The 57,671-nt window shown below is 40.7% G+C and carries 49 protein-coding genes (2 of these 49 running past the window's edge); 33 read left to right on the plus strand and 16 right to left on the minus strand.

Annotated elements, in window-relative coordinates; genetic code table 11:
* The 10 genes from BFS30_RS11255 to BFS30_RS11300 all read right to left on the minus strand — a co-directional run.
* Positions 1–996: the beginning of a TonB-dependent receptor gene (locus tag BFS30_RS11255; RefSeq protein ID WP_069379384.1), read on the minus strand. The gene continues 1,773 nt to the left of window position 1, outside the view; the window shows 996 of its 2,769 coding nt (coding positions 1–996); it begins with the start codon at positions 994–996; its stop codon lies beyond the left edge, outside the window.
* 260 nt (positions 997–1,256) lie between these two features.
* On the minus strand, positions 1,257–2,885 hold the full coding sequence (locus BFS30_RS11260; protein ID WP_069379385.1) for a tetratricopeptide repeat protein: 1,629 nt from the start codon (positions 2,883–2,885) through the stop codon (positions 1,257–1,259).
* A 200-nt stretch (positions 2,886–3,085) separates the two neighbouring features.
* Positions 3,086–3,793 carry a hypothetical protein gene (locus BFS30_RS11265; RefSeq protein ID WP_157262906.1) on the minus strand — a complete coding sequence of 236 codons (708 nt, stop codon included), beginning with the start codon at positions 3,791–3,793 and terminating at the stop codon, positions 3,086–3,088.
* A gap of 74 nt (positions 3,794–3,867) precedes the next feature.
* Complete coding sequence (locus BFS30_RS11270) at positions 3,868–4,374, minus strand: hypothetical protein (protein ID WP_069379387.1); 507 nt, start codon at positions 4,372–4,374, stop codon at positions 3,868–3,870.
* A gap of 213 nt (positions 4,375–4,587) precedes the next feature.
* On the minus strand, positions 4,588–6,708 hold the full coding sequence (locus tag BFS30_RS11275) for a S9 family peptidase (RefSeq protein WP_069379388.1): 2,121 nt from the start codon (positions 6,706–6,708) through the stop codon (positions 4,588–4,590).
* Between the two features lie 93 nt (positions 6,709–6,801).
* A complete protein-coding gene (locus BFS30_RS11280) occupies positions 6,802–7,866 on the minus strand; it encodes a branched-chain amino acid aminotransferase (RefSeq protein WP_069379389.1) in 1,065 nt (354 codons plus the stop codon).
* 126 nt (positions 7,867–7,992) lie between these two features.
* A complete protein-coding gene (locus BFS30_RS11285; protein WP_069379390.1) occupies positions 7,993–8,571 on the minus strand; it encodes a suppressor of fused domain protein in 579 nt (192 codons plus the stop codon).
* Between the two features lie 60 nt (positions 8,572–8,631).
* Positions 8,632–9,594 carry a tryptophan 2,3-dioxygenase family protein gene (locus BFS30_RS11290; protein ID WP_069379391.1) on the minus strand — a complete coding sequence of 321 codons (963 nt, stop codon included), beginning with the start codon at positions 9,592–9,594 and terminating at the stop codon, positions 8,632–8,634.
* Between the two features lie 10 nt (positions 9,595–9,604).
* The gene (locus BFS30_RS11295; RefSeq protein ID WP_069379392.1) at positions 9,605–10,903 is read right to left on the minus strand and encodes an HAD-IB family phosphatase; all 1,299 of its coding nucleotides are present in this window, start codon (positions 10,901–10,903) and stop codon (positions 9,605–9,607) included.
* 4 nt (positions 10,904–10,907) lie between these two features.
* Positions 10,908–11,924, minus strand: a complete 1,017-nt coding sequence (locus BFS30_RS11300; RefSeq protein ID WP_335645372.1) for an NAD-dependent epimerase/dehydratase family protein — start codon at positions 11,922–11,924, stop codon at positions 10,908–10,910.
* A 35-nt stretch (positions 11,925–11,959) separates the two neighbouring features.
* On the opposite strand from BFS30_RS11300, the gene BFS30_RS11305 reads away from it, so the two are divergent.
* The 4 genes from BFS30_RS11305 (at position 11,960) to BFS30_RS11320 (ending at position 16,804) form a co-directional block, all read left to right on the plus strand.
* Complete coding sequence (locus tag BFS30_RS11305) at positions 11,960–13,141, plus strand: formimidoylglutamase (protein WP_069379393.1); 1,182 nt, start codon at positions 11,960–11,962, stop codon at positions 13,139–13,141.
* Positions 13,142–13,262: 121 nt separating this feature from the next.
* Positions 13,263–14,411, plus strand: a complete 1,149-nt coding sequence (locus tag BFS30_RS11310) for a TlpA disulfide reductase family protein (RefSeq protein WP_069379394.1) — start codon at positions 13,263–13,265, stop codon at positions 14,409–14,411.
* A gap of 414 nt (positions 14,412–14,825) precedes the next feature.
* Positions 14,826–15,647: a DUF6266 family protein gene (locus BFS30_RS11315; RefSeq protein ID WP_069379395.1), complete on the plus strand. Its 822-nt coding sequence runs from the start codon at positions 14,826–14,828 to the stop codon at positions 15,645–15,647.
* Between the two features lie 146 nt (positions 15,648–15,793).
* Entirely contained in the window at positions 15,794–16,804 is a 1,011-nt protein-coding gene (locus BFS30_RS11320) for a hypothetical protein (RefSeq protein WP_069379396.1), read from the plus strand.
* Positions 16,805–16,837: 33 nt separating this feature from the next.
* Here the strand turns inward: BFS30_RS11320 and BFS30_RS11325 are convergent, their stop codons facing one another.
* The gene (locus BFS30_RS11325; protein WP_167353140.1) at positions 16,838–17,650 is read right to left on the minus strand and encodes a biotin/lipoyl-containing protein; all 813 of its coding nucleotides are present in this window, start codon (positions 17,648–17,650) and stop codon (positions 16,838–16,840) included.
* 87 nt (positions 17,651–17,737) lie between these two features.
* Positions 17,738–19,009, minus strand: coding sequence for a phosphoribosylamine--glycine ligase (purD, locus tag BFS30_RS11330; protein ID WP_069379398.1), 1,272 nt, complete (start codon positions 19,007–19,009; stop codon positions 17,738–17,740).
* A gap of 208 nt (positions 19,010–19,217) precedes the next feature.
* Here purD and BFS30_RS11335 point away from each other — a divergent pair, with 208 nt between their 5' ends.
* The 11 genes from BFS30_RS11335 (at position 19,218) to BFS30_RS11385 (ending at position 32,313) form a co-directional block, all read left to right on the plus strand.
* Entirely contained in the window at positions 19,218–19,709 is a 492-nt protein-coding gene (locus BFS30_RS11335) for an RNA polymerase sigma factor (RefSeq protein WP_069379399.1), read from the plus strand.
* Entirely contained in the window at positions 19,706–20,359 is a 654-nt protein-coding gene (locus BFS30_RS11340) for a hypothetical protein (RefSeq protein ID WP_069379400.1), read from the plus strand. Before BFS30_RS11335 ends, BFS30_RS11340 begins: the two co-directional genes overlap by 4 nt.
* A 223-nt stretch (positions 20,360–20,582) precedes the next feature.
* Positions 20,583–23,897: a preprotein translocase subunit SecA gene (gene secA / locus BFS30_RS11345; protein ID WP_069379401.1), complete on the plus strand. Its 3,315-nt coding sequence runs from the start codon at positions 20,583–20,585 to the stop codon at positions 23,895–23,897.
* Positions 23,898–23,966: 69 nt separating this feature from the next.
* A complete protein-coding gene (locus BFS30_RS11350; RefSeq protein WP_069379402.1) occupies positions 23,967–24,413 on the plus strand; it encodes an SPOR domain-containing protein in 447 nt (148 codons plus the stop codon).
* Positions 24,403–25,590 carry a M20 metallopeptidase family protein gene (locus BFS30_RS11355; RefSeq protein WP_069379403.1) on the plus strand — a complete coding sequence of 396 codons (1,188 nt, stop codon included), beginning with the start codon at positions 24,403–24,405 and terminating at the stop codon, positions 25,588–25,590. Before BFS30_RS11350 ends, BFS30_RS11355 begins: the two co-directional genes overlap by 11 nt.
* 10 nt (positions 25,591–25,600) lie before the next feature.
* Positions 25,601–26,536, plus strand: a complete 936-nt coding sequence (locus tag BFS30_RS11360; RefSeq protein WP_069379404.1) for a hypothetical protein — start codon at positions 25,601–25,603, stop codon at positions 26,534–26,536.
* A gap of 18 nt (positions 26,537–26,554) precedes the next feature.
* Positions 26,555–28,108 carry a serine hydrolase gene (locus BFS30_RS11365; RefSeq protein WP_069379405.1) on the plus strand — a complete coding sequence of 518 codons (1,554 nt, stop codon included), beginning with the start codon at positions 26,555–26,557 and terminating at the stop codon, positions 28,106–28,108.
* Between the two features lie 5 nt (positions 28,109–28,113).
* Positions 28,114–28,779: an SGNH/GDSL hydrolase family protein gene (locus tag BFS30_RS11370; protein ID WP_069379406.1), complete on the plus strand. Its 666-nt coding sequence runs from the start codon at positions 28,114–28,116 to the stop codon at positions 28,777–28,779.
* Between the two features lie 89 nt (positions 28,780–28,868).
* Positions 28,869–30,866 carry a DNA primase gene (gene dnaG, locus BFS30_RS11375; protein ID WP_069379407.1) on the plus strand — a complete coding sequence of 666 codons (1,998 nt, stop codon included), beginning with the start codon at positions 28,869–28,871 and terminating at the stop codon, positions 30,864–30,866.
* Positions 30,867–31,229, plus strand: a complete 363-nt coding sequence (locus tag BFS30_RS11380) for a YraN family protein (protein WP_069379408.1) — start codon at positions 30,867–30,869, stop codon at positions 31,227–31,229.
* Between the two features lie 7 nt (positions 31,230–31,236).
* The gene (locus tag BFS30_RS11385) at positions 31,237–32,313 is read left to right on the plus strand and encodes a glutaminyl-peptide cyclotransferase (protein ID WP_237028740.1); all 1,077 of its coding nucleotides are present in this window, start codon (positions 31,237–31,239) and stop codon (positions 32,311–32,313) included.
* Positions 32,314–32,331: 18 nt separating this feature from the next.
* Here the strand turns inward: BFS30_RS11385 and BFS30_RS11390 are convergent, their stop codons facing one another.
* Positions 32,332–32,862 carry a DUF4251 domain-containing protein gene (locus tag BFS30_RS11390; protein ID WP_069379410.1) on the minus strand — a complete coding sequence of 177 codons (531 nt, stop codon included), beginning with the start codon at positions 32,860–32,862 and terminating at the stop codon, positions 32,332–32,334.
* Positions 32,863–32,937: 75 nt separating this feature from the next.
* Positions 32,938–34,584, minus strand: coding sequence for a glucose-6-phosphate isomerase (pgi, locus tag BFS30_RS11395; RefSeq protein ID WP_069382395.1), 1,647 nt, complete (start codon positions 34,582–34,584; stop codon positions 32,938–32,940).
* A gap of 60 nt (positions 34,585–34,644) precedes the next feature.
* Here pgi and BFS30_RS11400 point away from each other — a divergent pair, with 60 nt between their 5' ends.
* From BFS30_RS11400 to BFS30_RS11415, 4 genes are all read left to right on the plus strand, one after another.
* Positions 34,645–35,949 (plus strand): amidohydrolase, encoded by a 1,305-nt coding sequence (locus BFS30_RS11400; RefSeq protein WP_069382396.1) that lies wholly within the window; start codon positions 34,645–34,647, stop codon positions 35,947–35,949.
* Between the two features lie 82 nt (positions 35,950–36,031).
* Positions 36,032–36,535: a hypothetical protein gene (locus BFS30_RS11405; protein ID WP_069379411.1), complete on the plus strand. Its 504-nt coding sequence runs from the start codon at positions 36,032–36,034 to the stop codon at positions 36,533–36,535.
* Between the two features lie 73 nt (positions 36,536–36,608).
* Positions 36,609–37,686 (plus strand): peptide chain release factor 2 gene (gene prfB / locus BFS30_RS11410; protein WP_157262907.1). Its coding sequence is split into 2 segments (ribosomal slippage): positions 36,609–36,668 and positions 36,670–37,686, totalling 1,077 coding nucleotides; the frame shifts between segments, so codons are not numbered across the junction.
* The gene (locus tag BFS30_RS11415) at positions 37,686–38,606 is read left to right on the plus strand and encodes an alpha/beta hydrolase (RefSeq protein WP_335645373.1); all 921 of its coding nucleotides are present in this window, start codon (positions 37,686–37,688) and stop codon (positions 38,604–38,606) included. The genes prfB and BFS30_RS11415 overlap by 1 nt, the downstream gene beginning before the upstream one ends.
* On the opposite strand, the gene BFS30_RS11420 is transcribed toward BFS30_RS11415, so the two are convergent.
* Entirely contained in the window at positions 38,603–39,472 is an 870-nt protein-coding gene (locus BFS30_RS11420) for a transglutaminase-like domain-containing protein (RefSeq protein ID WP_069379412.1), read from the minus strand. The genes BFS30_RS11415 and BFS30_RS11420 overlap by 4 nt on opposite strands.
* 44 nt (positions 39,473–39,516) lie before the next feature.
* Between BFS30_RS11420 and BFS30_RS11425 the strand changes: the two genes are divergently transcribed.
* Complete coding sequence (locus BFS30_RS11425) at positions 39,517–40,299, plus strand: O-methyltransferase (protein WP_069379413.1); 783 nt, start codon at positions 39,517–39,519, stop codon at positions 40,297–40,299.
* Here the strand turns inward: BFS30_RS11425 and BFS30_RS11430 are convergent.
* Entirely contained in the window at positions 40,296–41,429 is a 1,134-nt protein-coding gene (locus BFS30_RS11430; protein ID WP_069379414.1) for a BamA/TamA family outer membrane protein, read from the minus strand. The two genes, BFS30_RS11425 and BFS30_RS11430, sit on opposite strands and share 4 nt — an antisense overlap.
* 201 nt (positions 41,430–41,630) lie before the next feature.
* Between BFS30_RS11430 and BFS30_RS11435 the strand changes: the two genes are divergently transcribed.
* The 13 genes from BFS30_RS11435 to BFS30_RS11495 form a co-directional block, all read left to right on the plus strand.
* Positions 41,631–42,611 carry a deoxyhypusine synthase family protein gene (locus tag BFS30_RS11435; protein WP_069379415.1) on the plus strand — a complete coding sequence of 327 codons (981 nt, stop codon included), beginning with the start codon at positions 41,631–41,633 and terminating at the stop codon, positions 42,609–42,611.
* Positions 42,612–42,863: 252 nt separating this feature from the next.
* On the plus strand, positions 42,864–44,153 hold the full coding sequence (locus BFS30_RS11440) for a c-type cytochrome (RefSeq protein WP_069379416.1): 1,290 nt from the start codon (positions 42,864–42,866) through the stop codon (positions 44,151–44,153).
* Positions 44,154–44,201: 48 nt separating this feature from the next.
* Entirely contained in the window at positions 44,202–47,279 is a 3,078-nt protein-coding gene (locus BFS30_RS11445; protein ID WP_069379417.1) for a TAT-variant-translocated molybdopterin oxidoreductase, read from the plus strand.
* Positions 47,280–47,302: 23 nt separating this feature from the next.
* Positions 47,303–48,775 carry an NrfD/PsrC family molybdoenzyme membrane anchor subunit gene (gene nrfD / locus BFS30_RS11450; protein WP_069379418.1) on the plus strand — a complete coding sequence of 491 codons (1,473 nt, stop codon included), beginning with the start codon at positions 47,303–47,305 and terminating at the stop codon, positions 48,773–48,775.
* A 2-nt stretch (positions 48,776–48,777) separates the two neighbouring features.
* The gene (locus BFS30_RS11455) at positions 48,778–49,314 is read left to right on the plus strand and encodes a DUF3341 domain-containing protein (protein ID WP_069379419.1); all 537 of its coding nucleotides are present in this window, start codon (positions 48,778–48,780) and stop codon (positions 49,312–49,314) included.
* Positions 49,286–49,891, plus strand: coding sequence for a c-type cytochrome (locus BFS30_RS11460; RefSeq protein ID WP_069379420.1), 606 nt, complete (start codon positions 49,286–49,288; stop codon positions 49,889–49,891). The genes BFS30_RS11455 and BFS30_RS11460 overlap by 29 nt, the downstream gene beginning before the upstream one ends.
* Before the next feature lie 14 nt (positions 49,892–49,905).
* Positions 49,906–51,120, plus strand: a complete 1,215-nt coding sequence (locus tag BFS30_RS11465) for a quinol:cytochrome C oxidoreductase (protein WP_069379421.1) — start codon at positions 49,906–49,908, stop codon at positions 51,118–51,120.
* Positions 51,121–51,188: 68 nt separating this feature from the next.
* Entirely contained in the window at positions 51,189–52,433 is a 1,245-nt protein-coding gene (locus BFS30_RS11470; RefSeq protein WP_069379422.1) for a cytochrome c oxidase subunit II, read from the plus strand.
* A gap of 20 nt (positions 52,434–52,453) precedes the next feature.
* Complete coding sequence (locus tag BFS30_RS11475) at positions 52,454–54,340, plus strand: cytochrome c oxidase subunit I (RefSeq protein ID WP_208603050.1); 1,887 nt, start codon at positions 52,454–52,456, stop codon at positions 54,338–54,340.
* An 85-nt stretch (positions 54,341–54,425) separates the two neighbouring features.
* A complete protein-coding gene (locus BFS30_RS11480) occupies positions 54,426–55,484 on the plus strand; it encodes a COX15/CtaA family protein (RefSeq protein ID WP_069379424.1) in 1,059 nt (352 codons plus the stop codon).
* Positions 55,485–55,501: 17 nt separating this feature from the next.
* Positions 55,502–56,377: a heme o synthase gene (gene cyoE / locus BFS30_RS11485; RefSeq protein WP_069379425.1), complete on the plus strand. Its 876-nt coding sequence runs from the start codon at positions 55,502–55,504 to the stop codon at positions 56,375–56,377.
* A 10-nt stretch (positions 56,378–56,387) separates the two neighbouring features.
* Positions 56,388–56,978, plus strand: a complete 591-nt coding sequence (locus BFS30_RS11490; protein ID WP_069379426.1) for a cytochrome c oxidase subunit 3 — start codon at positions 56,388–56,390, stop codon at positions 56,976–56,978.
* 30 nt (positions 56,979–57,008) lie between these two features.
* A protein-coding gene (locus tag BFS30_RS11495; protein ID WP_069379427.1) for a cytochrome c oxidase subunit 3 crosses the window boundary here: on the plus strand, positions 57,009–57,671 show its 5' portion. 45 nt of this gene lie beyond the right edge of the window; the window shows 663 of its 708 coding nt (coding positions 1–663); it begins with the start codon at positions 57,009–57,011; its stop codon lies off the right edge, out of view.

Consider the following 57,671-nt stretch of genomic DNA (forward strand, 5'->3'; position numbering starts at 1 on the left):
TTGATAACTTCCGGCGAGGAGTACACCTAGTCTGTTGTCAAGAAAACGCCTGCCAATGGATAGTCCGCCTACAAGACCGGGTCCGGGATGTTTTGAACGGTAATCTATTGTTCCTTTTGGAAAATCGAGTTGTGTGGCTTTATAATCTTTCCCATTTATTTCATAGGGAGATCTATAGTTGATGGAATTGTTGTTAAAACTGGTAAAACCTCTATCCATCAACAGCTGGCTATAACTTGTGGCCAGGTTTACTTTTACTTGCAATTTATCCGGGGCATCCTTCATCACCATGTTGATGGCTCCACCAACAGCATCAGCCTCCATATTGGAGTTGAGTGTTTTGTAGACTTCCAGTCGTTCCAGTAATTCAGAAGGAAAGATATCCAGAGGTACATAACGATATTTATTATCCGGGCTTGGAATCTTTACGCCATTTACCAGGGTATAGTTATACCGTTTGTCCATTCCACGAAGAATAGCATACTGACCATCTCCACTACTGCTTCTTTCTACTGATACACCGGAAACACGCTGAATGACATTGGCAACGGTCAGGTCGGGAGAGACTTCCATCGCTCTGCCGGAAACCACATTAACCAGCTGTGGGGATCTCTGTTCAATTCTCCTGGCTGTTTTTTCTGCTGATCCGTCGTTTTTAGCAGAGATCATCACCTCATGTAACTCGGCATCTTTTGTTTCGGATAAATAAATCTTAACCACCGGATTGTCTTCTTTGAGAATGGTGATGTTTTTAGTAAAGGTCTTATACATCAGGTAAGAGACTTTTATTGTGAAACTCCCGGCAGGGGGATGCTTGATCTCAAATGATCCATCAAGTCCGGTTAAGACGGCACGGTCTGTCTTTTCCAGAAGAACAGATGCGCCTACCAATGCTTCCCCCGTTTTCTGGTCGTAAACATAGCCCTTCAGGCTGGTGGCCCGGGCTGCGGTAATGCTAAATAATAGGCAAAAAAGAACGGGTAATAGTGTCTTCATTTTGTTGATTAATTTGTTGTTGCTGGTTTGTGTTTGCTAACGTTGACCAAATTTGGGAACTGAAAAATCAGCTCCGAAATTATTGCCGTGAACAAAATGTATACAGCGTTACAGGAAGGGTATACAGAACGCGTACAGCGTGAACATGATTTGTTTAATTGATTGATTTTTAGTGCTTTGTAAGTAACAAAAAACGCCATTACCATTTGGTTAGCGTAATGTTATCCAATTGTTAACTGGAGGGGATTTGGAAAAAAGGCTTATAAATTCTGAATAAAAGTACTGAGGTTTTCTCCTTGAGGCAGGTTCAGTTTCTTCCTTAATCTATAGCGTGCCACCCGCAAACTATCCTGTGAAATGCCGAAAAGAACCGCCATATCTTTGGCACTTAAATTCATTTTGATCAGCGCTACCAATCGAATGTCATTTGCCGTAAGTTCATCGCAGTGTGCTTTCAGGTGATCAAAAAAAGTCTGGTGGATCTGTTCGAACATTCCGGTAAAATCTTTCCAATGCTGATCGTGACTGATGCTTTGATTGATCCGCTGTACGAGTTGTTGCAATTGCTTTTTCTGGTCCCTCTTATCTTCTTTCACCATTTCCTCAATCTGTGATCTGAGGCTTTCCAGAAATTGATTACTTTGAATGATGTGAAGGGTGTTGCTGGTCAGCTCTTTGCTTTTTAATTCCAGGGCATCCTTGATCGCTGTTTTTTGGGTTTCATGTAGTCTGTTATTCTGCTCGTTTGTCTTTTGTTCGTTCTTAATCTTTAACCTTTGACGACTGATGGTACTCGCTGCGAGAGAAATGAGGAGGACGATAATGACTATGGCGGCAATTACGATAATGCGATTGGCATCTTTCTCATTTTCAAACTGAAGAATGGCATCGTCTTTCTGTTGTATCTCGAATAAAGTTTGCAGGAGGGCAAGCTGCTTGTTGTTGTCTTCGGTAAAGATTTTCAGGAAGATGTTCCTCCCAAGTTCACTGTAGTGATAGGCGCTGTCGTACCTTTTCATCAGGTCAAAATTTTTGGAAAGATCCCGGTAGGCACTGCTGAGCTGGTATTGGTCATTCATGCGCCTGGCCAGATTTTCTGCTTTTCTGGTGTAAACCAGGGCTTCAGTATAGCGTCCGGTTTTGCGGTATACATCCCCGATATTATTGATGATTTCAATCTGGGCACGATCATTTTTCTGCGACTTGTTTCCTTCTAACGCCAGGGTGTAGTATTTAAGCGCGGAATCCAATTGAAGCTCCCCCTCTTCGAGGCGCTGATCTTCGTAAATGCTACCAATGTTTTCATAGATTTTGGCAATCCCTGTCTGATCTTTATCTTTTTGATAGGCTTTTAAAGCAAGCTGCTGGAACTTCATGGCATTCTGATAATCCAGTCTTTTCTCATAGGTCTGCCCGATCAGGCCATAGGACCTGGCTATGCCATTGCGGTCGCCGGACTGTTGAAAAAGATGTAAAGCTTCCTGAAATTTTTCCATCGATACCTGATATTGCCGGGCATAATAATAGGTTTCCCCAATCTTATGCAGGTTTTTAGCCAGGTTTGTCCTGTCGTTCTCCTGTCTGAAAATCTTATCTGCTTTATAATAATAACTGATGGCCTGGGAGTAGGCACCCTGATAATAAAACAATTCCCCGATTTGCTGGTCACAAAGTGCTGCGGAAATGAAATCTTCCTTTTTTAAGGCTTCTTTTAAGGCTTGTTTAATTTTTAAGAAGGCAGTATCCGGTGCCTGATGAATCAGGTTATCTATCAGAGGAGAGTTAGGTTTAAGGTCTTCCTGTGCAGTGGCTATAAGGGGATTTAAACTGCTGTAGAGGAACAGCCAAAAGATGATTCCTGAAACCGGGTTTGAAGTTGCTTTTTTCACCCTTTAAAATTAGGCTTGCAGTATTAACAAATTGTTAAATCAACCGGATTGCTTAACCTGAAGGATTTTTTTTCAAAATAGGCTTAAAGAGATGATTTAGCCTTTCAATTCGACCAAATTATTTAGTTATATATTGTTAGGCTTGATCGAACTGATTTGCTCTTGTATTATCATTTGTTTTAAAAAAATCTGTGCTGATTTTATTTGAAGAGCTTAGATTTTACATCTATGTATATCCCCGGTCGATCAAAAAGTTTAGCGTTAATAGGTTTAGTGAGTGTATAAGTGTAATTGTCTGCTTCCAATCCAGTTGCAAGTGGATCAGAAACGTATTCATTATACTTAGAGAATCGTTCAACATGAATTTTTTCGACCAAACCGTTTATGATTGTTACTGAAATTGGTCCTAGGGGATAAGTTACCGTTTTTTTAGGCTGATTTACACCATGAAGCCTGATGTAAAGCTTGCCGAACTCAACAGAGTCGCAACTCAGGTATCCGGCACCTCCTCCGCCAGGAGCGTAAGTTTCAGTCTTTATGATTAATCCATCATATTTCTTATACGAGACATTTAAAGGAAGTGTATCCTTAGCTTTTGCTCCTTTCTTATAGCTGTAAACAAGTAACGAATCATAAGATATCCATTTAGCTACTGATCCGTCTATTACCTCAGCAGCACCTGGATCGAAAGGCTTATCCTTTCCTAATAAAACCGTCCCTCTTGTCTCCAGGCTCCAGGCCATAGGCCCCCAAATGGAGTAATCATAAATATAGAATTTTCCATTAGGCGTAATTTGTCGGTTCAGATATACGAAACTTTCCTCTGTCAGTTTTTCTTCCTCAAATGACATACATGAACTAAGAATGCTCGCCAGAAAACAAGTTGAATAGAGAAGCGTTTTTTTCATTATCGTCAAATATAAGTCTCTAGGTTCACCAAAACACTACATTCACCTCCATCAAAGAGATCACACCAATATATTTACTTGTTGTACATTGAAAGTACCATATCGATATTGCTATTTTTAGTATTTTTCAACTTTGCTATGTAAACATTAGCGCTTGCGGAATTGATCATTTTTAGCGCATGAATACATTTTCTCAATGTCGACTCCGTTTCATCGTCATACTTTCTGTAAAGGCCTGGATCTGTAGCGATTTTATATAAAGAATCTGTAAAAATGTCATCATTTAAATTGCTTAAATAGATAGTATTTACTAAATCTTCGTGTTCGTCATGCCAAGTTGCAACAAGCAATCTGGCTATGAGTTTTGTATAACTGTTATCAATTCCATCTTTATAAGCAATGTTTAAAGCAAAGCGTAATTGAACTTTGTCTTCATGGGTTATTGATTCATTGATAATATTATGGATTTCTAATTTCGATTTCCACGTTGAACGGGGCAATCTATCAAAAAAGGAATTTGCACTGAACAGACAGTTTTCATCCAATTTCTGATATTCAGAATATAGTTTTTTAAGATCCATTTGCTTTTTAGATGGTACTATATACGAAGTTACTTAAAAGAATCTTCAAAAAAACTCTCGGAGAATCTGAATTTTTAAGGGCTTATCAGTTTTTGTGGTCCCGAGGAGAAACGAACTACAAAACAATTGAAAAAAGCCCTGAAATTTGAAATATTCTCCAATTCAGGGCTTTATAAAGATATCTCTCCTTCAACCGAGGAGAGAAAAGATAGATTAATTTAACAGATCTGCCGGAACAGGTTTATTTAGTAAATGGTCATAATAAAAGCGAATTCTTTCTGCTTTATCATGTGGTGTTTTTACGCCGCCCCAACCATGTCTTCCTCCAGGGTAAATCATCAGTTCAAAATGTTTATTTGCATTCTGTAATTTGTCAATCAGCTGAATGGTGTTTTGCATATGTACGTTGTCGTCCATGTCGCCATGCATGATGCGCAATAAACCTTTGTATTTGTCTACATAAGTCAATACAGATCCGTTTTTATAACCTTCAGGATTTTCCTGTGGAGTGTCCATGAAACGTTCTGTATAATGACTGTCGTACAATTCCCAGCTGGTAACCGGTGCACCTGCAATCCCGAAATCAAAATCATCAGCACCCATTGTCAGCGCCATACAGGTCATATAACCACCATAGCTATGTCCGGTGATTAATAGTTTCTTGTTGTCTACCCACGATTTTGCTTTTAACCATCTGGCAGCAGTGGTATAATCTTTCATCTCCCATTTGCCCAGGTTGCGGTGCATCAGGGCAACACCTTCTTTTCCGAATTGTCCGGATGCACGATGATCTACCGCAATCTGAATGATACCTTCATTTGCCCACCATTGGCTGGCTGTCCCTTTCCAGGTATTGGTTACTGTACCGGCATTAGGACCGCCATAGATGCTCATAATTACCGGATATTTTTTGTTCTGATCAAAATCAGTAGGGTAGGTAATCACTGCCGGTAACTGATAACCGTCGTCTGTAGGAATGGTAATCATTTCCGTTTTTCCAAAATTATATTGAGCGAAATCAGCTGATTTACTGTCGCCAAGCTCTTTAATAATTTTACCGGTATTGTCTAACAGGGTTCTTTTTTGCGGAGTAGATACATTGGAATAGGTGGTAATGAAGTACTTCCCGTTCGGCGATATTTGTACCTGATGGGTGTAATCACCAAAAGTAAGGCGTTTCAGGCTTTTTCCATTATAGTTTACGCGATAAAAATCTTTTCTTGTAGAGGCTTCTTTACGGGCGGTAAAATAAATGACTTTATTTTTCTCATCCACATGTTCAAGGTCAGTCACCTGCCATTTGCCACTGGTAATTGGATTGATTAGTTTTCCATCTAAGGTATACAGGTAGAAATGTGCCCATCCGGTTTTATCACTTTTAAGGATATAGTGTTTTTTATCCTGAAGGTATTCGATACGGCCATCATAATCCAGGTCAACCCAGGATGACTGTTTCTCATCGTAGATCTCTTTTTTACTTCCTGTAGCCGGGTTAACAGAGAAGAATTTTAAGTTATCCTGGCCACGGTTCATCCATTGTACCATTAAGCTGCTGCCATCATAACTCCAGTAAGGAGTACCAAAATACTGATCATCTTTTTCGTTAAAATCAGCCCATGTTACCGTACCACCTGTTACCGGTACAAAACCTACCCTTACTTCAGGGTTCGGGTCGCCGGCCTTAGGATAACGTGTTTTTTCAGTATAACCATGTTGTCCGGTGGATCCGTTGATCGGGAACATCGGAACTTTGGTGTCATCGAAACGCATAAAAGCAATACGTTTGCTATCCGGTGCCCACCAGAAGGCTTTATATTGCGTGGGACGTCCTAAGATCTCTTCAAAATATACCCATGATGACCAACCGTTATAAATGACATCAGTACCGTCATTGGTGTATCTGACTTCCTGGCCGGTGGCTACATCTACTGCATAAAGATCATTATTACGGGTGAAAGCAATATATTTTCCATCCGGAGAAAGGGTCGGATTTTTTTCTTCGTCTTTAGTACTGGTTAATTGTTTTGCTGCTTCTTTACCATATTGAATAAAAACATCATTGTCTTTTAAAAAAGCATTGACATTGCTTTTCGGAGGTGGGGTGTAAGGTGTTCTTTCGCCAGTGTTGAGGTCGACGGCATATAATTTACGTTCTGCCTGATCCATTTCTATGTAATGGTTGTCATCGCTCCAGCCGTTCAGCATGTTCATTGGCTTTGTTAATGAAGGCTGACCACCAAGGGTTTGCTGTTGACTTAGTCTCCTGAGCTGTGCCTGGGCGGTAAAGCTAAAGCAAAATGATGCGGCTAAACCGATAAGTACTGTTGTTTTCATTCGTTGTCTGATTGTTTAAAAAGTTGAAGCTATAAAAAAGGCGCCCTGGTTCAAAGGCGCCTAACAAAAATTATTTACAATGTAGCTGTAAATTTACACGATCCAGTTCCATCCGAACTCATCCGGAGCAAGTCCGTAGCGGATGTCATTTAATGTTTTAGCGATACCGGCAGAAATAGTACGTGTTGCAGGGTCTGTTAAAGTATGTAATTTTCCCTCGTAGCTGATTTCTCCGATTGGGGTAACCGTAGCTGCTGTTCCTGCTGCAAATGCATCAGTCAGCTTTCCATTCTCAATACCTTCAATCACTTCTTTTACACTTACACGTCTTTCTTCTACCTCAATTCCAGCTTTTTTAGCAAGTTGGATAATGGTGTCACGGGTAACGCCATCTAACACGGTGCTTCTTATAGAAGGAGTCACCAGCTTTCCGTCAATTACGAAGATTAGATTGGCAGTTCCTGCTTCTTCAATAAATTCATGAGAAACTGCATCTGTCCAGATCAGCTGGTCAAATCCTTCTTTTAATGCTTCCGCAAAAGGATGTAAGGAACGGGCATAATTTCCTGCGGTTTTAGCATAGCCAACACCACCTTCATCAGCACGTGTGAATTCGGTTTCAATTTTCACTTTTAATGCTTTGCTGTAATATGGTCCCGTAGGAGTAGTTAATAAAGCAAAAGTATATTTATCTGATGCCCTTACACCCAGGTAAGGATCTGTAGCGAACATAACCGGACGGATATACAAAGAATAACCATCCTGATTCGGAACCCAGTTTTTATCAATATCGATCAATGCCGCAATTCCTTGTCTGAAAATATCTTCAGGGATCGCTGGCATCGCCATACGTTGCGCTGATTTATTAAAACGCTCAAAGTTTTTGTCTGCTCTGAAGACGCTGATGTTACCGTCAGCCTGACGATAAGCTTTCATGCCTTCAAAAATTGCCTGTCCATAATGAAGGGCAGAAATAGCCGGGCTCATTGGAATAGGGCCATATGGTAATACCTGTAAATTTGTCCAGGCGCCGTCTTCGTATTCGGCAATAAACATGTGATCGGAAAATACTTTTCCGAATGGAAGTTGAGAAAAGTCTGTTACTGTTAGTCTGCTTTGGTCAGCTTTAGTGATGGTGATATCCAGTGTCTCGTTCATTTCAATAGTATTTCTTCAGGCAAATTTAGTAAAAAATGCCCTTCTTATTTCTTTTTATTTTGCATTTACAGCAGGCTGTTAAGTGTTTAATGTACACTAAGATCTCTTGTTTCCTGATGTGGATTTTTAATGATATGGAATCAGGCTTTCTCGTCCGGCATTCAGGTAATCCAGTTGATGCTGCTCAAAAAGTAGCTCTAACGCTTCAGCTCCCTGCTCAATTTTATAATCTCTTTCCTGCTTTGTTATGGGAATGAACCAATAACATGGAATAACCTGGTCATTAAAGTTGAATACACAAAGATCATTTCCATCCAGGTAAGGTAAAGAAATGAAACCATGGTCACACCGGGAAAAATCTAACCATGGTTGGCCGATATTAACAGTATGATGAAGGTTTAAGGGAGCCTTATTCCTGTGGTAAGAGGTGCAGATAGTCAGCAATTCAACTAGTGATAGATCTGACCTGGGCGAATAAACGATCATCTCCATTGGTTCGTCCATATAGTCTACAGACATTCCAACGGTACAATAGCAAAACATTTCCTGTTTTTGGTTGGGCGGGAATTCCAAAATAAAAAAGTCGGGATGTAATTTATCTACTGGTCCTTTGGGCCACTTAAGACGTGTGCCTGTTAATCCGAAATAATTCTCATAATGATGAACGAGCTGCTCGGTATAGTTTTTAGCATCAAAAGATGGCATATCGGTATATTAAATGGGAACCGATTTTCAGGATTCCCATTGTGTATTGACATATTAAGATTAACTCCTCAGGTCTTTCAGTACATTAAGTACCCATCCTTTTCCCCACTCTTCCATTTGCTCTTCAGTCCATAAGAAAGGATAGAAGATTCTTTTCTGAAAGCGCGGAGGCAGATATTTCTGCCAATTGGTTCCACCAGTAGCTGCAATGTCTACCGGGTCTTTTTCCAGATACCGGACTGCGGATTTATAATGGGAAAGCGGCCATTCTACATTGACAAACAGATCCAGCTTTTTCAGCTCTTCTGTTAAAGCTGTTACGTCCTGTCCTTCTTCTTTTACTTTGTGATAAAGTGCAGAGAAGTTACTGTCTTTTCTGTCTTTTACCAACTGTAAAAACTGTGCTGCGTATTTATTAATGAATTGCTTTAAGGTCAGCGTCTGCTTTCCTGTAGCCAGCTCTGTTGCTCCGGATTTCCAGTAAATGTGCTCAAACTGTTCTTCAATAGGGGCATTGGCAAGCGCTGCTCTTTTATCTTTATCCACCAGTCGGCCGAAATCGGTTGCACTGATCTCGATCATCCGGTACTGTCCGGATTGAAAACCACTTGCAGGTAATAATGACATCCGGAATTTCAGAAACTGCTCTTTTTCCATTCCGTTTACCATCACTTCAAAAGAAGAGACCAGCGCATTAAAATAAGCGTTGATCCTTTTTACGCGATCTGTGAAAAAGGCTGCAGTTAAAGTTTCCCTTGCTGCTGCAACCTGATTAAATTCATGTAGTGACAGCTTAAAATAAAGCTCGGTAATCTGATGGTACATGATAAAGATCTCTTCATCAGGAAAGGATGTTTTTGGTGCCTGCAGACTCAGTAAGGTGTCCAGGTGAATGTAATCCCAGTAAGTAAGGAAGTCTGCATACAACAGGCCATCCAGGTAGGCTGACATATCCTGGCCCATTGCTGCATATTTTTCCTGCAGCTTATCCAGTTTGTCTTTTATTTGTGGTGTTAGTTCCATGGTTTTATTGCTAATAAAGCACCCTGAATTTTATGGTGTGTTCAATCTTTTTTAAAGACTTAAAGAGTTGTTTGTCGTATTGAGCATTAATATCGGTAATTACATATCCGATATTCTGATTGGTCATCAGGAACTGAGCCACGATATTGATGTCATGTTTAGCAAAAACAGTATTGATTTTAGCCATAATCCCCGGAATATTCTGGTGAATATGAATCAGCCTGTGGGCTTTATCGATTCTGGGTAATTGTAAGTTTGGAAAGTTATTGCTCAAATGTGTGGTCCCGGTATTCATGAAATCGATCATTCTCTTTGGAATGAAGGTCAGGTTACGGGGATTAGATTTTAAATCGTCAAATACGACAATTCCCTGCTGGGTACAAGTAGCAATGTCAACCTTGTTCTTTGCCTGACCAAGGTAACCCAGTGTTTTTAGTTTTACTGCTCTTTTGAGTTTCTCCAGTTCTATCTTTTCTCCATCAGCAAGTAACATCATGTGTACATCTGCCACATACTTCTCCTCGAATGAGGTTTTATGACGGATGGAAAACCCGTCTTTCTTCAGCAATGCGATACTCTGCGGATCCACATCTCCGATAACCAGGCATAAAATCCTGTTTTTGGGATAAGAAATGGCTCTTGGCAGGTTATTAACATACAAGAACTCGTCAAAGCTTGGCGTCACATGATCTGCCTTTTTTACGATGCTTTCTCTGGAGATATTTTCTGTAAAGGCATAGAATTTTTTGATCAGTCCGCTCTCCCTCAGCTGGAAGTCAGAATAGCCATCGCCAATTCCATAAAGATTCCCCTCCAGGTTGAGTTGCTGCATTAGTTTTACCTTACCACCTTCCTCACTTAAAGGGTTGGCATGGTCGTAGTCTATAATTTTGCCATCACCAGTGGTGACAAAAGTATTGGCATAAATATTTTCTTTTTTGATGTGATACTGGCTCACTACAGGAGTAATAAACTCTTTAAATCCGCCTGATACAATCAATACTTCATCCGCATGTTTCTTGAAAAATTCCGCATTACGGGAGAAGGAAGCCGATACCTTTTTCTTTAAGCGGGTAATCAATTGTTTCAAATGATCTTCGGATGCTTCCAAAAGTTTAACTCTTTGGGCAAGGCTTTCTCCGAATGACAGCTTACCTTCCATAGCCAGGTTGGTATAGTCTTCGATCTTTTTAAAGATGGCTTCTTTTTCAGGGTGTTTTTTCAGGGAAATACGGGCCAGCTCATCCAATGCCTCTACCTGGGTAAAGGTGCTGTCGAAATCAATGATGTAAATATTCTTCTGGTTCATAATTTTAATGAGGTGGGAGCTGTTTCAGGGCCTGGCAGGTTTCTGCTACACTCTGATCAAGCGGCTTAAATGTTATTCCTATCGTATCAATTATCTTTTTATTGCTATATAAACTCTCGTTCAGACTACTTCTGGCGGCATCGCTTGTTAAAGCAGCAGGTTTTCCGGTAAATAGGGAAGCTAGTTTTGCAGCCCTCCATGCCAGGCCAAGCATCCATGGCTTTGCTTCCTTAGCTGGGGCCTTAACGCCAAAACCTTTGGCAATCTCCCCAAAAAAGCGCTGGTAATTATAATTTTCTGCGCTGATGGTGAACCGTTCTTCTGTGATTTCGCTGTTCATGAGGGCGATCATGCTTTTGGCAACATCCTGTACATCTACAATTCCGGTAGCGCCTTTGGTATAAAAAGAAAGACCTTCTTTTACCAGTTTAAAAATTGCTCCACTTCCTTCAAAGCCGGCAGATCCGCCAATAATAACGGATGGATTGACGATGACTGCTTCGAGGCCTTCAGCAATTCCGCGCCAGACTTCCATTTCTCCTTCATATTTCGAAATGGCATAAGAATGTGCTTTCGAATCATATTCCCAAAAGTCTTTTTCCGTAATCAGTTGTCCTTTTTTTGCATTGCCCAGAGCTGCAACAGAGCTGACATGGAGCAACCTTGCCTGATGCTCTACGCATAGGTTAACGATGTTGCTGGTCCCCTCAATGTTTACTTTTAGTAATTTTGCTTTATCCCTGGGATCAAAAGAAATCATTGCTGCGCAATGATATACCTGGCGGATGTTTTCAAAAGCCGTATCCAGGGTAGAGAAGTCGTTAATGTCTGCAATTACCCATTCGATCAGGGGATTGTTTTTTATTAAATCCGGAATCACGGAGTGCTCACGTTTTAACGCTCTAAGCTTTGTTCCCTGTCCGGTTAGCTGATGTATTAATTCTGCCCCTAAAAATCCAGTAGCACCGGTAACCAATATCATTTCATTTTTTTTAGGATGTTCATTAAAATATGCTCTCAAAAATAGATATTTGACGCATACATTTATAGTACAATATGTCTTTATCAGATTTTTTTTCTCCGGTCAGCCCCGATAAATTAGCCCCAAAACATGGATTTTATACCAGCCAGTTGGGTTTAAAGGCTGCTTTTTACTCGGATAAATTTCCTGATCTGGAAGGAAATCAATATGATATTGCCATTTTTGGAGTGATGGATGACCGCGCCGCTGTAAATAATGAGGGCTGTGGCCTTGCTCCGGACTATTTCAGGTCTCAGTTTTATGCACTGAATGAAGGGGCTTTTAACAGCCGGATCATTGACTTGGGGAACATCAGGCCCGGGGCTTCTATTTCTGATACCTATGTGGCAGTAAAGATGGTGGTCGCAGAATTAATCAGCCTTCATATCCTTCCGGTTATCATAGGAGGCGGACAAGACATTACTTATGCGCAATACCTGGCCTACGAAAATCTGGATCAGAAAGTAGATTTGGTGGTGGTAGACAGTAAATTTGACCTTGATGAAGAGGATCAGGAAGGATTGGCGGCAAAATCTGATACTTATCTGAACAAAATCCTGTTACACCAACCAAATTACCTGTTTAACTTCAGTAACATTGGTTATCAGACTTATTTTGTAAATCAGGAAAGTCTTAAAGTAATGAGCAAGCTCTATTTTGACGTACATCGTCTGGGGGAGTTTGCCGAAGATATTACGCTAACTGAGCCAATTGTACGTAACGCAAATATGATCAGCTTTGATATCGGCGCTATCCGTTCTTCTGATGCGCGGGCCAATGCCAATGCCGGACCTAATGGTTTTTACGGAGAGCAGGCCTGCAGGATTGCGCGTTATGCGGGAATGAGCGATAAGCTGACTTCCATTGGTTTTTATGAGTTTAATCCGGCTTTTGATAACAATGGTCAGACGGCGATGCTGCTGGCCCAAATGGTCTGGTATTTTATAGAAGGTTTTTATAACCGGAAGAAAGATTTTCCCCTGACGCCGAAATCCCAATATCTGGTTTATCGCGCAAGCCTGAATGACGGTACGGGAGAAATGCTTTTCGTAAAGAGTAAGAAATCTGATCGTTGGTGGATGCAGGTGCCTTATCCTTCCGGAATCACTAAAAATGAACGCTTCCATTTAGTACCTTGTCGTTATGATGATTATACCATGGCAGTAAATGGGGAAATGCCGGATTTATGGTGGAGAACCTACCAGAAGCTATTGTAATTTTACGCTGATTGCAGCGTTAAACTTTAAAAGAATTATTTTGTCTATAAATAAAACGTAAATAAGCAGTAAGATTCGAAATCTGCTTTAGAAGATCATAAACTAACAAAATTAATATTCAATGAAAAAGACTTTAATTACTGCAATCTGCTTATTGCCGATTGCGGCCATGTCCCAGGGTAAATTTACTGTTCAAGGTAAAGTAGGGAACTTAAACGCACCGGCCAAGGCCTTTATCGCTTACCGGGTGGGTCAAAACCAAGTTACAGACTCTGCAGCAATTGTAGGAGGTAAATTTACTTTCCAGGGTACTGTTAACGGGATTGCACAGGCACAAATCAGAGTTAAACACGACAATGCAGCAATAGATCCTTCAAAACGTGTTCCTGCTGATGTGATCAATTTTTACCTTGAGCCTAAAGCAATCGAACTGACTGCTGCTAAAGATTCTGTAAAATATGCAACCATCAAGGGTTCTAAAGTAAACGAGGATAACGAGAAATATAAATTGCTAACTAAAGCTGTAAACGAAAAAGGAATGGCTTTAATGCTTGAGTATCGTAGCAAAACAGAGGAAGAGCGTAAAGACGAGGCTTATATGAAAACGGTAATGAGCCGTGACGATGCAAATCAAAAGGAATTGGAGGCGATTAATAAAACCTTTATCGAAGCTAACCCAAATTCTTATGTGAGTTTAGTGGCTTTTAGCAGCACCTTAAGCGATATTGATGTCAATGTTGTAGAACCTCAGTTCAATAAGTTTTCGGCAGAGGTGAAAGCAACTGACCTGGGTAAAAGAGTTGCAGGTATGATTACTGCAGCTAAAAAAACTCAGGTTGGACAAATGGCTATGGATTTTACACAAAATGATGTGAACGATAAGCCGGTAAAATTGTCTGACTTCAAAGGTAAATATGTGTTACTTGATTTCTGGGCATCATGGTGTGGACCATGTCGTCAGGAGAATCCTAATGTAGTGACGGCTTATAAAAATTTTAAAGATAAAAACTTCACCGTTCTTGGTGTTTCTTTAGATCGTCCGGGTAAAAAAGCAGACTGGTTACAGGCAATAGAAAAAGACGGGTTAACATGGACACATGTTTCTGACTTGCAATTCTGGGATAATGCTGCGGCAAAAACGTACGGCATTCAGTCTATTCCTGCAAATTACCTGATTGATCCAACAGGAAAAATTATTGCGAAAAATATCAGAGGTGAGGAGTTACAAAAGAAATTAGCAGAAATCTTAGGTGCAGGACAATCTAAATAGTTCGTCTTGCGTTTTTTAAGGTAGTATTCTTAATTAAACATCTGGCTAAAAGGCTGAATAATCATTTGTTTCTTCAAATGATTATTCAGCCTTTTGCTGTTTTGGAATAAACCAAAGAGGAACTCTTAACTCATTAATTTCGTGTTTTCTCAGTATTGTGCGCTATCCTCGTTAGAGACGGATCTGTACATTGGCTGGAATTGCGGCTATTTTGCTACTTATTTAATAGTAGGTTGATAGGGCTTTATAGGTGTTGACTGCCCTTTCAACCTTGTGTTGTCTTATTTGAAAATTTGAAATAAAACAGCGATAATGTCAGCTTTGGTATACATTTGATTAAAACAAAATCGCTATATTGTGTGTATTATTATTTAACTTGTTAATATTTATTATTACATAATTAATCACTTCAATATGGCGAAAGCAGCAAATGGCCCTCTTGGGCCAATAAATGGAAAAATAGGAAACCTGGTTTGTTATATGCTGAATGGACAACCTGTAATCCGTACGATTGGAGATCCAGGCAAACCAAGCAGGGATCAGCTGGCGAACCGTCAGGCAATGTCGGTGACGATGAAAATGGTCGGCGCGATCAGTAAATTTACTGACCTCAGTTTTGCACTGGAGGCTAAGGGTACAGTCAGAAATACGCATAATCTGGCAACTTCTTACATTAAAAAGCAAGCGCTGAAAGGAGAATACCCTAATATTTCTATTGATTATTCTAAAGTGATCCTAAGTAATGGCACCTTGCCTGTTGCAACCGGATTGAAAATGGAAAAGAAAGACAATGCAGTAGAACTGAGCTGGGATCATCAGGGGCATGACAATACGATTGTAATGGTAATGCTTTATCATCCTTTAAGAAAGAGGGCCACTGTTGATGTAAATGCCTGTCGTAAAGATGCGGGGGCCTGCATTATTCAATTACATGATGGTTATATAGATGAGCCTATTGAAGCTTATCTGTGCTTTAGATCGGCTGATGGGAAATCAACTTCTAACAGCACCTATATTGGAAACCTGAACGGGGAAATGGAAAGCGGGGAACAGGCAACGCAGAGGAAAAGGTACAGTGCCCTGAAAGGGCGTTTTGATCTGGTAGAAGCTCAATACTCCCTGCAAATGGAGCAAAATAGGGGGATGCCGCTTGATAGCAAGGCTTTTCGAAATCTGCAAAAGGAATATGAAATGCTGAGAAATAAGCTGGAAAATCTTCCGGGAAAGCCAGTTTAAATCAGCGATATTTCTTTTTGATAGAGGAGATTCATCATCGCTGCGTAGAAAGGTGGTAAAAGGAATATTATTTAATTGGCCTGCCCGGGATTTATATTATTTTTGGCTGTCGTTTAGCAAAACGATCTGAACCATAATAATAAGATATGCGAATTCGCTTACTATTGACCTTTGTTGTACTGTGTACAGCCTTTAATAACATTTACGCTCAAGAGCTGGAAGGGAATTTAAACTTTCATGGTTTTGCCGATAACAGAGAGTATGCCCGTTCAAAGAGATTTTCTGAAACTATTTTTGGAATGAGAATCTCGCCGGAGGTTGGATTGTTACTGGATAGCACGCACCGGATAAGGTTGGGTGTTAACCTGATGCATGAATTTGGCTCTCCAAAATTTAGTAAGCAGGTAGCTATTGTTGCCTATTATCAGTTCCTGAAAAAGGATTGGAATTTTTATATGGGAGCATTTCCCAGAGAAGGCCTTATTTCTGATTTTCCAAGAGCAATTTTAAATGATACCTTAAATTACTATCGACCGAACGTTGAGGGGATGCTGGTAAAATATGAGAATGAAAACTGGAAACAGATCGTCTTTATAGACTGGACAAGCAGGCAAACTGCAACAGCCAGGGAAAACTTTATTTTTGGATTTTCCGGACGCTATAAAAAGGATGCTTTTTTTGTCTCCCATTATGCCATGATGCTGCATAATGCGGGGCCCGCTATCCCTATTCCTGATGATCACATTCAGGATAATGGTGCTGCGGCTGTGAAAATCGGACTGGACCTTTCTCACAAAACATTTCTTGACTCTTTGACTCTGAGTGCCGGAGGAATGATGTCTTTTGAACGTACCCGTACCGCGGGAGGATGGCAAACTCCTAAAGGTATATTACTGGACCTGAGCATGGAATACCATAGGTTTGGAATCACCAACTCCTTTTACAAAGGGGAAGGGCATCAACTGATTGTAGGAGATAAATTTTATACTTCTAAGACGTACAACAGAACTGATTTGACCTGGCGTCCCATCATCTATAAAAACCTGGAAGGCAAGCTAGCCCTGTCATTCCATTTTGTAGATGGAGTGATCGATAGTCAGCAGGCTTTTGGGTTGAGGTATAATCTTTTTGGAAGCAGATCTCTGAAGAGAAAATAAAGACGATTTCTAGCTTTAATAATGGGGGAGCTGTCAGATCAATGGCGGGTCAAGTAGCGCGATACAAGTTGAAAGTTTAAATGCAATACCTTCTTCCAGTAACCATACCAGTCGGCCTGTATGGGGAGAAACAATTTCAACCGAAACTTTGTCTGTGCTTATCTCACAAATTACTTGATCTTTTATGACCATCTCTCCCAATTCTATTTTCCAATTGGTAATGATGGGCTCATATGTTCCGCCACTCAAGAGGTCTTTTTCATTGAAGACCACTTCATAACTATGTGGAAACTTATCTTTAATGCTATAGTAAGTTGCTAATAATGGACGGGGTTTTCTCCAGATTGATTCTCCAAAAGGCGTATCAATTCTCAGATAACCTTTAGAAAGTTTTATGTCTGATTCGGCTTGGATTGCCTTTCTGGCACGTTCCTTTTCTTGCTTTAGCAATGCTTCTTGCCGGTTAAAAAAGGTCGTGTCTCCCTGCAGAATATCGGTAGCCTGGGTCATCAGGTAATGGGAATATCCAAAAAGTTGATCAATCTGATTCCCGGAAACAGGTATCTCAGGTTTTCGTTCTCTTGTCAGCTGCAGAATGCTATATAAGTTCGCATCACGCTTATTAATCCCAAAATGAATATTTGTATTCATGCCCCAGTTAATGCCTTCCACCAGGATCCGGATCTTTCTATTTGAAAATGTTACCTGAAATAAATTATCTGTATCTGTTAGAATAACATGCTCTTCCTGTAATCCAAAGCTACTGCAGATCGTAGCAAAGGCTTTTCGCGCCTCATCTTTGAAGTAGCGAAGTTCATCAGCATATAGTTCATAATAATCTTGCATATCTATTGATAATCGAAGATAGAGATTATTTGCCAGAGCTCCCTGCTTCATTTGAAGGGAGCTCTTTTATGCTATAAATAGTTTTGATTACATCAGGTCAAACCCAATATCTTCTCTAAAATATTTGCCGTCAAAATAAATACGTGCTGCATCTCCTGTCGCCGATTGTAAAGCATCAAACTGATTATCCTGTAGACTGCTTACTGCCAGGACCCTTCCGCCGTTAGTTTTTACGACTCCACCTTCAAGAGATGTTCCTGCGTGAAATACCAGGGAATTGCGGACATTATCAATTCCGGTGATAGACTTTCCTTTTTCGTACTCTCCAGGGTAACCACCTGCAACAATCATCACTGTTGCTGCATTTTTAGGGCTGATCTTTAATTTATAGTCTTTTAATTTTTTCTTAGTCGTGGCAACGAAAAGCTCTACCAGGTCATTTTCTATACGAGGAATCACACTTTCTGTTTCCGGATCTCCCATACGGCAGTTGTATTCGATGATCAATGGTTGATCACCAACCTTGAACAAGCCAAAGAAGATAAATCCGGTATAATCAATTTTGTCTTTCTTTAAACCGTTAATCGTAGGAATGATAATTTCCTGTTCTACTTTGGTCATGAAAGCCTGGTCAGCAAAAGGAACCGGGGATACGGAACCCATGCCTCCGGTATTCAGACCTGTGTCTGCCTGTCCGATACGCTTGTAATCTTTTGCCTCAGGAAGGATCACATAGTTTTCTCCATCTGTCAATACAAAAACTGAAAGCTCTATTCCAGTTAAAAATTCTTCTATCACAACCGTACTTCCGGCATTGCCGAATTTACCACCCAACATCAGTTTTAGCTCCGCTTGTGCCTCTGAAATAGTATCCAGAATCAAAACACCTTTACCTGCTGCTAAGCCATCTGCTTTTAGAACAATTGGAAGTGCATGTGATTCCAGGTATTTTAAACCTTCTTCCAGGGTCTCGTTTGTGAAAGATCTGGATCCCGGGGTAGGAATGCCATGACGTGCCATAAATTGTTTAGAGAAATCCTTGCTTCCTTCCAGAATTGCACCTTCTTTTTTAGGGCCAATTACCGGGATATGAGACAGCTCATCATCATTGGCAAAAAAATCATGGATGCCATTTACCAGAGGTTCTTCCGGGCCAACTACTAACAGGTCTATAGCCTCTTTTAAAGCCAATGCCTTTACCGCCTCGAAATCATTCGGATTAAGGTTGATGTTTTTGCCATAAGCACCAGTTCCACCGTTGCCTGGAGCAATAAATAGTTGAGAACATTCAGGTGATTGACTCATTTTCCAGGCTAAAGCACTTTCTCTGCCGCCAGAACCTAATAGTAAGATATTCATCTATGTATGGTTTGTTGTTTGAATTGTTAGAGATGGAGAACCCTATCCGGTTCATATTGGCAAATATACCGCTTTAGCTAAATTATCACAGTTTAAGTTTGAAATTATGGAATAAAGCTTTGAGCAGGATACTTTTTAATGAAATTATATTTTAGAAACTTGTAATTTTTAGTTCCACCTTTACGACTTACCCCACAAATAAAAGAAGATGGAGAAAGCATTTATCAAAATGATAAACGAACATCGGGGGATAATCTATAAGGTTTGCAACCTGTACTGTCTGGAAAAGGAGTATAAGAAAGATCTTTTCCAGGAAATCGTATTACAGCTTTGGAAATCATTTCCCTCGTTTAGAAATGAATCACAGCAAAGTACCTGGATGTATCGGGTTGCCTTAAATACCGCCATCACTATTTTTAGAAAGGAAAGCAGGGCTCCCGAAAAAAGAAGCATCTCAGATATGGAATTTGAAATCCCCGATATGGATTCTTTTGTCGACCAAACTGGGCATCAGGGTCTGTTAAAACAGGCAATAGAAACTTTAACTGAGGTCGAAAAGGCAATCATCCTGTTGTATCTCGAAGAAAAAAGCTATGAAGAGATCAGTGAAATCGTAGGCATCACCAGAACTCATGTAGGGGTGAAAATCAATAGAATAAAAAGTAAGCTGGAAAAAATAATTAAAATCAGACCGTTATGAACTTAGATGAATTAAAAGAAGCCTGGACGAATTATGGTGGACAGCTTAGGTCTGCTAAGGATATTGATGATCAGGTGATTGAAAATATAATCCGGAAAAAATCTGTTTCCGTGGTGGCCACGATTCAGAAGAGTTACCGGTATGGAATTCTTTTTTGTACCTTCTATCTTCTGCTGAGCATAGCGCTGAATACAGGAAATCCCTTTGATTATACAACTAATCTGGAAAGGCTCCCGGTTTATGTCATATCCTGTCTGCTGATCCTGATACTTGTTGTTTTGTTCAGAGCAGATCAGGCGATAAAAAAGCTTAATTTTCACCGGCAGTCTTTATTGGGCTATCTGGAAGCGGTCATTAAAACGTATGCTGCTTCCCGGAAAATATTGTTATGGATCATATATACCCTGCTGTTCTGTACCAGTGTATTGTTCCCGCTGAGCTTTCTGCCCAGAAAAATAGCGGCGTCGGCAGCATGGCCCGGTTTGATCAGTACTTTTGGCCTGTTTATATGCTTAGTGCTCTTTAATGTGGGATTGCAGATCATTGCGAGAAAGAAAGGTCTTGGCGATCGTTCCTGGTATAGTTTCAAAGTGATCATTCTGGAGCTGGAAGCATTGAGGCTGAAGGCTGCGGAGCTAAAAAGCAACTGAGGTTGATAGCCCTTTCTTTTGAGTGTTTTACTGTGGATGACAAACACATATGGCGAAATCATAAAGATTTTCAAATAAAGTTGGCATACTAAAGCAAAGTACAGGATATTTTGTAATTTTAGCGCCCGACAACTGCCATTCTGACTTATTGTTTGATATGGCTTGGTTGTTGTAATTTAGTCATTTTTCAATAAGTAATAAATAACAAACACAAACATAAAAGATGTTAGGATTTTTAACCAAGGTATTTGGAAGCAAATCGGAAAGAGATATCAAGGCATTACAGCCGATTGTTATCAAAATAAACGAAGAATATTCGAAGCTTTCTGTACTGAGCAATGATGAGTTGCGTAACAAAACAGTTTACTTTAAAGATGTTATTGCACAGGCCTTAACAGAGATTGACGGAAAGATCAGTGGTTTAAAAGCTGATGCTGAAGGTACTGATCTATCGCTTGCTGCAAAGACTGCACTATATGATCAGATCGATGAGCTGATCAAAGACCGTGATAAAGAATTAGAAGTTGTTTTACAAAATATACTCCCACAGGCTTTTGCAGTGGTAAAAGAAACTTCAAGACGCTTCTCTGAAAATGAGCAGCTGGAGGTAACTGCTACTCAGCATGACAGAGACTATGCTGCGCGTAAAAGCAATGTTAAGATACAGGGTGATAAAGCTTTCTGGGCAAATACCTGGGATGCTGCGGGTACTGAGGTGAAGTGGAACATGGTACATTACGATGTACAGTTGATCGGTGGTATGGTTTTACACAGTGGTAAAATCGCGGAGATGGCAACGGGTGAGGGTAAAACCCTGGTAAGTACATTACCAGCTTATCTGAATGCTTTAGCCGGACAAGGGGTGCATATCGTAACGGTGAATGATTACCTGGCACGACGTGACTCGGAATGGAACGGACCTTTGTTTGAATTCCATGGAATTAAGGTAGATTGTATCGATAAACATGAACCAAACTCTCAGGAGCGTAGAGATGCTTATCTGGCTGATATCACTTATGGTACCAACAATGAATTTGGTTTTGATTACCTGCGTGACAATATGTCGCAGACTCCGGATCAGCTGGTGCAACGCAAATTGCATTTTGCAATGGTGGATGAGGTCGATTCAGTTTTGATTGATGATGCCCGTACTCCTTTGATCATTTCCGGTCCGGTTCCTTTTGGTGATCAGCATGAGTTCCATGAACTGAAACCAAGAATTGAAAGATTGGTTGCTGCGCAAAGAGAATATGTAACCAAAGCTTTAAATGAAGCTAAAAAATTAATTAATGATGGTAAAGCCGGAACTGAAGAAGGAGAAGGTGGTCTGGCACTATTACGTGCACACCGTGGTTTGCCTAAAAATAAAGCACTGATCAAGTTTTTAAGTGAAGGAAGTGTAAAACAAACTTTATTGAAAACTGAAAACCATTATATGGCAGATCAGTCGAAGAACATGCCGAAAGTAGATTCGGAACTGTTCTTCTATATCGATGAGAAAAACAATCAGGTAGAACTTACTGAAAAAGGTATTGAGCTGATCACCAAATCTGGTGAGGATGCACATTTCTTTGTATTACCTGATGTGGGTACGGAGATTGCTGAAATTGAAAAATCCGCTTTGAGCAGCGAAGAGAAAATTGCTCAGAAGGATGCTTTGATGCGCGACTACTCGATTAAAGCGGAAAGAATTCACTCTGTAAACCAGTTGTTGAAAGCTTATACTTTATTTGAGATTGATGTGGAATACATCATTGATGAAGGAAAGATTAAAATTGTAGATGAGCAGACAGGACGTATCATGGATGGTCGTCGTTATTCTGATGGCTTGCACCAGGCAATTGAAGCAAAAGAAAATGTGAAAGTAGAAGATGCCTCACAAACTTATGCGACAGTAACTCTGCAAAACTTCTTCCGTATGTACCATAAACTTTGTGGTATGACAGGTACTGCGACTACTGAAGCTGGTGAGTTCTGGTCTATCTATAAACTGGATGTGGTGGAAATCCCTACAAACAGAGTGATCTCGAGAAAAGATCATCAGGATTATGTATACCGTACTGTTCGTGAAAAATATAATGCCGTAGCAGAAGAGATCGTTAAATTAACAGAGGCTGGCCGTCCGGTATTGGTCGGAACAACCTCTGTAGAGATTTCGGAATTGTTGAGCCGTATGCTAAAACTTCGTGGTATTAAACACAATGTGTTGAACGCGAAAATGCACCAGAAAGAGGCGGATATTGTTGCTGAAGCTGGTCAGGCTGGTCAGGTGACTATTGCCACCAACATGGCTGGTCGTGGTACGGATATTAAACTGGGCGCAGGTGTTAAAGAAGCTGGAGGTTTGGCAATTGTTGGTACAGAACGTCATGAGTCACGCCGTGTAGACAGACAGTTGCGTGGTCGTGCCGGTCGTCAGGGAGATCCGGGTTCATCTCAGTTCTTTGTGTCTCTTGAAGATAACTTAATGAGGTTATTTGGTTCTGAAAGAATCTCGAACATCATGGTGAAAATGGGAATCGAAGATGGTGAAGTTATTCAACATTCTATGATCACCAAATCTATTGAGCGTGCACAGAAGAAAGTAGAAGAAAATAACTTTGGTATCCGTAAACGTTTGTTGGAATATGATGATGTCATGAATTCACAACGTACGGTGATCTATGCCAAACGTAAAAATGCTTTGTTTGGCGAGCGTCTGGATGTGGACATGAACAACATGACATTTGACGTTGCTGAAGATATCGTTACAGAATATAAAGAAGAAGGAAACTTTGAAGGTTTTAAACTGGAAGTGATCAAGAACTTCTCTGCTGATACTTCAATTGATGAAGCAGAATTCAGCTCTAAAAATATTCATCACCTGACTGATAAGTTGTTTGAAGAAGTTACTTCTTTCTACGCCAGAAAATCAGATGCGATCATTCAGCAGGCCATGCCGGTATTGAATCAGGTATATGAAGAACGTGGAGAACATATAGAGCAGATCATCGTTCCTTTCACAGATGGTTTACGTAGTATTCAGGTTCCGGTAGGATTGAAAAAAGCAATTGATAACGGTGGCCGTGAGGTAACCAAATCTTTTGAAAAAACAATTGTACTAGCCCTGATCGACGAATCATGGAAAGAGCATTTACGTGAAATGGATGAATTGAAACAATCGGTTCAGAATGCAGTTTACGAGCAAAAAGATCCATTGATCATTTATAAAATGGAGGCTTTTAACTTGTTTAAAAATATGTTAAACGCTGTAAACAAAGAAGTAGTAAGCTTCCTGTATAAAGGAGGAATTCCTGTTCAGACTGATCCAAATGATGTGCGGGAGGCGCAGGCTGCAAGGCCGGTACCCAGTAGATTAAAGATGTCAAAACCGGAATTTGCAGGTCCGGAAGGTAGCATCGATGGTATGCCTATGGAAGATACCCGCGAGCTTGCTCCACAGCAACCGATACGCAAAGAAGTTACAACGGGAAGAAACGAGCCATGCCCTTGCGGAAGTGGTAAGAAATTCAAAAACTGCCATGGTGCGGGATTGTAATTTGTAATACACATATAGAATGCCGATTTTTGTAAAAAAAATTCGGCATTCTTTTTTTTAAGCCATTCCATGAAGATATTATTTACCGGCATATTTTGTTGTTTTTCCATTGCCCTGTTGGCTCAGGACAAAGGGTATGTAAAGATTGTTAAAGATCCTATGATCGACAGCCTGATTGCCAAACGTATTGCTTTAAATACGAAATCTACCTCCCCTGTTAGCCCTGGTAAGCCATCTACTGCCATTGTTTCGCAGATGGGGTATCGGGTGCAGGTTTTCTACGGTTCCGACAGACGCAAGGTCTTTAGTGAACAGGCCCGCTTCAGATCTGGTTACTCTTCTGTAAATACCTATATCACTTATAAAGAACCTAATTATTATTTAAGGGTAGGTGATTTTAGAACCAGACTGGAAGCCCAGCGCTTATTAAACGAATTGAAACCAATGTTCCCTACCTTGTTTATCTTCAGGGAGAAAATCAACGCACCTAACTTAGATTACAGCAATGACAATTAAAGATAAGATCCAAAACCTTTCAGCAGATATATATGATCAGGTAGTCGGTTACCGTCAGCACATTCATGCAAATCCAGAGCTTTCTTTTAAAGAATTTGAAACTTCTGCATTCATCAGGAAACAGCTGGAAGAATGGGGAATTCCCTATACGGAAATGGCAAATACTGGTGTGGTGGGAATCATAGAAGGAGAAATTCCTTCAGATAAAATCATTGCACTCCGTGCGGATATGGATGCACTTCCGATCATTGAAGCCAATGATAAACCTTATGCCTCAAAAAATCCGGGCGTCATGCATGCCTGTGGACATGATGTGCATAGCTCTTCTTTATTGGGGACCGCTTATATCCTGAATAGCATGAAAGCGGATTTCGGGGGGAAGATTAAACTGATTTTCCAGCCTGGAGAAGAAGTCCTGCCTGGTGGTGCAAGCATTATGATTAAAGAAGGGGTTTTAGAGAATCCTAAGCCGCAGGCGATCATCGGACAACATGTAATGCCGTTAATTGAAGCGGGTAAAGTTGGTTTCCGCTCAGGCATTTATATGGCTTCTACAGATGAATTATACGTTACGGTGCATGGTAAAGGCGGGCATGGAGCTCAGCCTCATCAGAATATTGATCCGGTATTGATTGCTGCACATATTGTGGTTGCCCTGCAACAGATTGTCAGCCGCAATGCAGATCCCCGTTTACCATCGGTACTTTCTTTTGGAAAGGTGCAGGCAAACGGAGCAACGAACATTATTCCTAATGAAGTAAAAATGGAAGGTACTTTCAGAACACTGAATGAGGAATGGCGTAAGGAAGCAAAAAAGCTGATGAAGAAAATGGCAGAAGGAATTGCAGAAAGTATGGGTGGAAGCTGTGATTTCAATATCATGAATGGTTACCCTTACCTGATCAATGAAGAAAAGCTAAGCGACAATGCCAGGGCCTATGCAGAAGATTATCTGGGTAAAGACAATGTACTGGATCTGGATATCTGGATGGCAGCAGAGGATTTTGCCTATTATTCTCAGGTTACCGATGCTTGTTTTTACAGATTGGGGACGGGAAATAAAGAAAAAGGAACCAGTTATTCGGTGCATACCCCAAACTTCGACATCGATGAGGACGCTTTAAAATTGTCAACAGGCTTAATGGCGTATATCGCCTTAAAGCAAATGGGAAATTAGATCCGTTCTGATGAAGAAAATACTGCTGTTAGCTGTTTTTTCCTTCTGTTATCTAAAAAATTCAGGTCAGGAAATCTCCCGGTTTAATCCGGATACCATAAAAACTATCCAGTTGGATTCGGCCGTTAATATCGTTGCCCAGAAATTTGGGGTGGAGACCTTTATCAATGCCATCATTACGGATAACAGTTTTTATCAGGCTTTTAGAAATATGAAGAAATATGGCTTCATTGCTGAAAACCGGATTTATACCTACAATAAAAAAAACAAGGTCGACGGTAAGATTTACAGGAAGATCCGGCATAACCCTTCCGGCCCCAAAAAAATGGAATACCTGGTAAAACAGGATACCGGGAAGGTGTATAAGAAAAACGGGAAATATCAGTTGTATACCATAGAAATGTTCGATTACATTTTTATGAATGCCTACAATTCTGAATTTGTTGCTGAAGGGCCAATGACGGCAGGTAAGGGTGGAGAAAGCAATGAGAGTTATAAGGATAAACTGAAGACGCTCATTTTTGCCCCTGGAAGGCCAATTAAAGGACTTCCTTTCATTGGCAGTAAGACCCAGATTTTTACAGCCAATATGCGACAGTATTATGATTACAGTTACCACAGTGGTACTTATCTGGATTCTATTCCGGTATATCGTTTTAAAGTAACAGTGAAGCCTGACCTTAGTAATGGAACTAAAGACGGACTGATGATCAAAGAACTGACGACCATTTTTGACAAACGGAATTTTGAAATCCTGGGCCGTTACGTCGATATGAAATACAGCAATATGCTGTTTGATTTTGATGTGCAGATGAACATTGAAATGAGCTATTTTGGTGGTGAAAAATTACCCACGAAAATCTCTTATCAGGGGAACTGGGATTACCCTTTTAAAAAAGAAGAAAGGGCGAGCTTTTTAATTGTGCATAAAGATTATCACAACTGAAATCTTTAACTTTATTTTATGAATAAATTCAGATTCCTCATTCCGTTATGTTTCCTTTTAATTGCCGGTATAGCTCCGGTAAATGCGCAGATACTTAGCAGCAAACAGGTCGATAGCCTGGTAGAAAAAACCCTTACGGCCTTTAACGTGCCGGGGATTGCGGTTGCGATTGTAAAGGATGGAAAAGTAATTCATGCTAAAGGATATGGTGTTCGTTCTCTCAGAACAAAAGAGCCTGTGAATGAGCATACTTTTTTTGGAATTGCTTCCAACAGTAAGGCCTTTACGGCTGCTGGATTGGGGATGCTGGTGGAGGAAGGAAAACTGAAATGGGACGATAAAGTGGTGGATATCATTCCTGGCTTTAAACTGTATAACCCGTACGTGACACAGGAGTTTACGGTAAGGGATTTATTGACTCACCGTAGCGGATTGGGCCTTGGAGCGGGGGATCTGATGATTTTTCCGGATTCTAACCGGGTGACTAAAGCGGAACTGATTCATAATATGCGTTACCTGAAACCTGTTTCGGGATTCAGGACGAAATTTGATTACGATAACCTGTTGTATATTGTAGCCGGGGAAGTGCTGGCAAAAGTTTCCGGAATGAGCTGGGAAGATTTTATCGAAACTAAAATCATGCGTCCGATAGGGATGACAGAAAGCTCAGCTGATTATCCAAGACTGAAAGATAAAAACAATTCTATTGACGCCCATACCTCCATTGATGGAAAATTAACTGTGATCAGTAAAGGTTTTCCTGAGATATCCAACGCTGCAGGGGGCATCTGGTCTAATGTGACGGAGATGAGCAAATGGGCCATCATGCAAATGAATGGTGGTAAATATGGACAGGATTTAAATAAAAAATTGTTTAGTGCTGAAGTTCACCAGGAGATGTGGAGTCCACAAACGATCATCGCAGGCTCGCCTTTCAATAGCTATGGCCTGGGTTGGTTTTTGGGCTCGGTTAATGGAAAACTACAGGTTTCACATACCGGTGGTTTAAGTGGCATTGTCACTCAGGTGACTTTAATTCCGGAAATGAAACTGGGAATTATTGTGCTGACCAATCAGGAGAGTGGTTATGCATTTACTTCGATTTCGAACTCCATAAAAGATGGGTATTTTGGTCTCAAAGGGAAAGATAGAATAGCAGCATATAGAGCTGCGGCTGAGTCTGATGCCGCGGAAAATAAAAAAGTAACCGATCAGGTCTGGGCAGATGTCGCTGCTGAAATGAAAAAAAATACGCAGAAGATTAATCTGAGCGTTTATGAAGGTTCGTTTACAGATCCATGGTTTGGCGATGTAACGATTAAAAACCAGGGGAACAAGCTTTTCTTCCAGTCGGTAAACTCTCCGAAACTTGGGGGAGAAATGGCCTTTTATAAGGGAAATACATTTGTTGCAAAATGGACGGACCGAAGTATGCATGCCGATGCTTTTGTAATCTTCTCTTTAGGTAAAGACGGAAAGGCTTCCGGTATGAAAATGGAAGCGGTTTCTCCTGCAACAGATTTTAGTTACGATTTTCAGGACCTTGATTTTACGCGGTCTGTTAAAAAATAAAGCCCATGAAACCAATTCAGAAATTAAGCCTTTTGCTGGCGCCGTTTGCGCTGCTTATTTTATTTACTTCTATGAACATCAAGCCTAAAAAGATTATCTTTTTTGGGGATTCGATCACCCAGATGGGCGTGGCCCCAGGTGGATATGTAGACCTGATCCGTAAAGCATTGGACCCTTTGAAATATGAAGTAACCGGTGCAGGAATTGGTGGAAATAAAGTTTATGATCTTTATTTAAGAATGGAGCAGGATGTATTGCTTAAAAAGCCTGACCTGGTGGTGATCTATATCGGGGTGAATGATGTATGGCATAAGCAGTCCATGCATACAGGAACGGATTATGATAAGTTTATTTCTTTTTATCAGGCATTGATCAATAAGATTCAGGCAGGAGGTGCAAAGGTGGTTTTATGTACACCGGCGGTGATTGGAGAGAAAAAGAACGGAGCGAATGAGATGGATGCTGATCTGGATAAATATGCTGCTGCAATAAGGGAGCTGGCGGTTAAAAATAAGTTGCCATTATGTGACCTTAGAAATTTGTTTAAAGACTATGGAGTACAAAACAACCCATCCGATCTGGCCAAAGGAATTTTGACAACAGATGGTGTACATTTGAACGATAAAGGGAATCAGACTTTAGCAGAAGCATTGTTGCCTTTAGTGAGGTAATAACAAACAGACTTCCTCAGGTGTGATCCTGGGTAAGCCGAAAGAGAATATAATAAGGGTGATTAGAGAAAGAGAAAAAACAATAGATAATGATTAACCACGATACCATAAACAAGATCATGGAAACCGTCCGTATTGAGGAGGTTGTAGGTGATTTTGTGTCTCTGAAAAAACGTGGTACCAGCCTGATTGGAAATTGTCCTTTTCACAATGAGAAAACGCCCTCTTTCCACGTTTCCGTGGCCAAAGGGATTTATAAGTGTTTCGGTTGTGGAAAAGGTGGGGATTCGGTCCATTTCATTATGGACCATGAGAAGTATTCCTATCCGGAAGCTTTAAAATTCCTGGCTCAGAAATACAATATTGAGGTTGAGGAAACGGTGCAGTCGCCACAGAATATCGAGGCACAGAATGCAAGGGAAAGTCTATACATTGTTTCAGAATATGCCGCAAATTATTTTGCCAATGAGATGTGGGCCGGGGAACAGGGCAGGGCAATCGGCTTAAGCTATTTCAAGGAACGTGGGTTCAGAGAAGATATCGTCAAGAAATTCCAGCTGGGTTATTCACCTGATGTCTGGGATGCGCTGATCCAGAGTGCGGTTGCTGCAGGCCATAAGGAAGAATATCTGGAAAAAACGGGCTTGTCGATCAGAAATGACAAAGGCAAGCTGTACGACAGATTCAGGGGACGGGTAATGTTCCCGATTCATAATTTTACCGGTAGGGTAATTGGTTTTGGCGGACGGACACTTAAGACGGATAAAAATGTCCCTAAATACGTTAACTCTCCTGAAAGTGACATCTATCATAAGTCGAACGTACTTTATGGCTTATATCACGCTAAAAAGGCAATCCGGGACACGGATAACTGTTACCTGGTAGAGGGATATGCAGATGTTCTGGCTGTACACCAGGCAGGGATTGAAAATGTGGTGGCTTCATCAGGTACTTCCCTGACTACAGAGCAGATTCGTCTGATCGGCCGTTTTTCTCAGAATGTAACCATCCTTTATGATGGAGATGCTGCAGGAATCAAAGCTTCGTTGCGTGGTCTGGACATGATCCTGGAAGAAGGGCTGAATGTTAAAGTGGTGCTGTTTCCAGACGGGCATGATCCGGATTCTTACATGCACCATGTGGGTTCAGGGGAGTTCAAAAAGTATATAGAAAATAACCGCAAGGATTTTATCCTCTATAAGGCCAGCATCTTATTGAAAGAAGCTGGTACAGACCCCATCAAAAGGGCAGGGATTATCCGGGACATTGTAGAAAGTATCGCCAAAATTCCGGATGATATTAAGGCTTCTATTTTCATCCGGGAATGTAGTGGCTTATTACAGGTTGAAGAGCGTATCCTACTATCTGAGCTCAACAAAATCAGGACTGCTAAATTCAAAAAATCGGGTGCCGGTTCTCAGGGACAAGGATCTTCTTCTTTTCAGCCGCAGAGTCAGGGACAAAACCAATATCAACCTTACCCGGACGGGCCTCCTGATAACCTGTTTGAAAACCCTGATTCCAGCTCAGAATTTGCGGAAACGCCTGTTGCGGAAGATAATGACTTATTGCAGGAGCAGGAAATCGTGAGGCTTTTGCTGGCTTACGGGCACGAACTGGTGAGCTGGGATAAGATCGATAACATGTATATCGGTTCTTTTATTATACAAAACCTGGCAGATGTAAGTTTCCAGGATGAGATTTGTAAAAGTGTCATTGATACTTACAGGGACGAAATTGAGAACGGACATTTGCCCGTTGCCAGCCAGTTTATCAACAATGAAAACCGTAAGATTGCGGAATTGGCGATCACACTTTCTACTTCCCCATATTCTTTGAGTGAAAACTGGTACAATAAACATAATATTTACGTTCGGGATGAGAGCATAAATCTGAAAGCAACCATTCTGGGTGGATTATTTCACCTGAAAAAGGGAAAAGTAGCCAGAATGCTGATGGATATTGCTAAAGAGCTTAAAACGGAAACTGATCCTGTTAATCAGGAAATACTGATGCAGCGGTTTGTCTTTATTAAGGGAGTGGAAAAGGAGATTTCTAAGTTTCTGGGGACGGTGATTCTGAAATAGATGGCAGTACACAATGAGCTGGGAAAACGTGGTGAGGAGATTGCAGCAGCATACCTGGAAAATGCGGGATACCGGATTTTAAATGTAAACTGGAAATACGCCAGGGCTGAAGTTGACGTTATAGCTGAACAGGAAGGAAAGCTCATTTTTGTAGAAGTAAAAACCCGGACTTCTACGGATTATGGACATCCGGAAGACTTTGTAGACAGAAAAAAGGAAAAGCAACTCGAATTTGCTTCAGCAGCCTACATAGAAATGAAGAACCATCAGGGAGAGGTTCGTTTTGATATTATTGCAATTGTTTTCGAAAATAAACACCTTTATAAAATTAATCATATTGAAGATGCATTCTGGCCAAGTTAAAAAAATCATGAGTTTATCGAAGTTAGCCCTGGCGGTAATTGTGTTATCGGGAATTACATTTGTGATTTCCTGTAAGGACAATGGCTCAGGGGGTTCCAGTGTTGGATTTAAGTTTCCTGAACAAGGGCAGTCCTTTGGCTTGGGTGAAGAGGTAAAGATCGCATTGGATGTGCCATCAGGAAAGAGTGTTACTGCTGCTTCCTATACACTGGATGGCAAACCTGTGGGCTCTAAAAATAATGGGGAAGCAATATCAGTGAGTACTGCCGGCCTTAGTCTGGGTTATAAGCTGATTACCGCGGTGATTGAAGAGGGAGGGAAAAAAGACACCCTGACCATTAATATCGAACTAAAATCAGCCCTTAAGCCTGTGCAATATACCTATAAGGTGGTCAATACCTTTCCGCACGACACTTCTGCCTATACACAAGGACTGGAATACCATGGCGGGAAATTTCTGGAAAGCACCGGACAGGAGGAGCATTCTACGTTAAGGTGGGTAGAGGTTAAGTCAGGAAAAGTATTACAGCAGACTAAACTTGATGATCAGTATTTTGGAGAAGGATCCAGTCTGGTTGACAATAAGGTGGTGATGCTGACCTGGCAAAACAGATTGGGTTTGGTGTTTGATGCAAAATCATTTAATCAATTGTCGACTTTCCCTTATCAGGCCAGTATGGAAGGATGGGGCTTGTGTTTTGATGGGAAACAACTGATCAAATCTGATGGAACGAATAAAATCTGGTTCCTGAATAAAGACAACTATAAAGAAGAAAGCTCGATAGAAGTATACAACAATGCCGGGCCCGTAGACAGGTTAAATGAGCTGGAGTACATTGATGGGAAGATCTATGCGAATGTTTATACAAAAAACGTGATTGTGGTGATCGATCCCAAATCAGGCGTGGTAGAGCAGGAAATTGATTTCTCAGGTCTGCTGCCTGCAGGTTATTACAAAGATGAAATCGATCAGGCAAACAATGTTCTGAATGGAATTGCCTGGGATAAAGATGGAAAGAGATTGTTTGTAACCGGCAAAAAATGGCCGAAAATGTTTGAAGTAAAAATCAGCCCTAAAAAATAGGGCTGATTAAGCTGTTAGTTATTTTTTATCTTCTTTAGGCTCAGAAATGAAGCCATTGAAAGAGATGGATTGCCTGTTGTTGCTGTTCACATTCAGTACCGCATATCCATTCTCTGAGACACTCAGGCTCATGCTTTGCACCTCTTTTGTATCTTTTGGGGCGATGTTAATGATCCAGCCGCCTTTTTTCCTTTTGGTCGTTTTATAGTCGAATTTTTTAGACTTAAACTTGATTCCTGAATCATTGGGGTCCAGGGAGGCGGTATAGGCGCGCCCATAATAAGGCAAATAAGCCTCTACACTGTCTTTATTGATTTTAAGCTGGTATTGAGAGCCGGAGAGTTGAATCATGCCTCCTCCTACATTGCCGGGCATTTTATTCAATACGGCATTCACATCTGCATTTGCCATAGGCATGGCTGAAGTGGCATTGAATATCAGGTGCTGATCTGCAACAAGTTGTGTAGTGGTTGCTTTATCTGTCTGAGCAATGGCCTGTACCGTACTGAAAACAATAAGTAGCGTTAATAATTTTTTTAATGTTTTCATGATTGTGTATTTTATTGTATTAGAACAAATTAGCGCTTAAAAGGTTTAATTCCAAGCGCTAATTTATCAGAGATTCTATCTCCAGCTCTTATACTGGTTGATCAGACCGTTTGTAGATCCGTCATGGGTAGCGACTTCCTGATCATCTTCCAGTTCCGGAAGGATGCTTTTAGCCAATTGTTTACCCAGCTCTACACCCCATTGGTCAAAACTAAAGATGTTCCAGATGATGCCCTGAACAAAGATTTTATGCTCATAAATAGCAATCAGACTGCCAAGACTGAAAGGGGTTACTTTTTTCAAAAGAATAGAATTAGTTGGCCGGTTTCCTTCAAAAACCTTGAAAGGAGCCAGTTTTTCTATTTCTTCCGCAGTTTTGCCTTCTTTTTTAAGTTCTTCGGTTACCTGTTCTTTGGTTTTTCCATTCATCAGTGCTTCTGTTTGTGCAAAGAAGTTGGACAATAGGATGGGATGGTGATTTCCTAAAGGGTTTAAGCTTTGTGCCGGAGCGATAAAGTCGCATGGAATTAGACGCGTTCCCTGATGGATCAACTGATAAAAGGCATGCTGACCATTGGTTCCAGGCTCACCCCAGATGATCGGACCTGTTTCATAAGTCACATCATTTCCGTTCCGGTCTACGTGTTTACCATTGCTTTCCATATCTCCCTGCTGGAAATAGGCTGCAAACCGGTGCATATACTGATCGTAAGGTAAAATAGCCTGGGTTTCTGCATCAAAGAAATTGATGTACCAGATGCCGATCAATGCCAGAATAACGGGAACATTAATTTCAAATTCTGCAGTTTCAAAATGTTCATCAGCAGCATGTGCACCCGCAAGTAATTGTTTAAAATTGTCATAACCAATGCTCAAGGCAATAGGAAGGCCGATGGCACTCCATAGGGAATATCTTCCACCTACCCAGTCCCAGAATTCAAACATATTCTCGGTATCGATACCAAATGCAGATACATCTTTTGCATTGGTGGAAAGGGCAGCAAAATGTTTCGCCACATCTGCCTGTTTTGCACCGCTATTTAAGAACCAGTCCTTTGCACTGTTGGCATTGGTCATGGTTTCCTGAGTGGTAAATGTTTTGGAAGCAATCAGAAACAGGGTGGTTTCCGGATTTACTTTCTTTAAGGTTTCTGCAATATGTGTTCCGTCGATATTAGAAACGAAGTGCATGTTTAAATGGTTTTTATAAGCTTTTAGCGCTTCTGTAACCATAACAGGGCCTAAATCAGAACCGCCAATTCCAATGTTTACCACATCAGTAATGGTTTTTCCGGTATATCCTTTCCAGGATCCGGAAATGATCTCTGCACTGAATTTCTCCATTTTTGCCAGGACGCGGTTAACTTCGTCCATGACATTTTTACCCTCTACAAGAACCGGAGTGTTACTTTGGTTACGTAAAGCCGTATGTAATACCTGTCTGCCTTCCGTCTGATTGATTTTATCGCCATTAAACATCGCTTTAATCGCTTCATCTAATTTACATTCCCTCGCCAGCTGAATTAATAAAGCCATTGTGGTATCGTTAATCCTGTTTTTCGAATAGTCGATCAGGATGTCTTCAAATACCAGGGAGAATTTCTCAAAACGGGTTTCATCTTCAGCAAAAAGATCCTTCAGACTCTTCTCATTGATGTCAATAAAATGATCGGTAAGGTATTTATAAGCCTCAGTTTCTGTAAAGTTTATCGTTGGTAGCATCATATTAGTGTTTTTGTAAATGTAGGGGTTAATCTTATATTTAACGTAAAAATGATATTTATGAAAAGAATTTACTTTGTTTTGCTGGTCATGATTTCGTCAAACGTTCTCGCTCAGAAAAGCAACCTGAGAACAGAGGTTTCTAAAAAAGCACTGAGCATAGAAAAAAAGGTGATCGACTGGCGCCGGGATCTGCATGAGCACCCTGAATTGGGCAATACTGAAGTCAGGACGGCAGGAATTGTGGCAAAGCATTTGGCTTCACTCGGCATTGAGGTGCAGACCGGAGTGGCTAAAACCGGAGTGGTAGGCATCTTAAAAGGTGGGAAACCAGGACCTGTTGTTGCTTTACGCGCCGATATGGATGGACTTCCGGTAACAGAACGGGTTGCATTACCTTTTGCCTCCAAAGTAAAAACAACTTATAACGGACAGGAAGTAGGTGTGATGCATGCCTGCGGTCATGACACCCATGTGGCCATTTTGATGGGCGTGGCAGAAGTCTTGGCTTCGATAAAGAAAGACATTCCGGGAACGGTAAAATTTATATTTCAGCCGGCCGAAGAAGGCGCTCCGCATGGAGAAGAAGGAGGTGCGGAGCTGATGGTGAAAGAGGGAGTTCTGGAAAACCCGAAAGTGGAGGTCATCTTTGGTTTACACATCAACTCACAGACCTCTGTTGGCGACATTACTTATCGTCCTGGCGGGATAATGGCGGCGGTAAATGATTTGAAAATTACCGTTACCGGCAGACAGGCACATGGAGCCTATCCATGGAGCAGTGTGGATCCGGTTGTGATTTCTGCACAAATTGTGAATAACCTGCAGACCATTGTGAGCAGGAACCTGAATGTGACGGAGAATCCGGGAGTGGTCACCATTGGTGCCATTAACGGAGGGGTAAGGTCTAACATTATTCCTGAAAAGGTAGAGATGCTGGGTACCATCCGCAACTTTACTAAGGAAGATGAGGCGATGTTTATTGAAAGGGTAACAACAATCGCTACGAAAACTGCGGAAGCAGGTGGAGGGAAAGCAGAAGTTAAGATTCCCTACAGCAATCATTATCCGGTGACTTTCAATGATATTCCTTTAACAGAAAAAATGCTGCCAAGCCTGCAGGCAACAGCCGGAGCAGATCACGTGCGCTTGAAACCTCCGGTTACCGGTGCGGAAGATTTCTCTTTTTATCAGGAGAAAGTTCCGGGATTGTTTATTTTTCTGGGAGGTATGCCAAAAGGAGGAGACCCCTTGAAAGCACCTTCACATCATACACCTGATTTCTTTATCGATGAAAGTGGTTTTACCCTTGGTGTAAAAGCACTTAGTAACCTGGCACTTGATTACATGAACTTAAAGAAATAACAACATTTTTTTGATTTTGGCATCATTTTATTTGATTATATTTAATTAAAGAAATAGTACGTCACCTAGAAAAACAACAACCATGTTAGAAAATTTAAATGAATTGGTAAAAGAAAGTACTCAGGAAGCGATTGTAAATAATCCTGCGATCCCGAATGAGCAGAACGAAGCTGCGATTCAAGCGGCTTCAGGTTCGATCTTTGATTCACTAAAGCAACAATTATCATCTGGAAATATTGGTGGTCTTGTGGAGGCTTTTAAAGGTGGAAACGTAGAAGGAAGTGCTGTGGCACAGGATGCTTCGGCCGGTTTTGTAGACAAACTTGCTGGAATGGGGATTAATCTGGACTCGGCAAAAGCAATTGCAGCTTCTGTAATTCCTGGAATTATAGGTAAGTTCATTAATAAAACGAATGATCCGAACGACAGTTCTTTTAACATTCAGGATGTATTGACCAAGATCTCAGGAGAAGATGGTAAATTTCAATTATCAGATCTGACGGAATTGTTCAATGGCAATAAAGAAGGAGCAGCAAAAGAAGGCGAAGGAGGCATTGTAGATAAGCTAAAAGGGCTTTTTAATTAATACTTTCTGCTTATTTTGAAAGGCTATTTAAACATTGTTTAAATAGCCTTTTGTATTTTATATATTTGTGATTATGACAAAAGAACAAATACAGGATTTAAGGGACAGAGTAGCGTCGCTGAGGAGGCATCTTTGACGTAGAAGTACGTTTAGATGAAATTTATATAGAGCAGGAACTTACCCTGCAATCTGATTTCTGGGATGATCCCAAAAAAGCAGAGAAGCATCTTGCAGGAATCAATTCTAAAAAGGTCTGGACAGATGCCTGGCAGGCCGTGAGTACTGAGCTGGAAGATACAGAAGTACTTTTTGATTTTTTACAGGCCGGAGATGCCAGTGCTGAAGAGATGCAGGAGCAATACAATAAATGTTTGCAAATGGTCGAGGAGCTGGAATTAAAGAATATGCTGAGCAGTAAAGAGGATCAGCTGTATGCGGTGATGCAAATCACGGCAGGTGCGGGTGGCACGGAGAGTTGCGACTGGGCAGCAATGCTGATGCGGATGTACATCATGTGGGGAGAAAAGAACGGCTATAAAGTAACGGAGCAGGATTCTCAGGAAGGGGAGGTGGCCGGGATTAAATCGGTGACGCTTCAATTTGCCGGAGACTTTTCTTATGGTTACCTGAAAGGCGAAAACGGGGTACACCGTTTGGTTCGGATTTCACCATTTGATTCCAATGCACGTCGCCATACTTCTTTTGCTTCGGTTTACGTTTATCCATTGGTAGATGATACCATAGAAATTGAGGTGAAGGATTCTGAAGTGGAGTTTGAAACTTTTCGCTCGGGTGGTGCAGGAGGACAGAACGTGAATAAGGTGGAGACCGCGGTGAGGTTGTATCATAAGCCTTCCGGGATTGTGATTAAAAACCAGGAGTCACGTTCTCAGCTACAGAATAAAGAAAACGCAATGCGGCTGTTAAAATCACAATTGTATGAAGCGGAGATGCGTAAACGCATGGAAGCAACAGCAGCAATTGAGGGTTCTAAAAAGAAGATTGAATGGGGATCTCAAATCCGGAACTATGTTTTACATCCTTATAAACTGGTAAAGGATCTGCGGACCAATTATGAAACCTCAAATGCTCAGGGAGTATTGGATGGGGAACTGAACGAATTTTTGAAAGCATACTTAATGGAGTTCTAATGATGAAATACCTTATTGCACTGTTCATGACAAGTCTTATTTCAGCAAGTAATCTTATAGCGCAGGAGCCTGTACTATTATATCCCGGAGCAATTCCGGGATCAAAACCAACACCTGTGGATTATAAAGAAATCGCGGAGGAAGGAAAAGATGGAATCCTGAGGGTCAGTAAGGTTTCTCAACCTACATTAAGTGTTTTTTTGCCGGCAAAAGAAAAGGCAAATGGTACGGCGGTGATCATTTGTCCGGGAGGAGGATATGGTATTCTTGCGATCGGACATGAAGGTTATGATGTGGCCAGGAAATTTAACGAAATCGGGGTTGCAGCTTTTGTGCTAAAATACCGTTTGCCGAATGATGCGATTATGCTGGATAAATCTTTCGGCCCCTTGCAGGATGCGCAACAAGCTATATTGGTATTGAGACAAAACGCAGAGAAATGGAATATTAATCCCGCTAAAATAGGTGTCATGGGATTTTCTGCAGGAGGGCATCTTGCAGGAAGCCTGACAGTTCATTATGGGGATGTTAAAATAGAAAATGCGGGACAGCAGAGTCTTCGTCCGGACTTTTCCATCCTGATCTATCCGGTGATCTCATTTAGAGAATCCCCGCATACGGGTTCAGCGAAAAATCTGGCGGGGCCAAATCTTACAGAAGCTCAAAAAGATTATTTTTCCAATGAGAAATATGTAGATGCGAAAACTCCACCCACATTTTTAATCCATGCCAATGACGATAAAACTGTTCCGGTAGAGAATAGTATCGTTTTTAACCGGGCCTTAGTGAAAGCAGGAGTCAGCTCTGAAATGCATCTTTATCAGAATGGCGGTCATGGTTTTGGCCTGAATAATAAAACTACCGCTGATCAGTGGTTTGACCGGCTGATCAATTGGATGAAATCCAATCAGTTTCTTTAAAGGTCAGTATTGCTGAGGATATCCTGTAGTTCTTTAAGTTCTGCCACTTTTTCTGTTGAGCCCAGGTTTTCATAAGAAGAGATGAGATTTCTGATGATTCTTCTGATGATTTCTACATTGCTGCATGGTGCGTAAAAGCCAGGCATGGGATCCAGGTTTAATTGTCTGAGGAACTGATCTACATCGTGTTTGCCGAATATCGCTCCTTTATTAAAGGCATTGATATAGAAAAGTACGCCAAATTCATGTTCTTCTCTTTTACTTTCGTCGATATATCCTAAAATGAAATGCTGCGGAAGATTTACGCCATATACCGGTATATCCAGTTTCTGGGCAATGGTGGAATAAATGATGGCCAGCGAAATCTGATTTCCTTTTTTACTTTCCAGGACCTGATTGATATAGGAGTTTTGCGGGTCATGATGATTTTTCGTGTTTCCGCTAAAACCATATACATTATAAAATATATGATTGATGAGTTTGATTTTTTCAATAGAACTCATTTCATATTGCAGACCCATCCAGATTTCTCTTTTTATTTCTTCAATCTGAAGGATGATTTTTTGCTCATCAAGATCAGGGTACTGGTACCTGTTGATCACCAATGCCCCCTGAAGCAGGTCAAAAGCTCCGCTCTGGAACCAAAGGTTCAGGTCTTCCTTGACACTTGAAAACTGAATCTTATGAACAATGTTTTCAATTCTTTCCTGAAGCAGTGAATCTAAAGATTGTTCCCAGGCATGCTCTAAAAAATGGACCACCTCAGCACCATATTCCAGCAGGCGTTTTTCAATATGCTGATAAATCTCCGGATCGGGATCATCAAGCAATTTGACCAATGCACTTATTTCTTTACTATTTTCCATTAAACATGCAACTTAGAATCATGTGATTGCTTATTTTTGTAGCTATGGTTTTCAATTTCATCAGTGACTATCTGAAGCATCGCTTTACCTCTAAAAGCAGACATGGTACCCACTCACCCTTCGTATATAAGCTTACGGATGAGGTAATTTACGATTTTAACGCTAAAAGTGATTACAAAAGCATCGAGGCGCAAAGAAAAAAACTTTTCAATGACGATTCTTTAATCACGGTAACGGATCTGGGAGCAGGTTCTCATCTGAATAAAAATAGAACCAAGCAGGTAAAGCAGATTGCAAAGAATGCCTTAAAAAATCCTCGTCTGGCACAGCTGATCTATCGCCTTGCCAGGGACAATCAGCCTAAAAGTATCATCGAGCTGGGGACTTGTCTGGGCATTACCAGCGCTTATCTTTCCAAAGCCTGCCCTGAGGCAGATGTAATTACTATAGAAGGTTGTCCGGAAACTGCAAAGGTAGCCTACAAGAATTTCCAGGAACTGGAGCTGGACAATGTAGAGTTGCGGGTCGGGAATTTTGATACTTTACTTCCAGGTGTAATTGATCAGGAAGCAAAGCTGGACTTTGTATATGTAGACGGAAACCATAGAAAGGAGGCCACCTTAAATTATTTTAACTGGTGTCTGCCTAAAGTGCATGAAGGCTCACTGCTGATTTTTGACGACATTTACTGGAGTGAGGGAATGAAAGAAGCCTGGGAAGAAATTAAACAGCACCCTGAAGTAACAGTAACTGTAGATCTTTTCTGGATCGGGTTGGTTTACTTTAAAAAGGGGCAGGCTAAAGAGCATTTTAAGATTAAGTTTTAAAATGCTTCGGCCAGGGTGATATAGAATCCGCTCTGACGTTTCTCATTTACTCTTTTTTCTCCAACCGCATAGTCTAAGCGGACACTCAGTCCTTTTTCAGGATCGAAGAAATATCTTCCTCCCGCACCATAAGAAGGTTTGAAGTTTTTTGCAGAAAAATCACCATTGTCAAAAACCTGTCCGGTGCCGGCAAATACAACTGCGCCGAAACGGTTATTGTAACGATAGCGTAGTTCTGCCTGTCCTGCCAAAAGGTTTCTGTCTCTGTAACGTCCGGTATAATAGCCTCTCATCATTTCATCATTACCCATTTGAGGCAACAGATAGAATGGCGTATTCTTTCCCTGCACGGTATGGAATAAAGCATTTACGCCAAGGACGAATTTTTTAGAAAGCGGCCAGAAATTACGGACATTAGCTTTGATGACACTCCCCGTAAAACTTTCTCCACCCCAGAAGTCTGGTGCGTATTGATAAGTAACCCGGCCGAGGAAACCCTTGGTTGGATAGTTGTTGGAATTCCTGGTGTCGTAACTTTGAGAGATACCTATATAAGCTACGTTACCTCCACCTTTGTGAATCAGGCTTTGGTCTGTTGTGAATATTCCTCCGGAAACCTCGTCTTTAAAGTTATAGTTTTCAAAACCTAAGGACAATCCGGTATAGGCATGAGGCAATAGTCTTTTTTCTGCTTCAAACATCACTCTCGACTGGCGCTGTATCAATCGGTCAGAGTTGGCTTCCAGAGTTTCGTTACCTAGGCCATAGAAATTGAAAGGCATCCGCTTAAACCGGAATTCAGAAATTAAATGGTAATCATTTCCTTTTGTCCAGATATCGCTTTTTAAAGAGAAATTATATTGGCCTTTGGTAGATATCGTTGCTACACCGGAAAAGTTAGAACTGCGGTTGCTACTGTCTTTCCTGTCGATATAAGTGGAATATAAGGCGCCCAATCCAAACTCGGCTCCGATTTCCTGTGAATAACGGAATATAGGTACTGGCATGAAACTCGCTCTCCGGGAGCTGTCTGTCTTATCTGATAAGTATCTTTTGATAAATTTCTTTTGCGCTGATACCTCTGCGGCAGTAATAATAAGTATAGTGATGCAAAGCGAAATTTTCTTCATTGGCCTAAAATAGTATAAAGATTTAAATTATCCTGTTATCCGCGATCCCTTAGCAAGATTGAGGCCAGATATTGATAACGGATTAATTTTTAAAGAATTGTTTTTCGCCGAAAGATTCTTTTTGCTAAGAGTTCGGATGTTATCATTAGTCCTTTACGATTATTTGCCTATTTTTGCGGCAACAACAAAATTTAATCAAAGATGAGTACAACAAGAGGACCTATCTCGCAATTCATGGAGAAACATTATCTCCATTTTAATGCGGCAGCTATGATGGATGCGGCTAAAGGATATGAAACACATTTAGATGAAGGTGGTAAGATGATGATTACCCTTGCAGGAGCGATGAGTACTGCAGAGCTGGGTATCTCCTTAGCCGAAATGATCCGTCAGGATAAAGTTTCGATCATTTCCTGTACCGGTGCCAACCTGGAGGAAGATATCATGAACCTTGTTGCGCATTCACACTATAAAAGAGTACCTAATTACCGCGACCTGAGCCCTCAGGATGAGTGGGATCTTTTGGAAAACCATTACAACAGAGTTACTGATACCTGTATTCCTGAAGAAGAGGCTTTCCGCAGATTGCAGAAACACATCCATAAAATCTGGACAGATGCAGAAAAAGCAGGTGAGCGTTATTTCCCACATGAGTTTATGTATAAGATGTTATTGAGTGGAGATTTAGAGCAGTACTATGAGATTGATCCTAAAAATTCATGGATGCTTGCAGCGGCAGAGAAAAATCTTCCGATTGTAGTACCAGGATGGGAAGACTCTACTATGGGTAATATCTTCGCTTCTTATGTGATGAAATCTGAATTGACTGCAACCACGATGAAAGGTGGAATTGAATATATGGGATATTTAGCTGACTGGTATATTAAGAACAGTTCAGGTAAAGGAATCGGATTTTTCCAGATTGGTGGAGGTATTGCCGGTGACTTCCCGATTTGTGTGGTACCGATGCTTTATCAGGATATGGAAATGGAGAATATTCCATTCTGGAGCTATTTCTGCCAGATCTCTGATTCTACCACTTCCTACGGCTCTTATTCAGGTGCTGTACCTAATGAAAAAATCACCTGGGGTAAACTGGATATCAATACGCCTAAGTTCATCGTTGAATCAGATGCGACAATCGTTGCTCCACTGATCTTTTCATGGATATTAAAAATGTAAATTGAATTTACAAATATTGCCAATGTAAGGTTGGTTATCGGGAATCAGCAATTTTTTAAAAATTGCTGATTTTCCTCGTTTAAAGCCCCAAAAACGAACTATTTAGATTGATTATAAATTGTATTTACTGTCATTTATTTGTCATTGGTAAGTTAATAAATTTTACTTTTGTGGACGTTTTGGTGAAGAACCTAAGTTCGAACATCAAATACGGTTTACAAGTTTTTTAAAAAATAGCATAAAATACTCATTATGAGGGATATCTCATTGATCATTAGAAGAGTTTGGAAGTCGACAGTCATGTTAACGGCCCTATCTGTTTTAATCGTTTCTGCAACACAAGCGCAAGATGTAGTGGAGGGAAGAAAAATATTTAAAGATAAATGTTCTTCTTGTCACCAATTAGACCGTAATAGTACGGGGCCGGCTTTAACTGCTAAAGTTAACGAGCTGGATGAAGCATTTACCATCAAATGGGTTAAGAACTGGAAGGCTTTAGTTGATGCCGGTGATAAGCAGGCGATCGAAGCAGCTAAGTTTTCTCCATCGGAGATGACCACGTTCCCTCAGTTGACGGACGATCAGATTAAAAATGTAATCGCGTATGCGAAAGCAGGCGAGCCAAAGAAAGAAGGTGAAGTTAAAACTGAAGCTGCTTCTGAAGGGGTGTCTGATTTCTCTATCGCAGGTATCGTTGCTATTATATTAATATCGATTGCGGTATTAGTTGTATTGGGACGTGCCATTAAAATGCTGGAGCGTTTGATTCTACAGAAACAAGGTGTTGTTCTTGCAGAAGAAGATAACGTTTCTCTTGCAACAGGCGTTCGCAGATTATTCAAAAACAAGAAATTTGTATTCTTCTTCATTCTGTGTTTAGTAGTGAGCTTAGGTTCATTCGGATGGATGGGCATGTGGAATACAGGTGTACACACTGGTTACCAACCGGTACAGCCGATTAAATTCTCTCACGAGTTGCACGCTGGTACAAATAAGATTGACTGTCAGTATTGCCACGCCGGTGCATTCAAATCTAAAAACTCAACCATTCCATCTGTGAACGTTTGTATGAACTGTCACAAATCGGTACAGGCTACTGAAAAATATAACGGTGAGATTTCTCCTGAGATTCAGAAAATCTATACCGCTATCGGTTATGATCCTGCAACCTTGACTTATGACAAGACTAAAGAGAAACCAGTAGAGTGGGTACGTGTACATAACCTTCCTGATTTTGCTTACTTCAACCACTCTCAACACGTAGTTGTAGGTGAGGAAGCGATCAGAAAAGAAAAAGGTTTAAAACCTAACGAGCCAGTATGTTTTGCATGTCATGGTCCGGTTGATACGATGGAAGAAATTTATCAGTTCTCTCCGCTAACGATGAAATGGTGTATCAATTGCCATAAAGACGCTGAGGTTTCAGGTAAAGACAATGCTTTCTATGCGAAAGTGATTGAAGCCCATGAGAAAATCAAGAAAGGTGAAAAAATCACACCAGCATTATTGGGTGGTTTAGAGTGTGGTAAGTGCCACTATTAATAGTAGAGTTTAATAAAAGAACGTTCGATAAACAGTAATATAGCTTAAATGGAAAGCAATAAAAAATACTGGAAAGGCTTAGAGGAGTATAAAAACACTCCCGATTTTGTTGAAAACAACAAAAACGAATTTGCTGAGCCCCTTCCAATAGAAGATGTTTTAAATGAAGCAGGGTTGAGTACGGTAACCCCGCGCCGTGACTTTTTAAAAGCTTTAGGCTTCGGCCTGGGAGCGGTAACGCTTGCAGCTTGTCAGACAGCCCCGGTTCATAAATCAATTCCTTATGTCATTAAACCTGAGGAAGTAGTTCCGGGTATCCCTAACTACTATGTTTCAAGTTTCAATGGTCAGAGTATTTTGGTGAAAACCAGAGAGGGACGTCCTATTAAAATTGATGCCAATCCTAACGCAGGAGAATTCAACTGCGGTACGGATTCACAGGCACAAGCTTCAGTTTTAGATCTTTATGATGTTTCTAAATTACAGGGTCCTGTATTAAAGGATGATGAGAAAGCAACATGGGCTAAGATTGATGAGTTTGTAAAAGGAGAGTTGAATAAGGCTCAGGCTTCAGGAAAGAAAATCCGCGTGGTTTCCTCTACTGTAAACAGTCCTTCTACAAAAAATGTAATTGCTGACTTTGCTACTGCTTATCCTAATACGAAGCATGTACAATATGATGCAGTTTCTTATACCGGTATCATCAAAGCAAATGAGAATAGCTTTGGTAAAGCGGTAGTTCCTAAATACAGATTCGATAAAGCTGACCTGATCGTAAGTTTCGGTGCAGACTTTTTAGGTACCTGGATCAGCGGTGAAGAATTTACTGCCCAGTATATTGCGAACAGAAATCACAAGTCATTAAAGGCTGGTAAAATGTCACGTCACTTCCAGTTTGAAGCTGGGATGAGTTTAACAGGTACTAACGCGGATACGCGTGTTCCTGTAAAATTATCGGAAGAGGGACCTGCATTAATTACCTTATATAATACCATTACCGGAAATAACTTAGCCGGCGGTGCTTTACCTAATAACGTAACTGCTGATAAAGCGATCAAGTTAGTAGCGAAAGAGCTGTTGCAAAACAAAGGTAAATCAGTTGTCGTTTCAGGTTCAAATGATGTGTCTACCCAGATTCTGGTAAATGCAATCAACTCTGCAATCGGTAGCTACGGTACTACAATTGACTTAGACAATCCTTGTAAACGTTACGCAGGTAACGATGCAGAATTTGCTGAGTTTATCAATGAAATGAACAGAGGTGAAGTAGCGGCTGTATTCTTCCTGGATACCAACCCTGCTTATGATGTTGCAAACCCTAAAGCATTTGAAGACGGATTAAAGAAAGTAGCTTTAAAAGTTTCTTTCTCTGACCGTAAAGATGAGACTTCGACTTTATGTGATGTAATTGCGGTTAACCACAACTACTTAGAGTCATGGGGTGATGCAAATGCTTATGAAGGATCTTACTCTATCGTTCAGCCAACCATCAATCCGGTGTTCAATACCCGTCAGGCAGAAGAGAGTTTATTGATCTGGTCTGATAATGCGGTTAAAGAATATTATCAGTATGTACGTAACAACTGGGAAAAAAGCATCCTTCCATTATTTGGAAAGAGCTGGAAAGAAGTGTTACAGACAGGTGTATTTACAGTAGCTGAGAAACCAGCAGGAGCATATAGCTTCAGCTTGTCATTGGCAGCGGTAATTCCTACAATCTTAAATAACAGCAAATCATTAGCTAAAGATATCGAGTTACAGGTTTACGAAAGTGTACCAATGCGTGATGGTAAACATGCCAACAATGCATTTTTACAGGAATTGCCTGATCCGGTTTCTAAAGTTACCTGGGACAATTACATTGCTATTGCGCCTAAGTTTGCTGAGAAATTAGGCTACAAAGAGTTTGATATTGTATCTGTAAAGGCAGCAAACGGTTATACTGTAGACTTACCTGTGTTGATTCAACCGGGACAAGCTCAGGGAACAGCTTCTATTGCTTTAGGATACGGACGTACCAAAGTTGGTAAAGCAGGAAATAACGTTGGTAAAAACGCTTTCCCTTTTGTAAGCTTTAGCAATGGTACTTCTAAATATGCAACTACAGTTCAGTTAACTGCAACTGGTGGCAGAGAAGAACTGGCGCAAACACAAACGCACCACTCTTTTGAAGGTAGAAACATCATTCGTGAAGCTACGTTTGCAGAATACAAAAAGAATCCTGCAGCTGGTTCAGGTAATGACCACGCTAAACATAAAACTTATGATTTATGGGATAAATATGAGAAACCAGGTAACAACTGGGTAATGGCGATCGATTTGAACGCTTGTACTGGTTGCGGTTCTTGTATTGTTGCCTGTAACGTAGAGAATAACATTCCTGTTGTAGGTAAGGAAGAGGTTCGCAAGCGCAGAGAGATGCACTGGATCCGTATCGACCGTTACTACAGCTTTAATGTGGAAGGTGAAGCTCACGGAGAGAAAGCAGCACATGGCGCACATGGAAATGGCATCAATGCGGTAACTAAAGAGAAAGAAATTGCTCATTTAGATAACCTTGATAACGTATCTGTAGTTCACCAACCGATGCTTTGTCAGCATTGCGATCACGCACCTTGTGAAACAGTTTGTCCGGTATTGGCAACAGTACACTCATCTGATGGTTTAAACCACATGGCTTATAACCGTTGTGTAGGTACCCGTTACTGCGCGAACAACTGTCCATATAAAGTACGTCGTTTCAACTGGTTTAACTACTGGAATGATTCACGTTTCGATAACTACCTGAACAACGAATTTACACAACTGGTTCTGAACCCTGATGTAACTACCCGTTCAAGAGGTGTGATGGAGAAATGTTCAATGTGTATCCAACGTATCCAGGGCGGTAAATTGAAAGCTAAAATTGAGAAACGTCCATTAAAAGACGGAGATATCAAAATGGCATGTCAGGAAGCATGTTCTGCAAATGCCATCATTTTTGGTGACGCCAATGATCCTGAATCCGAAGTATCTAAAGCATTACGTAGTGAGCGTATTTACTATGTTTTGGAAGAGATCAACGTACAACCGGGTATAGGTTATATGACAAAAATTAGAAACACAGATACAACAGTACAAGCGTAAGCTGATATTAAAGAAAATAAATTATGTCAGGACATAAGGAATCAATATTAAGAGAACCATTAATCACCGGCAGTGATATCACGTATGCAAAAATTACGGATGATATTTTAATGCCAGTTGAGAACAAGCCTAATAAGGCATGGTGGATAGGATTTATACTAGCACTTTGCGGAGCCACACTTTGGCTGGTATCCGTAGGGTATACCTTCTGGTTTGGTATCGGTGCATGGGGATTAAATAAAACAGTAGGATGGGCATGGGACATCACCGGATTCGTTTGGTGGGTTGGTATTGGTCACGCCGGAACATTAATCTCTGCAGTACTTTTACTCTTCCGTCAGAACTGGAGGAATTCCATTAACCGTTCAGCAGAGGCGATGACGATCTTCGCGGTTATCTGTGCGGCCACATACGTAGTATCCCACATGGGTAGACCATGGCTGGCTTACTGGGTACTTCCATTACCGAATCAATTCGGATCATTATGGGTGAACTTTAACTCTCCGTTAGTTTGGGATATGTTTGCCATCTCTACTTACTTCTCGGTATCACTATTATTCTGGTATACAGGTTTACTACCTGATATCGCGACTATCCGTGACCGTGCAACAGGTGTGAGACGTAAAATTTATTCTATTTTCTCTTTCGGATGGTCTGGTAACGTAAAAACCTGGCAACGTTTTGAGGCTGTGTCCTTAATCCTTGCAGGTATCTCTACACCACTGGTACTTTCGGTACACACAATTGTATCCATGGACTTTGCTACCTCGGTAATTCCGGGATGGCATACCACGATTTTCCCTCCATACTTCGTGGCAGGGGCGATCTTCTCCGGATTTGCGATGGTGTTAACCTTATTATTGGTTGCACGTAAAGTATTGGGTCTGGAAAATTACATCACTATGTTCCACATTGAGTCGATGAATAAGATCATCATTCTAACCGGATCTATAGTAGGTGTGGCTTATTTAACAGAGTTTTTCATTGCCTGGTACTCAGGTTCAGAATACGAGCAATACGCTTTCATTAACCGTTCAACTGGTCCTTACTGGTGGGCATACTGGATGATGATGACGTGTAACGTAATCTCTCCTCAGTTACTTTGGTTCAAAAAGATCCGTACCAACATTCCTGCAACCTGGATTCTGTCTATCGTTGTAAACATCGGTATGTGGTTCGAACGTTTCGTAATTATCGTGACTTCATTACACCGTGATTATATCCCTTCAAGCTGGGCAATGTTCTATCCAACATGGGTAGACGTGGGTGTCTTTGTAGGATCGATCGGAGTGTTCTTTACTTTGTTCCTTTTATTCTTAAGGGTATTGCCTTCAATCGCGATTGCTGAGGTAAAATTACTACTGAAGAGTGCAAGTGAGCAATCTAAAATGGAGCAGATTAAAGAAGGTCATTTAGATAAGGAGCAAGTAGCGGAATACGTGGAGTCTCTGGAGAAATTTGATAGTGTTAAACAAGAAGAATACGCAAAAATATAACAATGAGTAATATCAAATATATTTTAGGCAGTTTTGGTGATCCTGACGAAATGATGCACGGCATCGAGAAGTTACAGGAAAATAACATTAAAATACATGATGTTTATACGCCAATGCCTATTCACGGCATCGAAGCTAAATTAGGGATCAAAAGATCCAGGTTAGATATTCTCGCTTTCTTTTGCGGGATTACAGGAACCATGTCTGCATTTGCACTGATCTACTTAACTTCGGTTGTAGACTGGAAACATAATATTGGTGGTAAACCAGCTTTAGCACTTCCGGATTTTATTCCGATTATGTTCGAGGTGACGATCCTATTCTGTGCTTTCAGTTTGGTAGGTGCTTATTATGCTTCTACACATTTGTTCCCTGGAAGGGCACCAAGAGTGATGGACTTAAGGGCTACAGATGACAGGTTTATTATCGCTATCGATGCAAAAGAAAATGCAGAGCATAGTAAGATAGATGGTTTATTAAAAGATGCAGGTGCTCTAGAAATTAAGCACAATGAAAGGAAGTACATTAGCTATGAATAAGAATAAAGTAGTTTTAGCCTCATTTTGTATTCTTGCCAGTGCTGTAATATTTTCAGCATGCAAGGATAAGCAGAGTACAGGTTTAGAATATGCAAGGAACATGTATGATCCGATTGCTTATAATCCGGATCAGCCAAACAAAAACTTTAAGAACGGACAAACGGCACAAACTCCGCCGGCACATACCGCTCCTGTAGGATTCGATAAATATGATTATCCGAATACTAAAGAAGGTTATGAAGCAGCTGGTGCGGCTTTAGTGAATCCGGTTCCTGCTACAGAGAAAAACCTGATTTCAGGAAAACATTACTTCACCGTGTTTTGTGCTCCATGTCATGGAGAAAAAGGAGACGGCCAAGGTCACCTGGTAAAAATCGAAAAAGTGAGTGGTATTCCTTCTTATCATGGTGATGCAACGTCATCGCGTGGTGGTAACATGAAAGACCTGAGCGCAGGAAAAATTTACCATACCATTATGTATGGTCTAAACAACATGGGTTCACATGCTTCACAACTGTCTCCTGAAGAGAGATGGAAAGTCGTGATGTATGTTCAACAATTACAAAAAATACAATAGAAAAGCACAAATAAATGGGAACTCACAATTATAATTTAACTGAGCAGTTTGAGTTTACAGGTAAAGCAAAAACCTTAAGCATTGTCGCTATTATCGTAGGGGCACTGGCTATAGGGTATGGCTTTACGGCAAAGGAGCTTCATGAGCGTACTTTTGCCAACTTGTTACTGATGGCTTATTACTTCGCATGTGTTTGCATGTCAGGTGCATTCTTTCTTGCTGTTCAATTTGTAGCGCAGGCAGGTTGGTCTGCTTCTATACTACGTGTGCCTCAGGCAATGGCCAAAACATTACCAATCGCTGTGGTTATTCTGATCGCAGTAATGGGTGCTGGTCTATACACACATAACTTATATCATCACTGGAATGCTCCGGGTCTGACCGATGCATCGAGTGCTAATTATGATAAACTAATCGACGGTAAGTCGGCATTCCTGAATGTACCATTCTTTATGGCGCGTCAGGTGATCTTCTTAGGTGTTTATTCCATCTTCGCAGTTCTTCTTGCTAAACTATCGACCAATGAAGATTTACAGGGAGGTTTAAACTCTTACAGAAAAAGCTTTAAATACTCGTGTGTATTTTTAGTAATCTACGGTTTCACTACACCAATCTTTGCTTTTGATACCATCATGTCATTAGAGGCTCACTGGTTCTCTACGATGTTCGGCTGGTATAACTTCGCTGCAATGTGGGTAAGTAGTTTAGCGACGATTGCCATCATCATTATCCTGTTGAGAAAAGCGGGTTACATGAGCTGGGTTAACAACAGTCACTTACACAACCTTGGGCAGTTTATCTTCGGTTTCTCTATTTTCTGGACCTATGTATGGTTTGCTCAGTTTATGCTGATCTACTATGCAAACATGCCGGAAGAGACTGTATACTTCTACAAAAGATTTGATCACTACCAGTTCTGGTTCTATCTTAACCTGGTCCTGAATTTCTTAGCTCCGGTATTACTATTAATGGACAGAGACAATAAAAGACAGGAAAACATCATGCTAACGGTGTGTATCATCGTATTGTGTGGTCACTGGGTTGATTATTACCAAATGATTATGCCTGGAACGGTTGAAGAACACCATGCTTTTGGTATTATCGAGATCGGAACAGCCGTAGGTTTTGTAGGATTGTTTACCTTTACCGTTTTAAGAGCATTAAGTAAACAACCTTTGATCGCCAAGAACCACCCGTTCTTACAGGAAAGTTTGAATCATCACTTGTAATAGGTGATCTTAATACAGTAAATAAAATAATAGTATAATAGAAGTACAGCGTTACTACTTTTAAGGAAATGAGTTTAAGAAAATTTATAAGTAACAAAACAATAGCGGCACTAGCGGTGATTCTAACTGCATTTGCAAGCAATAGCGCATTTGCACAGGCTGCCGGCGCTGCCGCTGAGACCGTCGCCAAACCTGTTGATATGGGTCCGGTTTATAAAACGGTTATATTTTATACCATGGCATTTCTATTGCTTTGCTTATTCATAGCAATCATTGGAAAAGCTTTAAAGGTATATGAATTGACCCGTGAGGCTCAAGACAAGCCGAAAGGGATCAACTGGAATACGGTAAACGGCGTATTGTTCGCATTATTCCTTATTGTAGGTTTATACGGAGTATATTGGGAATATACGGTTCATGGAAAAATGATTCTTCCGGAAGCAGCATCAGAACATGGTAAGAAAATTGACCAGATGTTTAACATCACGTTGATCATTACCACTATCGTGTTTATTGCGACGCATATCATCCTGTTTGCTTTTGCTTATTTCTACAAAAACACCGGAAAAAGAAAAGCGTATTACTATCCACATAATAATGCTTTAGAGCGTATCTGGACAATTGTTCCTGCATTGGTTCTAACCGTATTGGTATTAATGGGTTTCCTTACCTGGAGATCAATTTTCTACAAGATCGAAGATCCGAACAACAAACCTTTGAGCATTGAGATTACTTCATCTCAGTTTGCATGGGCGATCCGTTATCCGGGAGCTGATGGTATTGTAGGGGTAAAAAACTATAAGCTGATCAATGGAGTTAACCAGTTGGGTATCGATTTTAAAGATAAAAACACTTTAGATGACCAGACTGCTGATGAGATGGTAATTCCTGTGAACAAACCGGTTCGTTTGATTTTGACCAGTAAAGATGTATTACACAGTTTCTACATGCCTCACTTCAGAATTCAATTGAATACGGTACCAGGTATGACTTCGTACTTTGAGTTTACGCCAACCATCACTACCGAAGAGATGAAAGCGAAAACCAATGATCCTAAGTTTGCTTACTTATTCTTATGTGCTAAGATTTGTGGTGAAGGTCACTACAAGATGCAGAAAGAAGTAAGGGTTGTTTCACAAGCGGAATACGAAGCTTGGGTTAAAAAGCAAGGAACTTATTTAACTGACGATTTGAGAAAAGAATTTAACCTGCCTGTAACTGCAGCACCGGCACCAGCTGCAGCTAAACCAGCAGATAGCGTAGCAAAAGATACTTCTGCAGTTAAAACAAATCAATTAGCTTTAAAAAAATAATAATACTGGAATAGCACATTATGTCAACTATATCATTACACGATACACATAACCACGATAGCCATGATGATCATGGACATCACAAAGAGACCTTCTTAACGAAGTATGTCTTTAGTCAGGATCACAAAATGATCGCTAAGCAGTTCCTGATAACAGGTATTATTATGGCTGTTATTGCGATGGGCTTGTCTATCCTATTTCGTTTGCAACTGGCATGGCCGGATACCAACTTCCCGATCCTGGAAACATTCCTTGGAACATGGGCAGAGGGCGGACGTATAAAACCTGATTTCTATCTGGCACTGGTAACGATACATGGTACCATCATGGTATTCTTTGTATTAACTGCTGGTCTGAGTGGAACTTTCAGTAACTTATTGATTCCTCTTCAGATTGGAGCAAGGGATATGGCTTCGCCATTCCTGAACATGTTATCTTACTGGTTCTTCTTTGGAGCCTGTGTGGTAATGATGAGCTCTTTCTTTATTCAGACAGGTCCGGCAAGTGCGGGATGGACAGTATATCCTCCTTTATCTGCTTTACCAACTGCAATTAAAGGTTCTGCGTTGGGTATGACTTTATGGTTGATCAGTATGATCATGTTTGTTGCTTCCTCGTTAATGGGTGGTATCAACTATGTGAGTACCGTATTGAACATGCGTACTAAAGGAATGGATCTTTGGAAAATGCCATTGACCATCTGGGCGTTTTTCTTAACCGCGATCTTAGGTATCTTATCTTTCCCTGTACTGGTTGCGGGTGTGGTACTCTTAATCTTTGACCGTAGTTTCGGAACAAGTTTCTACCTTTCTGATATTGTTATGGGTACTCAGGTATTGCCTAATGAAGGTGGTTCACCGATCCTGTGGCAACACTTATTCTGGTTCCTTGGTCACCCGGAGGTATATATTGTAATTATGCCGGCTTTGGGTATCTCTTCTGAGGTAATTTCAGTAAACTCAAGAAAACCGATCTTCGGTTACCATGCGATGATTTATTCATTGATCGGTATCACCGTATTATCATTTATAGTTTGGGGTCACCACATGTTTGTGACGGGTATGAACCCGTTATTGGGTGGGGTATTTATGATCACCACATTGATTATTGCTGTTCCTTCAGCAGTTAAGACTTTCAACTACCTGGCTACTTTATGGAGAGGTAATATCAAATTTACGCCTGCAATGTTATTCGCAATCGGTTTGGTATCTTTCTTCATCTCTGGTGGTTTAACGGGTATCTTCTTAGGTAATGCTTCCCTGGATATCAATCTACACGATACTTATTTCGTAGTTGCCCACTTCCACCTGGTAATGGGTTCTGCTGCGATCTTCGGTATGCTTGCAGGTGTATATCACTGGTATCCTAAAATGTTCGGTAGAATGATGAGCAGCAAACTGGGATACCTTCACTTCTGGTTGACCTTTATCTCTGCTTACCTGGTATTCTTCCCGCTTCACTTCTTAGGTTTAGATGGTGTCCCTCGTCGTTACTATGCATTCACTGAGTTTGAGTTTATGCAAAAATGGTTGACAGTGAACGTATTCGTTACCTGGGCAGCTATTATCGGTGCATTGGCACAGGTAGCTTTCTTATGGAACTTCTTCTATAACATTTTCAGAGGAAAGAAAGCTCCTCAGAATCCTTGGGAATCCAATACTTTAGAGTGGACTACACCAGTAGAACATTTACATGGAAACTGGCCAGGAGAAATTCCAACAGTATACCGTTGGCCATATGATTATAGTAAACCAGGTGCTGAGCAGGATTTTATTCCTCAGACTGTACCTTTCTCTCAGACGATGTCTTCAAACATGCCTCATGACTTTGAAGGTAATACTGAATCTGAGCGTATACAAAGAGAGTGGGAAGCTAAGAATGTTCCTGCAACAGAGAAGTTAGACTAATACATCGTATTCAACAATACACAATGGGGTATCTGCAGTAGGTAAATACTTACAACAGATGCCCCATTTTTCTTAAACATATACCATGGTTCCTAAATCTGAAAAGAGATTTATCAGGCTAAACCTCATCACCATCATTGTTACCCTATTGCTGATTCTGGCAGGGGGAATCGTACGTAGTACGGGTTCAGGGATGGGCTGTCCGGATTGGCCGAAATGTTTCGATCAGTATGTTCCGCCAACTTCAGCCTCCCAATTGCCTGCAGATTATAAAGAAAAATATGTAGCAGAAAGGGTTGCGAAAAATGAACGTTTCGCAAAAACACTGGAGAAAATGGGAAAGGCACACCTTGCAGATAGCATCAGACATGATGAGTCAATTTTAACACATGAGCCTTTTAATGTAGCCAAAACCTGGACGGAATATTTAAACCGTCTGATGGGGGCAATTACCGGATTTCTGCTGTTAGGTTTGGTGATTTATTCTTTTGCATATCGCAAAACTGCAAAGAGGATACTCGTGTTAAGCATTCTCAATGTGATTATTGTAGGCTTTCAGGCCTGGTTGGGATCTATTGTGGTATCCACAAATCTGATGCCCTGGATTGTAACGGTTCATATGTTACTGGCATTGGTTATTCTGGCCATTTTAGTATATACCTATAATTACGCCTTGCAGCTGCAAAAACAGGCGACAGTCATTATGTCGAATATTGTGTGGCTTAAAGTATTGGTATTGGTTTCCGTAGCCTTAAGTACGCTTCAGATTGTGTTGGGTACCGAAGTCAGAGAAGCCATTGATGCGATTGCAAAAGGAATGATGTACAGCAACAGGGAAAGTTGGGTGAGTAAAGTAGGGGCAACCTTTTCTTATCACCGGGATGTGGCGATGTTGGTACTGATCATGAATGTGGTTATTTATAAGCTTGTAAAAGACAAGTTCAGTGGAAAAGCAACTGCTTTAAGGGTTGGTAATGCAATTGCCATAGTTTTAATCATTCAGATTGCTACCGGCTTATTATTATCTAACTTTGCATTGCCTCCCTATGCTCAGGCATTGCACATATTGTTCTCTACGGTATTATTTACATTACAGTATTATCTGTACCTGTTGGTGTACAGAACAGACACTTACAATCAGTAGTATTAATTATATATAAATTGAAACAGTTTTTAGCAGATTTCTCTAAGCTCATTAAATTCAGATTAACTTTTCTGGTTGTATTTTCCGCATCAGTTACGTTTTTAATAGGCTCCAAAGTCCCCATTAACGGAGTACGCCCTGATATTGACTGGATGAACTGGTTGATTTTGATTGTAGGCGGGTTTCTGGTAACCTCTGCAGCAAATTGCTTCAATGAGGTAATAGAAGTAGACCTGGATAAACTAATGACAAGGACCAAGGACCGTCCAATGCCTGCGGGACATATGACTACAGGACAGGGTTTGGTTTCTGGTCTTGTGATGGGCATGCTGGGTACCTGGTTGCTTGGCAAATTAAATATTGAAACAGGCTTACTTTCTGTATTCTCTATTTTCCTCTATGCTTTTGCCTATACACCATTGAAAAGGAAATCACCGATAGCAGTAATTGTTGGTGCGATCCCAGGGGCTTTACCTCCGCTGATTGGTTATGTAGCGGCACATGGAAAGATAGACCAGATTGCAGTGATTCTTTTTCTGATTCAGTTTGTTTGGCAGTTGCCACATTTCTGGGCGATTGCATGGGTATTGGATGATGATTATAAAAAAGCGGGATTCCGGCTTTTGCCGACAACAAAAAGGGATAAAATCAGTGGATTTATTGCTTTTTTGAGTACGCTGGTATTGATTCCGGTAAGTTTAATGCCAACCTTTTACGGTTTTGGCGGATATTATATTGCAGGGGTATCCCTCCTTGCCGGGCTCGTATTTGCGTGGCTGGCGTTTAAAATGTGGATGGATCTGGAGGTTGCAAGTGCCAGAAAGGTAATGTTTTGCTCTTTCTTTTACCTGCCGGTAGTCCAGTTGGTTTTATTGTTTGATTTTATAGCTTAATAATTTAAATATGGTACATACGTTAAAAGAGCAGGATGTAAAATATGATGAGGGGTTAAACACCAAGCCTAAGAAATTTATTCTTTGGTTGTTTGTGGTTTCTTCGACGATTATGTTCGGAGGTTTTACCAGCTTTTACATCGTATTTGCAGCATCAAAAGGTAAAGGTCACGGATTGGTTCTTCCGGATGCCTTTATGTACAGCACATTAATCCTGATTGGTAGCAGTATCTGTCTTTTTCTTGCTGCAAAAGCACTAAAGGCAGGAAATATCGGATCTCAGAAAGTCCTGTTGTGGGGAACCATGGTTCTTGCCCTTGTTTTTGGTTATCTTCAGGTAGATGCCTGGAGTGCTTTATACCATACAGGAGCAACATTGGTGAATAATAACGCAGCAATATCTTTAATTTATATTGTTTCTGGATTTCACTTACTGCACATTTTTGGAGGACTTTGTTTTATCTTGAACTGTTTATTTGGCGCTTATGGTAAAATACCGGTAGCAAAGGCCAAATACAGGATGGAGATTGCCTCAATATTTTGGCATTTTATAGATATATTATGGATATATCTGTATGTTTTTTTACTTTTGAACAGTTAGATTTGTTAACAAACTATTACAATTTATAAAATGAATTCATTATCACAATTAGATCAGGTAAAAACTACTCCTTGGAGCGGCGGACGCTCACCGTGGTCGGTAGAGTACGGTAAAATAATGATGTGGTTTTTCTTACTTTCTGATGCATTCACATTCTCTTCATTATTGGTTTATTATGGAGCACAACGTTTCACTAAATTAACCTGGCCAGATCCGGATTTGGTTTTCCAATCTATTCCGGGCGTAATGGACCATGGTGCGCCATTAGTGTTTGTGGGTATCATGACTTTTATTTTGATCATGAGCTCTGTGACGATGGTACTTGCTGTAGAGGCAGGACACAGACGTTCTAAAAAAGAAGTAATCTGGTGGATGATTGCAACAATCGTTGGTGGATTTATGTTCCTTGGCTGTCAGGCTTTAGAGTGGACACACTTATTCCATGAAGGATTTGGATGGGGAAAAATTCCTCCGATGGAAACATTGAAGCATCTGTTTAACGGAGAAGTTTCTACCGTTTCTGCACAGCAGTTTTCAAATCTATTCTTTACCATTACAGGATTTCACGGTTTTCACGTATTTAGTGGGGTAATCATCAATATCATCATCTTGTTTATGACCATTAACGGAACGTTCGAAAAACGCGGACATTACCTGATGGTAGAGAAAGTTGGTTTATACTGGCACTTCGTA

Origin of the sequence: Pedobacter steynii, from assembly GCF_001721645.1 — a bacterium.
In the GTDB taxonomy this organism is placed as follows: Bacteria; Bacteroidota; Bacteroidia; order Sphingobacteriales; family Sphingobacteriaceae; genus Pedobacter; species Pedobacter steynii_A.

Coding starts and splice junctions, on each gene's coding strand:
- BFS30_RS11355 (WP_069379403.1), top strand. CDS start 24,403: ATGACAATTAAAGATAAGATCCAAAACCTTTCAGCAGATATATATGAT.
- BFS30_RS11435 (WP_069379415.1), top strand. CDS start 41,631: ATGAGTACAACAAGAGGACCTATCTCGCAATTCATGGAGAAACATTAT.
- BFS30_RS11295 (WP_069379392.1), bottom strand. CDS start 10,903: ATGAACCAGAAGAATATTTACATCATTGATTTCGACAGCACCTTTACC.
- BFS30_RS11265 (WP_157262906.1), bottom strand. CDS start 3,793: ATGAAAAAAACGCTTCTCTATTCAACTTGTTTTCTGGCGAGCATTCTT.
- BFS30_RS11335 (WP_069379399.1), top strand. CDS start 19,218: ATGGAGAAAGCATTTATCAAAATGATAAACGAACATCGGGGGATAATC.
- BFS30_RS11400 (WP_069382396.1), top strand. CDS start 34,645: ATGAAAAGAATTTACTTTGTTTTGCTGGTCATGATTTCGTCAAACGTT.
- BFS30_RS11365 (WP_069379405.1), top strand. CDS start 26,555: ATGAATAAATTCAGATTCCTCATTCCGTTATGTTTCCTTTTAATTGCC.
- BFS30_RS11490 (WP_069379426.1), top strand. CDS start 56,388: ATGGTACATACGTTAAAAGAGCAGGATGTAAAATATGATGAGGGGTTA.
- BFS30_RS11275 (WP_069379388.1), bottom strand. CDS start 6,708: ATGAAAACAACAGTACTTATCGGTTTAGCCGCATCATTTTGCTTTAGC.
- BFS30_RS11475 (WP_208603050.1), top strand. CDS start 52,454: ATGTCAACTATATCATTACACGATACACATAACCACGATAGCCATGAT.
- BFS30_RS11290 (WP_069379391.1), bottom strand. CDS start 9,594: ATGGAACTAACACCACAAATAAAAGACAAACTGGATAAGCTGCAGGAA.
- BFS30_RS11285 (WP_069379390.1), bottom strand. CDS start 8,571: ATGCCATCTTTTGATGCTAAAAACTATACCGAGCAGCTCGTTCATCAT.
- dnaG (WP_069379407.1), top strand. CDS start 28,869: ATGATTAACCACGATACCATAAACAAGATCATGGAAACCGTCCGTATT.
- nrfD (WP_069379418.1), top strand. CDS start 47,303: ATGTCAGGACATAAGGAATCAATATTAAGAGAACCATTAATCACCGGC.
- BFS30_RS11380 (WP_069379408.1), top strand. CDS start 30,867: ATGGCAGTACACAATGAGCTGGGAAAACGTGGTGAGGAGATTGCAGCA.
- BFS30_RS11390 (WP_069379410.1), bottom strand. CDS start 32,862: ATGAAAACATTAAAAAAATTATTAACGCTACTTATTGTTTTCAGTACG.
- purD (WP_069379398.1), bottom strand. CDS start 19,009: ATGAATATCTTACTATTAGGTTCTGGCGGCAGAGAAAGTGCTTTAGCC.
- BFS30_RS11445 (WP_069379417.1), top strand. CDS start 44,202: ATGGAAAGCAATAAAAAATACTGGAAAGGCTTAGAGGAGTATAAAAAC.
- BFS30_RS11455 (WP_069379419.1), top strand. CDS start 48,778: ATGAGTAATATCAAATATATTTTAGGCAGTTTTGGTGATCCTGACGAA.
- BFS30_RS11465 (WP_069379421.1), top strand. CDS start 49,906: ATGGGAACTCACAATTATAATTTAACTGAGCAGTTTGAGTTTACAGGT.
- BFS30_RS11315 (WP_069379395.1), top strand. CDS start 14,826: ATGGCGAAAGCAGCAAATGGCCCTCTTGGGCCAATAAATGGAAAAATA.
- BFS30_RS11385 (WP_237028740.1), top strand. CDS start 31,237: ATGAGTTTATCGAAGTTAGCCCTGGCGGTAATTGTGTTATCGGGAATT.
- BFS30_RS11425 (WP_069379413.1), top strand. CDS start 39,517: ATGGTTTTCAATTTCATCAGTGACTATCTGAAGCATCGCTTTACCTCT.
- BFS30_RS11440 (WP_069379416.1), top strand. CDS start 42,864: ATGAGGGATATCTCATTGATCATTAGAAGAGTTTGGAAGTCGACAGTC.
- pgi (WP_069382395.1), bottom strand. CDS start 34,584: ATGCTACCAACGATAAACTTTACAGAAACTGAGGCTTATAAATACCTT.
- BFS30_RS11360 (WP_069379404.1), top strand. CDS start 25,601: ATGAAGAAAATACTGCTGTTAGCTGTTTTTTCCTTCTGTTATCTAAAA.
- BFS30_RS11305 (WP_069379393.1), top strand. CDS start 11,960: ATGTCTTTATCAGATTTTTTTTCTCCGGTCAGCCCCGATAAATTAGCC.
- BFS30_RS11310 (WP_069379394.1), top strand. CDS start 13,263: ATGAAAAAGACTTTAATTACTGCAATCTGCTTATTGCCGATTGCGGCC.
- BFS30_RS11350 (WP_069379402.1), top strand. CDS start 23,967: ATGAAGATATTATTTACCGGCATATTTTGTTGTTTTTCCATTGCCCTG.
- BFS30_RS11340 (WP_069379400.1), top strand. CDS start 19,706: ATGAACTTAGATGAATTAAAAGAAGCCTGGACGAATTATGGTGGACAG.
- BFS30_RS11325 (WP_167353140.1), bottom strand. CDS start 17,650: ATGCAAGATTATTATGAACTATATGCTGATGAACTTCGCTACTTCAAA.
- BFS30_RS11430 (WP_069379414.1), bottom strand. CDS start 41,429: ATGAAGAAAATTTCGCTTTGCATCACTATACTTATTATTACTGCCGCA.
- BFS30_RS11405 (WP_069379411.1), top strand. CDS start 36,032: ATGTTAGAAAATTTAAATGAATTGGTAAAAGAAAGTACTCAGGAAGCG.
- BFS30_RS11480 (WP_069379424.1), top strand. CDS start 54,426: ATGGTTCCTAAATCTGAAAAGAGATTTATCAGGCTAAACCTCATCACC.
- BFS30_RS11415 (WP_335645373.1), top strand. CDS start 37,686: ATGATGAAATACCTTATTGCACTGTTCATGACAAGTCTTATTTCAGCA.
- BFS30_RS11320 (WP_069379396.1), top strand. CDS start 15,794: ATGCGAATTCGCTTACTATTGACCTTTGTTGTACTGTGTACAGCCTTT.
- secA (WP_069379401.1), top strand. CDS start 20,583: ATGTTAGGATTTTTAACCAAGGTATTTGGAAGCAAATCGGAAAGAGAT.
- BFS30_RS11270 (WP_069379387.1), bottom strand. CDS start 4,374: ATGGATCTTAAAAAACTATATTCTGAATATCAGAAATTGGATGAAAAC.
- BFS30_RS11470 (WP_069379422.1), top strand. CDS start 51,189: ATGAGTTTAAGAAAATTTATAAGTAACAAAACAATAGCGGCACTAGCG.
- BFS30_RS11460 (WP_069379420.1), top strand. CDS start 49,286: ATGAAAGGAAGTACATTAGCTATGAATAAGAATAAAGTAGTTTTAGCC.
- BFS30_RS11420 (WP_069379412.1), bottom strand. CDS start 39,472: ATGGAAAATAGTAAAGAAATAAGTGCATTGGTCAAATTGCTTGATGAT.
- BFS30_RS11370 (WP_069379406.1), top strand. CDS start 28,114: ATGAAACCAATTCAGAAATTAAGCCTTTTGCTGGCGCCGTTTGCGCTG.
- BFS30_RS11280 (WP_069379389.1), bottom strand. CDS start 7,866: ATGAACGAGACACTGGATATCACCATCACTAAAGCTGACCAAAGCAGA.